This window comes from Rhizobium sp. BK176, assembly GCF_024808055.1.
Window position 1 is genome coordinate 1 of the sequence record NZ_JANUBV010000033.1, and the last position, 50,050, is coordinate 50,050.

Below are 50,050 nucleotides of genomic sequence, written 5' to 3' on the forward strand. Positions count from 1 at the left end.
TCGAAAACATCCACCGCCTAACAGAGCCGGATCTCGGTACTGATGCGAGGCCAGCAGTGCAGCAGCCGTCAATGCGCATCGAAAATCGCGCTTACAGTCTTCGTGGAATTGGGATCAAGGATCTCCCCAGTTGGAGAATGCCAATGAGTGATGCCCTTCACGCTGATGACGCACGAGAGTACTGGGCATTCCTTCGCTCTGGTTAGCTGTGCGGCTAAGATGCCCCCAATGCCTAGACCGTTGAGCGGCTAACGGACTAGGCGGGGCATTTCAGCAACGCCGGCCCGTCGGGTTTCCATCGCTGTTCAGGCTTAGATTAGTTGAAGCCTCTTGGTTTGCCGATATTGCCCATTTTCAGTTCAAGGAGACGAAGGTTTCCATCGGGTGTCGGCTCACCACACAGTACGTCACCATCCGTCCCTTCCTCGCAAAACGTTATCGCTCCACTCGGAAAATCTCGTGACGGTCCATTGAACTCAAGGTGTACTGTTGGAAGGATCCCAGTCGTGACAATCTCCTCGGCGACCTTACGCATTGTCGCATTGCAGCGATTAAAAACCGAGCAGGAGAAAATGATACTGTCAGACATAAATCGAATAACGGCCTGGTCCTTCAAACATTCGTGTATCTGAACCTTGGTTTCATCGAAGGATGGATAGGTGTTGTCCCCACACGTAAAGCCGCGTGATGTGGCAATTGCGTCTCGCTCCTGCTGAGACTGGAGGATGTTAATTCCTACTACCGAAATTGGATCTGCTTGCGCCGGGCAGGCAACGTACAAAAGAGAGATTGCAGTCAATATGGTAAGACCAGTCCTCATGAACCCTCCGTTTTCATAGTTCTATAATACGTGGTTTCATAGTCTGTCAAATGCTGTCCTTCTCGCATGGACGCGAAGCATCTTGTGGCATGGAATATTCGAAGATTGAGGGTGTTGAAGGGCATCTCACAGGATGATCTCGCGCTTTCAGCCGGTATTGAAAGGTCCTATGCTGGCCATCTCGAGCGCGGAACCAAGAACCCAACGATCGTAACATTGGAAAAAATTGCAGGTGCTCTTTCATGCGAGCTCCTTGAACTCTTCGTACCTATGCCGAAGAATTCCGAACCCCTTTTGCCCCTGAAGAGTGGAAGGCGATCAAAGACCTAAGCGTCGGGCAGTGGCACAGGTAATCATAGCGACCAAACCACCAAAGCCTTTTCAGCGGCCGCGGGGTTTTCCTTGATCCTGTAGACGGTCTGTCGGCTGAGGCGTGCTACCTGGGCAATTTCAGACACGCTTGTTTGCTTGCTGAGCAGGTTCATGACCATCTCATAAGAGGCTCGGCTAAAGCTTGGCTTGCGACCCTTGTAGGTCTCGTCGTGTCTGACCTTGGCAGATGCAATGCCTGCCTTTTGAGCTTCCTTCGTGGCCTCGGCTTGTGCCTGAGCTGACGCAGCCATGAAGCTGATCATGGCATCCCTCACTGCCATCTGCATTGCGTCGGAGGTGGAGCCGTCGAAGGTCATGTTGTTGATCACGGTCCTGATCACTACGCCGCGCCTCATAAACTCCCTGATGGTGTCGGTCACATCAGCGTAGTTTCTGCCCAAACGGTCCACCCACCTCACGACTAGCGTATCGCCAGCGCGCAGCATGTCGAAAAGACGCTTACCTTCTGGCCGGTCTTTCATCAAGACAGACACCCCCGACACCCCATGGTCAGCTACGACATGGTCGAATTGAAAGCCAGCGTTCTCGGCTTGGGTCTGCTGGTGCCCAAGCGTTTGTTCTGAGGTCGAGACGCGAGCATAAAGGAACGTAGCCACTGATCCACCCCTCGTGTCCGTTGAGATTACGTCCGCATGAATAGGCGTCCGTAGGCACTAAGTCAACCCTAGCGGACACGCGAACTAGCGCGTTTAGCGTGTCCGCTAGCCTATACCCCTGCGGACGGAGCCACATACCCGGCCTTATGCCTTTCAGCGATGACGAAGGCTGGCAGAGAAGATCTTGAGAATCATCGGGCGACTATTTGGTGCAATCGAACCAACGGCATCCCATTTGGGGGAAACGGTCGCACCCGGCAGCTTGAGTACCCCCTCGTAAAAATTTCTCAGATTCCTGATGAAGCAATGCGTGAGAGTTGAGGCATTGAACAGAAACTCTGCTCCGCCCAACACATCTCATGCGGGAAAAGTGTGGACGTACGGAAGCTTCACCCTACGGGACACTACCGCGTCTGGTAAAGGAAGCTTATCGACAAAGAAAACCGTCAGACACTCGCTTTAGGTGAACAATGCCCCACCGTTTGTTCCTAGTCAGTTCAGAGGAGATTCAGCGTCTCAATGACGAGCAAGCCCGCGAACTAGTTGCGCGACTTGTGCGTGCGGAGGCGGAGAAGTTGGAGGCAGCCAATAGTTCCGTTACTTGGGGTGGAGACCAGAGGGCGAAGGACGGTGGCATTGATGTGCGCTTCACATCTTCGGCCCTAGCCGCGAACAGCAGCTACCTACCGAAAAGCTGTGTTGGCTATCAGGTCAAGGCCGAGAAATTCCCGCCATCAAAGATAAGCGGAGAAATGGCACCAGCAGGCACTATGAGCACGTCCATAGCCGACCTACTGCGAGAAAATCATGCGTACATAATCGTCTCTACCAAAGACAGTGCCTCAGACAGTTCGCTTGCTGCTCGTAAGTCAAAAATGGCAGAATGCGCGAAAGAGGCGGGATTGGATGACAAAGGCACGATAGATTTCTTCGATGCTCGGCGCGTTGCAGACTGGGTTGAGCACTTCCCCTCAATCGGCGTTTGGGTGAAAGACATCGTTGCCGCTCCTGTTCAAGGTTGGCGGCCATATGGTGCGTGGGCATACCGAGAAAGCGACCCCAAAGCCGAGTATCTTGTTGACGACAAGGTCAAGGTTTTCGCACCGAATGCTGATGAAGGCAGCAATGCGGTTGAAGCAATTAATGCTATCAGGAAAGACTTAAGTTCTGGTCGGACGGTACGATTGGTCGGTCTTTCCGGTGTTGGAAAGACGCGCTTAGTACAAGCGCTTTTTGATCCCCGTATTTCGACTACAACACCAGCACTGTCATCTGATGCAGTGATATACGCAGACCTATCAGATCACCTAGAACCGCAGCCAACTTCAATGGTCGAAACGCTAGTTGGCGGCAATACGCCGACTTTTCTCATCATCGATAATTGCGGGCAAGAGCTGCACAAGCGCTTGGCTGAGATGGTGGCACAGGTTTCGCCACGCATCTCCTTGCTTACCGTGGAATATGACATTCGCGACGATTTGCCTGAGGCTACGAGCTGCTACCGACTTGAGGGTTCCTCGGAAACGGTAATTAGAGAGTTGCTAGGACGCCGATATACGCATTTGTCTGATAGCGACATCAACAGAGTTGCCGAATTTTCGGATGGAAACGCTCGTGTGGCTTTCGCCTTGGCAAGCGCCTCTGAGCGTAGCAATGAACTGGCTCAACTGACCGACGATGCGCTATTCCGGCGGCTTTTCAACCAGAAGCAAACTGAAAGTGACGAACTTCTGCGCTGTGCTGAGACGGCTAGCCTTCTGTATTCGTTTGATGGCGATGATGTAACTGACCGTTCGGAATTGGCCCTTCTCGGATCGACAAGTGGCCTGTCTGCCACCGTACTGTACCGTGGGATTGCAGAACTGCAGCGCAGGGGCTTGGTTCAGCAGCGAGGAAAGTGGGGAGCGGTCTTGCCTCACGCCATCGCAAACAAACTGGCTGCAAGGGCAATTGAGAACATACCGCCTTCGATTGTAGTAGATGCATTAATCGATAAGGCATCTGAACGGGTTTCAAAATCCTGCTCGCGCAGGCTTGGTTATCTGCATACTTCTCCCACAGCTCAGCGAATAGTTGCCGATTTTCTAAAGCCCGGTGGTCGATTTGATCGCGTTGACGCCCTAAGTGACACCGGGCGACAGGTCTTGAAGAATTTGCTGCCCGTGGACCCAAGCTCCGGTTTATCTGCTCTTCGCAGGACGGTAGAGAATGTCGACACCTCAACAATAGATGTTTACATCGCATCCGATCTGGTGCGGATGGTGAAATCGCTAGCTTACGATGCGGCGATGTTCACTGATGCGTTGAAAACTCTCGTTGCTTTTGTTGAAGGCGATAAAATTCGAGGTCAAAGCAGTTCATCACACGAAGCGATTGTTGCGCTTTTCAGTTGCCATCTCTCCGGTACACATGCGTCACCGGAAGAACGTGTCTCATCGATCCGGGCATTGATACAAAGCGACAAGCCATTGATTGCGCAGCTAGGGCTGGATGCGCTCAAGCAATCGTTGGAAACGTCTCATTTCTCCAGCCAATTCGAAGTAGATTTTGGTGCCCGCCGAAGGGACTATGGATGGTCGCCGAAAAATCGAGATGACGTTCAGCTATGGTACGGCGGGTTTTCTAAGTTAGCACTTGAGATCGCACTGCGAGAAAACGTCAACGGTCCAGTTCGCCACATTCTAGGGCGAGCTGTGCGCGGCCTGTGCGAAGATGCTGGAATTATCAGTGAGGTAGAGGCGATTGCGCACGCGCTTGCTGCTTCAGGTGGCTGGCCTGACGGTTGGATCGGGGTTCGAGAAACTTTGCACCGGGGAAAATCAGTCATTCCGCCAGATATTTTAGAGCGCCTCAACACTTTGGAACGGCTTCTGGCTCCTACCGATCTGTTGGGAGAAATCCGTAGTACGGTTCTCGCTCGCAACGCCGGTATGTTGGATTTGTTGGACGGCGACGAGGACGCCGACTACTCCACCCGCCACGATATAATGCTTCAGAACGCAAAGCGGCTAGGAAGTTTGGCTGCGAATGAGCCGCTGATGGTATCACGTCTTCTGCCCGAATTGCTTACGGATGGATCTAATGCAGAAAGCATGTCTTTTGGCCACGGGTTGGGAACTGCTCTGGTAGACCCCAAGAAGCTGATGAACGAGGCCAAAGCGATTATCGAAAAGAAGAACTCCTCGGATGTCAGTTTGGTGATAATTCGGGGTGTTCTTCAAGGTTGGCAAGAAGTTGATGCGGCAGGCCTTAATGCCTTCCTAGACGATGCCGTTTTAGATCCCGTTTGGGGAGCGTGGCTGCCTGAATTGCAATACGCAGCCGGCCTGGAAGATGATAGTATTGGGCGCATATTTAGATCGTTAGATGCCGGTATCGCACCATCCTGGCAGTATCGGTACTTATCTATGGGGCGAGCACCGGATGTCCTCGCTCCAGATGTGATTGAAGTCCTAGTCAGTTCCCTCTCAGCAATTACTGACGGAGGAGCAGTAGCGATTGATCTGCTAGGAATGGTAGTTCATTCGGCAAAAGAGCGAGGCGAAAACTTCGTTCGTGATATTGCAAACAGGATCGGGGCCTTCCTTGCTCGTATTGATCTTTCAAAATGTAAGGTCGATGACACCATGGTGGATCACCATCTAGGTAGGTTGATCACCTTCGTTTTGAACAACACATCTTCCCCGTCTCTCGACAGTGGCATGTTAGAAAACCTACTATCGTGGGAGCGATCCGAACACAGGAAGTACGCCTTCAGACGTGGCCGACATCTGCAACCCTTTTTCAAGTTGAGACCGATATTGGCGCTGGATGCGATCTACCAACCTGATCCAGATGGTAGCTATCGAACCGCAGCCCGGCTCGCCGCAGACCAATACAACGAACGTGACAACCGACCTATGGAGGCAGTGCCTCTAAAGGCCGCACTGGAATGGTGCTCAACGTCCCCGGAAGATCGTTACCCCTTCATCGCCGCAACCTGCGTGCTTTATGCTCCAAAGAAGCCAAATGAAGAACAAAGCGATAGAAGCTTATCGGAAATAGCAGGTGAAGTGTTCAAGGCCGCTCCCGACAAAAGGCAGATACTCAAAGAATATATCGGCCGACTTATGCCGATGAGCTGGTCAGGTTCGAGAGCGGAAAAGCTTCGGCAGCGGCTCGGTATTCTTGATGGCCTGGCTCCTTTAGCCAGTGGGGAAGATGCGCAATATCTAGATGATGAACGCACGCGGATGCTGAAGATCGTAAACGAAATGAAAGAACGGGAAGACGCAGAGGAGAGAACGAAGAACGAGACTTTCGAGTAGCGTCGGCGGTGCCCGCCGAGCGCTGGTTCTTCTTGTAGGAAAGACCATCTTGTGCAACAGATCCAAAAGGGGCGCATAGTGTCTCCCTTGTCATCCTCGAAAGCCCGGTTTCTAAGGGTTTTGGACAATGGTGGGCGCTCCGTCCAACCATCCAGCGCGTGTATCGTCTTCGCCTCTGTCGGTTTGAAATCAGGCCCGTACCTGCTCGTCCGCGTCGGTGGTTTGCTCGTCACTCTGGGTGTCCGATATCGACGGACTGGGTGCAGGAAGAAGCTTGGGGGCCGACGGGTTCGCAAGTTGCAGCACCTCCGCCGTGGTGTTCACTCTCGTGTAGAAGTTCTCGATCGCGGATACCACGCCATCAGCGTAAACAATGCCACCCAAGACGACGCTAACAATTGCCATCGCAGTGGTGAATGCCCTTCGCCTGCCTTTGGGCGCCGTCTCTGCAGCTTGCCTTGCGATCGCGTGCGTTTGCACCAACTTTTCGGCTATCGCGGCTGAGCCGAAGATCTCAAACAGCTCGATCATCTTTACGGTCGTTAGAGACCGACTGGTCCACTACCGAGAGAAATCGCTGAAATCTGAGCCGAACAGCGGATACGAACGCGAAGTATTCAGCGGACTCCACCGTCACGCCAAAAAGATCGGCTAGCGCCTCAGCAGTTGAATTGTTCGAAATGTGGCCCTGGAAAGCGCCGCACATACGGTGGAGTTCTTCCGCTTCATTGCTAAGTGCTGGCATTACTTCCCTGTCTCGTTGAATCGACCCGACTATTGCGGTTCAGCCACTTCCCGGTCAATCCCGGATATTGACGGCTCGGAGTGTGCCGCTATGCCGCCAACGGATGTACCCAACCTAGGCGCAAGGTCTCAAACTCCGTCACTGGTTCCATCGGATGACCAACGCTGTTGTTCCTAAAGATCAACTGCTGGCAAATCCGCCCAATATTTTGAAGGAAAGGCAATTATCGTAACATATTGATATAGCTAGATTTTATGAGGAAACCAATTGACTTGCGCACTGCGCTATGTTATTGAATGACTCATCGATCAACCTGGAAGAAAAGGATGAATGCAAAATATTTGTTGAAGCGAGAGGGGACTTACTATTATCGGCGTGTTTTCCCCAAAAGCATGAAACATCGCTTTGCAACCAACGCGTATGTAGTATCGCTTAACACGAAGTCCCTGGATATCGCGCTCCTAAAACGAGCGGAGCAAAATCAAATATTCTTGGGTCTCATAGAAGCCGATGACAATCTTTCCTCAGCCGTCGAATATAAGAAGCTAGCGGCTGTCGCAGAACGGCTCAATTTCGAGTACCGCGCCGCAAACCTCACAACGACGATGATTGACCCGCGGACGATTTTCGGGCAGTTGCGTCCGGGAATTGACGCGCTATCGAAGCTAGTCAACCCATCCAAATTTGAAGTCGCGGCAGTGGCCGGAATAGCAAAGCAAACCCTCACCTTTCAGGATGCCTTTGAGACATACAAAGAGTTGTCGAAAGACAAATGGATGTCGTTGTCACAGCGCGAGCGCTACAAGAAAATTCGACCGATGGAAGAGGCCGTGAATGACTTTACGTCATTCATGCCAGGCCATGACGTGCTAGCCCTAGCAAAAAGCGATACCTATCGGTATCGAGACGCCCTAATTTCTAGGGTCGGAAAGGGGCTGCTAAAGCCGGAGACCGCAAATCGAAAGATCATGCAGCTTCGAAAAATCGTTCAGAAGATCTTCGAAGTAAACCATCCCGATCTAAGAAACCCGTTTGACAAAGTCAGGATCGCGGAGAACGAAACCGGGCGGAGGCCACCCTTTTCTGAAGATGAAATCGAAGCGATAAAGAGATTGATTTCTGAATCAGATGCGAGTGACCAGATCAAGGCCATCATCATGATTGCCATGCACACTGGCACGGCGCCGAAGGAACTCGTCTTGATGGAAAAGGATGACATTCAACTAGATCACCCGATCCCGCACCTAAAAATTCGGCCGAACACTAAGCGCATGAAGGTAAAAGCGGGAGGGGCTCGCCACCGAGATATCCCCCTTCTCGGGGAGGCTCTCGAGTGGATGAAAAGATTTCCCGACGGTTTTTCGCGCTATTCTCGTGATAACGGCGGGGAAGCCGCTAGCGCAGCGGCCAACAAACTATTGAGGCGCGTGTCTGATAAAACGTTTTATAGTTTTCGTCATCGGCTTAAAGACCTCATGCGGAATGCCGAAATTGAGGATAGCGTCCAAGATTCAATAATGGGCCATACGGCAGCCGGTATGGGCGGTCGGTGTGGGCAAGGATATAATCTCACCGTCAAGAGAAATGCGCTTGCTCGCGCCCTGAACTTGACAATAGCAACCCTCGAACCTGTAGAAAGTTAATTTACAGAGTTCCCCTACGGAACTTTCAATGCCATTTGAATATAATGACCTAATCAGAGTGCCCAGTAGACGTTCTCAATATTTCGCGGCGCTAGAAAGTATGATTTCAAGACTGCGTGAACACAATTATTTTGAGGCGGCTTCGTTCTATCAGCGATACAAAAACGCACTCGCCGAGGACTTGACGCTACTTGGTGTGCAACTCAACTTGCCTGCATGACGCCCCGAAAAGTGCCTGGAAGGAAGTGATATCCAGGGATGCCGAGCGTTGATGCCATGATTTTTCTCCCCTTACTTCCCACTCAGAGCACTTCACAAACGCCGGCCTGGGATGGACCCACCCAGATATACTTAAGGATTGCAGGAAGAAGGTGCGGCAAACATGTCGGGACAGGACGGAAACGGCCGCCCGGTCACTGGGGGCGGCTTTTTATGGTCAGGGGCATTATCGAACGGGCGAAACCACATCTGGACAGGTCTAACCGCCAGCTTACCTGTCAGATAACTCCCAATAGCCATACCAGAAGCACTATTGCAGCGGCACCCGTTGTAACCGCGCAAAAGGGAAGAAAAAAGAAGAATTTACCCTTCGGTGAAATTCTAATCGCGTCTCCGTAGTCGTCGCTGTAGGACATGGTAGAGCCGCATTCTTGCGTGAAATCGAAGCCGTTACCAATGTAAAAGATGAGCGACCTAAAACACCAAACCGCGTAGTGAACAAACAGCGCGAAAAGCAGACAATCAACAAACCACATAAGTACCACCGCTTGCATTTTTAACCTCCTAGCATCTCGCACTTGGCGGCCGTGACGAAATTGAAGGCAGCGGCCCGGCCCACTGATTCGTGGCTTCGTCCGCCGAATTTGCTAAAGCGGTGGCCCGCGACGGCGCTGCCCCAATCGCCAACAACCATCTTCCGCTTCACCATTATTAGGTCGCCTGGTGTCACTCGGCATGTGGGGCGCAATCTAGAATGAGCGTGACAACTGTGACGATAAACCTCCTCCCAAAACCGCTACTTTCTATCAGCAAGCGCCGCCTCTCGTGCGGCATTCGCGCCGGTGGAAGCAAAGGCTTGGAACTGATCTTCGTCGCCAAAGAAGACATTGAAATCGACATGTCTCTCAAATCCGTCAATCTGACCCTGATTCGTCACCTGCCAAATAGTCCAAGGATTGTCTCCCCGATAGCCTGGTGTATTTTTGGCAAAGTCGGCGTACCACAACGCATAATCGCTGAACTCATTCTGCAGAATATCGCTTACACCTCGGCGAGAGGTGTAAATTATCGGTTTTTTGCCATAGGTTTGCTCAACAAAGGCGAGCAGGCGTTTGAGATTTGAACGAATGATATCCCTGTCTCCACCGCAGGCGCTGAAAATAGGAGACCCTTCCTCGTTGTTCCATTCAACATCAATTGCCACAGGAAGTAGGTTCTTGTCTGGAGGTGCTACTTCGGCCAGATTTTTGATCTGAGCATCTGCCGGGCTGCAATCAAGGACATGGTACGCGCCAAATAGTATCTCGGATCGAAGCGCTCCCGCTCTGTTGCGCTCAAAACGGCTGTCACGGCGCATAGATCCTTGGCTGGCCTTAGCATAAAGAAATTTCACTGAACCGCTTTGCTTCAATTCATCGAATTTCGGTTCCCCGCTAAACGCGCTGAAATCTACCCCACGTAGCTTATAGGTCTCGGGCGGCGAAAATACCTTGAGATCTGGGCGTCCTATTACGGCACTACCGGTTGTTTTTAGGTCTAACGCCGCAGGAGGAAGCGAAGGCCCTCTCGTGGTCGCCTGCTTCTCGGCGTCGATCGGCACTAGGAAAAAGAACGCTCCATTGAAGCTCGCGTCAGAAACCATGGGGCCGACACGAAGCTGAGGAAACGGCTCCGGAGGTTCCGTGCCCGGTATAGTTACGTCTTCAATATCTTCGCTCATCACCTGAACGACGCGCCCCAGCCTCACTATACTGGTACCAAGGACCTTTTGAGGCATACCATCACCGCCCGAGATAAACTGGGCGGTATTTAGGTCTGCCGAGCTCTTCCTTATTGCGAGCAACAACGCCTCGAAGAACATAGTCCCCTTGCCATCGGGTGCAGCCCGTGCGAGTTCATCGGCCTTTGCGGCGGTCACGGCGTGAGATCCGGGTGATCTCGGATAGCTGTAATTTTCGCCTTGGTTGGACGTAATCGGGAATATTCCGCCGGAAAAGCACGAGCCGATCAGAGCTAGGGAATGGTACGCAAGATTCGAAATCCTTCTCAATCGACTTTGGAGATCATCCAGCGAATAACTATGCGACGGATCGCCGTCGGCATCGCCGGTAATTGACGATAGAGCGAGCGCCCCCGCATCGTTGGCCGTTAGGCCCGGCAAGCCATGACCATCATACATGAAAAGAAACCGCGATCTTCGCTTGTAATCATTGACCTTTGCCAGAAGGTATTGCTCAAGAAAATAGTTAATCGCTTCCTTGGTGGCGTCGCTATTCTTCAGCACTATAACTTCATCAAAGCCCTGCTGTTTCAAGAATTCTATTATTTTTGGAAGATCCGCCTCAACAGACTGAAGCACCTGATCCTTTGGATTTTGAAACGCTGGATATTTCGACACAGACACCAAGAACGCGAAGCTTCTTACATCTGTATCCGTGGGGCCCTGCTTAGGCATGTAGAAGTCGATACGCTTGTCGACCTTAGCGGATCCGGGTTCGCGATAAACAACGAACTTGTCACAGTATGACCCGCCCTGCAGCTCTACGGGGCACTGTTGGGCATTTGCCGGTGATGCTCCTGTGAAGAACAGGCCGGACACAACCGCTATGGACAATAGGCCTAACATTCCCCCTTTCATCGATCGCCTCACTTTATGCCGAACGTCTTCACAAAATCCTCGCGGCTGCCATAGAATATCGAACTGTCGTATGATTTTGGTTGCTCCGAGATCACCGCGCTATCCGTGAATTGCCAGATCGCTGTGATGGATCCTGGTAATACAGCGGGCGTCTCCGAAAACTTTCGTTTCGGGTTATAGTCAGCAATCCAGATCGGATAACCTTCGAACTCGTTCACGCGAGAGAGTGGGACGGTCCTCGACGACCACCAGGATTTTGCAGTGTAGAGCATTGGACGGCGACCGGTACGAGCCTCAATTTGCTTCAAGCAGTCGAGGGTTTTCTGGACGATTTCGTCTGCTGAATGCCCTACCCAACGGTCTGGTTTGTCTTTGGACACGTCCCATTCCAGATCCACGACCGGCGGAAGGTCGCTCGGTCTGAAGCCTCCGTGAAGTTGGACGTAATCCACGAAAGCGTCAGCTTGCGCGGTCCCAGAGGCTTCACGAGCAGATGACAGAAAATGGTACGCGCCCCGCGAAATCGTAACTGCAGCCGGTAACTCCGCTACGCCTGACCAGAATTTGTGAAAAAGTTTATCTTTTGATGATATTCCCTGCGTCGCCTTAATATACACAAACTCGACACGTTTTGCCTTCAACGCAGAGAGGTTGAGCTTAGGGTCGGTGTAGTGACTTATGTCGATACCAAAGATGGAGTTTTCGCGGGGATGTTTTTCGATTTTATCGTCTCTGGCATCATCAGGGAACTTGAACTGCGGTGGAATAGCTAGCGTCTCGTTTTTAACATCCGGCGCATTGGCGTCGAAAGCCGGGATCTCGTATTTCGCAAAGAGCTCCCCGCGTGCCGCATCCTCTGATCCATCGTCAGGGAGATCGATCCAGCTGCTTTCGGCTCGCTCGCCTGCTACCGCGAGAGCCGTTACAGAAACGATACCAACCAATAAGGCGCATAGTGCGAAGACTGGAGAAAGCTGCTTTCTAGCAATCATTATTCCCTCCACAATATAATCCGAGTTTCCTCTAGGCACGCGAAATCCGCCCCACCTACGGAAGCTTTCATCGAGATCTTTCTTCTGCCATGATACTTTTAAGAAATATAATTCAACTTGATCGATAGTAAAGAAGTATCTTACACAACCTTCTTGACTCGCTCGTGAAGAGGCGTTTTCGATCCAGAACACGGTTTCAGCAGCGCCAAATCTATATGCCAAAGCCGAGTCTTGTCTCTATGAAATATCGAGGTCAACCGGGGGACCAATAGACTTGAGAACAAGAATGCCAGGGGCTGATGCGATGCTCAATATTTACCGCGTTGGAGCCTTTTGGGAAAGGAGTAGTGACACCCACAGCTCAGCGGAATCCTGTCGCACACAACTACTTCGTGATGTAAGCTCCATCCCAATTCGCGGTCTTCAAAGAATAATGCCCCGTGCACTCAACGGTCCGTTGGCGCTCTCTCTCGTTTCGGAAACGATATCGATCCCTTTCGAACCCCAGTCAGCAGCACCATAGATCCGAGGCGTCATGCGGTGCTGGTGATTCTTTGGGGAAGGCTCGGCGATAGCTTAGAGGTAGGGAACAACTCCGCGCAGCACCTGAAGGAAGCCCCTTTGGGCTTCTGCTGTGGCTCCGAATGGCGGCGCTTCCGCTAACTTGCATGTTTTGCAGGGAGGCTCTTTCAGCATCGGCCTCCCTCGCCAACGACAGCTGCCAGTGAGAGCTTCTTCCAGGTCGCTATATCGATTGTACCCGTTTCAGGTAGAGACGCCGCCCTTTGAAACGCCGCTGCGCCCCGAGCAGTCTCATCAGTATAGATATCGTCAGGCGGGCTCGCGAAATACCCAAGCTTTGAAAGAGCGTCTTCGACCATGCGAACGAACACGCCGACGTCCCCTGGCTGGAGTTTGAGTGTACTCAAGGTCTGGCTGGGCTCCTCTCTCCACCCCTCACACAAAGCTGGATCTTGTTTTCGTAGAAAATAGCTGCCGAATAAACCGTATTGGTATCTTTGACTTTCCCGTCCTTGAATCGTAGACATAATATCGAGATCGGCACCTTCCCCTGTTGCCTCCAAGACAAGGTCTCCATTTTTCGTTGGGAGAAGAGTCGCGGAAACGTAATCGCCTTCACAGGTTTCCTCTGTACACCGCAAGGAACCGTCCGCCACTGCAGTGCAGGACAATGTTGAATAGAATGTTGTGGTCGGCAATCCCCACTCGCCAAACCATAACTTTGGAGATTCCTCTCCTCCTGGGATCATCAGACGCATCCACCGGACTTCTATGTCGCGAGAGAAGGTCCCCGAGTAACACTGCAGCTGTCTGTCCTCGGTGGTCCCCGTTCGAGTCATTCCCAGAACAACCATGAGGGACATGCATGAGGCGCGCACGAACTGAGCCAACTTCAACACCTAATATCCCTCCAGCAACACAAAGGGCGCCCAGTAGATTGGATGAGAGTAGCCAGGAAAAATACCGCTGTCGCCAGAGATCGCGAGCCCCCGAAGTCCGCCGTGGTCATGGATGAACTCTCGCATGACGCGAGCGAGAGAAGTCGCATGATCAAGGCCCTCACTCGTTTCTATTTGATAAAAGCGCCCCATAAATGCCGCTGTGGATGCATCCCTGATTGGCCAAAGACTCGCCAGAACCGCGCGTGCGCTCTCTCGCTGTGCCACAGATGCTAAACTCTTGAGTCCACTTCCATCACCCTGCTCGACTGTTGTCGCCGTGTCGCAGGCTGACAAGGTCAGCAACCCGACATCAGAAAATCTGAACTGATTGATCCCCTTCTTCAGTTGCTCTACCGTTAGTTTTCCGTTGCCCAAGAGTAGAAATGAATCGGAATCTTTGGTCCCGATTTCGAAGTGCGAAGCGATGTGAACGATCCCAAGCTGATGGCGGTCGCCGTTCATGAAAATCAGAGCACTCTTGAGAGCTTCAACCGTGAACGAATTATCCATGATGGCGACCCCCGGCAGGACACCTTTCGTTCCATTTCGAACAATACTATCGCGCTCGGCGATTACGCTAGGGAGCGCCGGAAATCCCCCAACGGCCTCACTGACCCCCAGAAAATTTACCTTCGACAAATTGGGGGACTTACTTGCGCCCGCAACATTCACCCCACTCACTTCGGTTATAACAAAATCTTCAATTAGATAGTGGGTACCGTCATAGAGTGCTCCGAAGGGAATACCATGCAAACGGCGGTCAGACGATACGAGAAGTCGCTTAGCTCCTATGGCCTCTATCTCTTTCCTTAAAGGCTTAAAAATGATGTTGTACAGATCGTTACCCAGCACCCGTGGGTCTGCCATGGGATTTTTAAGAGCATTTCGAAACGACGTTATTTTTTCGTCGAGAGCTGCTTCACTAAATGGCTTGCCGTCGATCGACTGCCATGTGAAGCTCTTATACGTGTCAGCTGTTATTAATATGGCGTCTATTTTGGCGGGAAGAATGACATAGCGTATCGCAACGGCGTCACCTCCCAATTCTATTGATATTCTACTCTGCATCCCAGAAAGCTCTTGACGAATACTGTCCTCGCTTGAATGGGTGTAGCTTGATATTTCTTCAACAATTTGCTGAACTTTTTCACCTTCTTTGACCAGAGCCTCGGACAACACCACGAGTTGTTTGTCTTCGGCGGGTGACAAAGTGTGCTGAATTTGCTTGGCCTGAAGCGCGACATATTGCTTAGCTTGAAGCGTCGATGGGGGAGAAACAGCGCCTATTGCACTCCGAATTCGTTCTTCATCTTCGGTGAATGGCATCTCAAGAAAGCTATTGCCGACGTAGTCTTCATCTTGAGCGAGAAATTGAAATCGTTCGAAATCATCCCGCAGGCTCATTACGAACTCCGCTTCGGCGTCCCTCTTCTGCTCAATGAAAAGATCTGCCAGCGATCTGTAATAACCTCCAACGACATCGCGGAAACAAAGCTGCAAGTGCTCTGGCAAACCCGCGATGTCACGTCGAACTCCTTGTAGTCGATTGACCGCGACCTTTGCGAGTACTATCGCCGCATCGCTATAGCCATATTTCGCAACTCGCTGACTGGACTTCGATAGCGTGCACACGTCCGCGAGCGCAGCAGAAATTGGGCCGTTGGCAATGCTTTCGGTCGCTAGTAGCTGACGTTCAGTCTGCAATCCTATGAGTTCATACCGAAGCGCTTGTTTGTGATCGCCGGCAACAAAGTATGCTGCCGCAAGTGAGCGCGCTCGCTCAACTAAACCGAGACTTATGCCGCCGCGCTCTACTTGAGAATTGTATAGCTGTATCAGGTCCTGAAGGGTCCCATTCACAACGCCCAGCTGCGAAAAGTCGACATCGGACGGTCCATTCGCGATTGTCAGCAACGATGCAGCAGAATGATCTCCCAGCTTCACCAAAGTGCGCAAAAGAGCTATCACGTCGCCGGAGGGAATGCCCTTCTTCGTGATTTGATTAACCACCGCGCGAACTAGGATGGTCCTACCCGCCGAATATGCGTTTGACCTATCCTCATAAATATCCTCCGGTTGCGACTCGGCCGCTTGGCCGAACCAGAGGCTTGCGCTTTCAAAGTCACCATAGAACGCTAAGACGTCCGCAAAAGCAGCTTTAGGCTTCCACTTGTCGGTTTTGTTTGCAAAATCATGCAACAATTCAAATCCTAGCGACGCGTACGGCGACCCGAAGCCACCCAATGCCAAGGTATGAAGAAGCAACAAACATTCACTCGGATCACTCTCCCCGAACTCCCGACCTCCATCGCTCGGGGATCTTCGATCGATGCAAAACTTTCTTAGTCTCTGTTTGACATCCTCTTTCGCTCGTTCCGGGTGTTCTGACCGAAATTGACCTATCAACTCCAGGACCTCAAGAAAGAGGCCATTGAAGATATCGCTCGAGATGAAGCCGCTTCCCCTCAGCCAGCCGAGCATATTCAACGGCTCATCAGGACCTTGAGCAAGATCAGGGCGTGCCATCAAAATACGGAGAAGAGAATAGGCTGCCGCTGAGTCCTCCTCTTGACTGACTGCGAGTCGATACCAAGAAACGGCTTCCTCAAGGTCTACAACGCCACCACATTCTATGCACGTGAAGGCATCACCCAGCTGCTTCGCGATCCGGTCTTGGCGAGCCGCCAAGCCCTCAAGGAACGTTTTCCCTGGGCCAGATCTCAGGAAGGCGCCGCCTTCCATGACACGATGTACCAGCGGTGTTGGATCGAAGTATCTATCTTGGGTAGCTCGGGTATACCAGACGGCGGCCTTCGTAAGGTCGCGCGACACTCCGGCGCCGTCCTCATAAATTCTAGCCAAGGCATACAGTGCTGCAGCGTGTTTCCCGTTAGCAGCTTCCTCATAGAGTCTTATTGCCTCGGCCTGATCTCGCCCCCCCCCTAGACCGTATTCTCTAGCGACAGCCAGCCGAAATTTTGCCTCAGGTAGTCCTCTTCTTGCTGCGATCTGCAGAAATTCCATCCCTTTTTTTAGGTTGCGACCAGCTTCGCTTTGTCCCTCAATCAATATGATGGAGATGGCATAGTTCAGCGCAGCGTCCCCCTCCTGCATTATCATCTCAGCAACCGATGGAGACTTTGCCGCAAGATGCGCAAGCCGGATCACCGGTATGAGTTCATCGTAAGACAGATCGATCGAGCTGCTCGCGGTGCCTTCTATACCTTTCAATTCTCTAATATACGATCGCGCGACGCGGGATGCTGAACTCCCACCTTCCAGGAACGTCGCATAGTCTTCGTAAAGTCGAGGTTCGGACGAAGCCTCGGCGGCCGCGATGCGACGTGGAAGACGATTGAGAATACCCGCTGCGAGTGCAGACTTGAGTTCCTCTCTAGCACCAGCCTTTGCGAGCAAGGCTGCCCCAATTTCTACGTCCGTTCGCACTCCTACGCCGAATAGAAAGCGTGTGCCAAAGTACACCTCCGCCGCGCGACCAGCATTAGAAAATATATCCGCTCCGAAAGCAGCCGATCCGCTAGTGTTTTTTGCGTCGAACAAATCGAGTAAGGCCTCCGTAAATGTTGCCGGCAGGCTGCAGTCGCTCGCTAGGCGGCCATTTCCATCGATTAATTTTGAGGTTTCGATAGACTTCCATACAAGTAGCATCGCCCGCTGCATCAGAGCCCTGCCTGCATTCGGCCGCGCTACTATACGGACAACCGTCTCCAAGTTCTCCGCCTGCCTCCGATCGCAGCGGTATTCCAATGTTGAAGCGAGCCATTCAAAAGGGCGAATGTCCAGATCGAACCCATTACGCTTCGGGTCACAGGCCACATTTCGCAGATTGCGGATCAAGGCGACGACGTCAGAAGGTAGCGGAATCCCGTCAGCAACGTTGAACCGAACGCTGGGGTTTATCTTAGCTATAGCGTTCCAGCTGCGGAGCGCCTCCGTTCTCGAATATTTGTCGAAATTACCTGCGCACCCGGCGACGAAAAGGGCCGTTTGCGCTGCTTTGAAATAGGGCCTGTCCGAATGTTCATGTAAACTGGACCATTCAAATCTCAGCAGCGGGCACACATCCTTTCCAAAGGTATGCAGATCGTGGTTAAATTGCCGAACACCCCTATTCGCCTTGGCGAGCATTTTAGCCATGCCAACCTGCAGGTATCGTTCGTCTCCGCTCAAGCCTGCTTGCTTTTCCAGTTGATCCTTGCTGACTCCTTGCCATGAAGCCGCTATCGCGACCTCAAGGTCGAGTTCGTAGTCCGGGTCGATTTCGTCTCTTCCAAAGCATCCGGAGTTAGCAATCATCGTTCGTAAAGTCGGTTGTCTCGATCGACCAATGTGTTTTTTTGGCGGGCGCGACGGTACAATTTCGTCAAACTCGTGCTCGTTTGGGATCGGGAAGGCGCCAACTTGGGCTGTCATCGCCCCCGTGGGACGGTCAACGCCGGGCTTCGCTTCAGAAACAAGGAGAACGCCCAATAGGAAAATAGCTAACGGAACTCTGGAAATCAGAATAATCCGAAATACGTGGGAGGCTCGCTTAAATGAGAACAATGAAACCATAGCGAAGGTCCGACCATGTCTGCGTCTCCTAAAGTACCATCAGGTCGTTGCAATCTTGAGTCAATTGGAGGTGGCTAATACACTTCGCTTTTTCCGGTAGCTCGGCGTTGCACTCACGGTTCTGTGGCAAGATTCATTTTTTCCAGAAGAAATACGTGCACTTTTCCACCATCGGATTAGTGCATGCTGGACCTGAACAGTTACCGCCGGAATTAGCGCCGATCCCGTTCTGGCATGGCCATACAGGACCCTCTGGAGGTGGTGGCTTATCTCTCAAGAGTGACTGCCGACTTCCAGCTCAAACGGGCGACCACCGCCCCCTGCCAAACCACTCCCGGGATGACATCACTGTGACATTTCGCGTAACATTTTAGTCTGATATTTAAGCCATACAGCATTGATTATATTGCATATTTTTAGGATATCGAATCCTGTCGGGTGCGCCAATCAGCCCTAAATCGCCAGTCTCCTCATCATTCCAGATCAAAGTCCACTCAGGCCACGTTTTTGAGCGGACACAACACTGCCGCTCTCGCCCCTTTAACCGCTGGACATCCGGCGGCAACGGCATGATCCGCTAAGGCATTGAAAGAATAGGCCTTACGGTGGTTTACTCGGGATAAGACTCAACGCCCTCCAGCGCCGCTTTGTGGAAGAGGATGAACACCAGCGGATTGCCCGGCTCGGACATGGCGTCGCTGCGCTGGCCCGTTACCTCTCCAGCTACGCCGCTTGTATACTCCGCGACCACTTCGCCGAAGCTGTTGCGCTGAATGGCGACCTTCTGTCCGGGTTCGACCTTGTCGTTGAGCTTGACCAAATGCTCGACGATACCGCCCTGGGTTGCCAGAATCGGGAACGCACTGTTGCCGATGAAGACATTCACGTCCTTGGCCGTCCGGCCCATAGGCCCACCAACGATGCCGTAATGCTTGAGAACATTCATCGTGCCCTCCACGAACAGCGAGATCATCTCGAGGTCCAGCACGCGAGCCGCGCCAATCTCCGGCGTGAAGGACGGGATGCCCACGTCCATGAATGCGTTGTGCAGAACACCGGGATAGACATGGTTGTCGAAGATCTGGCCGACGGGATAGAGCTCCAGCATTGCCTTGACCTCGGGCACATCCATGCCGCCAATATTGAATGCGGTGACTTCGAAACCGGTTGTTCCGGTGTGAAAGTCGATCGCGAAGTCGGCGTTCGGCCGCAGCAACCGGTTGAACAGCAGCCCCGCGTGTCGGCTGGGCGCCGTGGCGCCGTTCTCATTCCCGGGCCATTCCCGGTTCATATCGATCAAATCTATGCCTCTGCCCTGATTGGGCCATCTGCGCTGCATGCTTTCAATGGCCGGGCGCGCCACGTCGGTGACTGCCATCACTGTGCCCGACATCTGCGCGGGATCGAGCTGGTTCATCACCGTCTGGACAGTATGAATGTTACTCATTTCGTCGCCATGCACACCGCTGGTCAGAACGCCGCGCTTGCCGGGCTTTGCCCCCTTTGCGACCGTCACGGATACGTTCCAGTGCTGCCCCGTTGGCATCTGCGCCCCCTGAAAATACAAGAGGTGCTTTTGCCCCGGCTCCAAGTCATCGACGTCGAGCGCACTGACGACCTTTTTTCCATCGATAACATCGCCGGTATAGACAGTCCCCGACGCGGCACGGGCAGCAGGCGCCGCTGCCTCCTGGGCACTCGCGGTACGTGCGCTCACAGCTAGGGCAGCCGACGCGCCAACCGTGGCAATAGATGCGATTAGGAGATCACGGCGATCAATGCCTGTGTTCGATTTGTCCGACATGATGGGGGCCCTTTGTGATTTGAAAAATTGCAATAGAACAACGGCATGCACATCGGTCGCGAGAATCCCGCGCGATTTCAACTAGGGTACGCTGCTGCACTGGCAAGGTTGCACAATTTCCGCAAAACTCTGACGACCTCGCAAACCTGCGTGTCGCTCGACAATTCCGGAGGTAGTACACAAAGCCGGCCTCCCGACAGCCGCCAGAACGGCCTCTTTCCTGTCTCCGGCATAGGCGTTCTTTCGGCGCAACACCAAATATCGAGTCGACTGCGAGTTTGACTTCCGACATTGTAGTATTGCTGCAGTTCAAGCGGGATGCATGTCATGTCGTACTCGCAAACGTTCCCAGTCTATGCCTCCGTGCTCATGACGGGCATTGTCGCGCCGCTATTCGCATTGTCTGCGGCCGAAACGGCCGCGATAAAATCGTCTCGGGCCCCGTCGATATCGATCCTCGTGACGGCGAGCCTGGACCAGAGGGAGTTGTCGGCACCCGGCAGGTCAATTGACTGGTGGCTGCGGGACGATATCGTGCATACGTCGGAGGCCACGGACGCTGCAAAGAGCGTGTTCAACCGAAATTGGCTGAAGGACGATCAGCTCCGCGGCTCCCATTGAACTGATCCACTGACGATCCGTTCGAGATCGAACTGCAGAGTTCGCCGTGCGCCCCTCCTAGAGCCAGCCACCGTCGAAGCCCGCCCGGCGCAATCCGCGGACGATCGGCTCGCAATCGCGCATCAGCTTCCACAGGAAGCCGGTGCGGTAATTTTCGATCATCAGGGCCACCGGCCCCTGATCGATGCCGAAATGATAGGGGCTGATCCACCACCCTGTGGGACTGCTCGGGTCCTTGAAGCTCTGATTGAAGGATGGCTTGAATCCGTAAAGCCGCCTCATCCCCAGCTGCATGCCCTTGAAATTGCGAACGGTTGGAATGACGATCTCGGGTGCGAAAGGCAGAGACGCCACGACGACCCAGGGGGCTACCGTCCCGTCATCAGGCCCGAACGGTGCGCCGCGCGCTATGTAATCGAAGAACTCCCGGCGATATCCGCCAGTTTCCAGCGTTCGCCAGCCGGGACCATCACAGGCGGTAAAGCCCCAGCAGTGCTCGCCATAGCCCTCGAATTGCATCGGATTTCGGATCGCATATTCCTGCTGCACAAAGGTAGCCTGGCGGCTGTTCTGGAAATAGTCACTGCCGTGCTCGCGCATGAATTCGTCGCGGATGTCGCGGAAATCGATCCACATTTGTGAAAGCTGATGCGTAAAGAGTGGGCCCGAATAGAGCAGTTCACGCCCGAAGATGTTCCGCCACTCGTAGCTCTCCGTGTAGGCCGCGTAGCTTTCCGGGGGCAGCGGGTGCGTCGGTGACCCGAGCCCCAGTATGTAGAGAAGCAGCCCCTCGTCGTAGCCACGCCAGCGATAGGGAATGAAGCCGTTTTCCGGTCGCCAGCCATGGGTCAGCGTCGGGCCATGGTCACGCGCCCAGTTCCAGTCCGCCCGCTCGTAGAGCGCCGCCGCAAGCTCCCTGATCTTCGCCTCGTCAGCCGTGTCCCGATCGAAATAGGTTGCGGCCGTTAGCGCACCGGCGAACAGAAACGCCGAGTCGATGGTCGACAATTCGCACTGCCAGACCCGCCGCCCCGTCTCGATGTCAAGGAAATGATAGAAGAAGCCCTTGTAGCCCGACGCATCCGGTTCAGGGCCTTGATGGCATCGCATCAAGAAATGCAGCCGTCGTCGGGCGATCTTGGCGGCAAACTCGCGGATGATGATGTCGCACTCCACCAGGACCGGAATGGTAGCAAGCGCCATGCCAATGGCGGCAATACTTGCTGGTGCGCCGTCTTGGGTCTTGTCGCGCACCAACCCGTTGTCCGGGTTGGTGCAATGCAGGTAGTAGAGCAACGTCGTGAACTGCAATCGCTCGAAGTCCTCGTCGCTCGGAGGGGCATCCGGATTTGGCGCGGTCAAAGGCACCTCGACCATGGCTTCACCTATTAAAAAGCTTCGCGCTCCATTTTCTGGCAGTGCCGCATGCTGCCAAATCCAAGTCACTGCCTGAGCGTCGCCCGCAGTGACCTGGATATCTTGGGCTTATCGCAGCCTGCCCGTCCGAGCTCCCCCAGATATGCAGGCTGGACGGCTCATGTATTGTCGCCTTCCGTCGACGTCCTTCGCGCTCCGGCGGACTGGCCCCGCACACCCCATTTCCAGCCGCTGATTTCGGGCATGTCATCGCCATGCTTCTGGATGTATTGCCGGTGTTCGATCAGCTTTTCGCGGATTGCCTGCTTGAAGTAGGCGGCACTGGCGCCAAGCTGCGGCAGTCGATCGATGACGTCCTCAACCAGATGGAAGCGGTCGAGCTCGTTCAGGACAACCATGTCGAAGGGCGTCGTGGTGGTCCCCTCCTCCTTGTACCCCCGCACATGCAGATTGTCGTGGTTGGTGCGCCGGTAGGTCAGGCGATGAATCAGCCAGGGATATCCATGGAACGCGAAGATGACCGGCTTGTCCTTGGTGAAGAACGCATCGAAATCACGATCGGACAGGCCATGCGGATGCTCGCTCGACGGCTGCAGCTTCATGAGATTGACGACATTGATGACGCGGACCTTCAGATCCGGCAAATGCTCCCGGAGCAACTGCACCGCGGCCAGCGTTTCCAGCGTCGGAACGTCGCCGCAGCATGCCATGACGACATCGGGCTCGCTGCCCTTGTCGGAACTGGCCCATTCCCAGATACCAAGGCCTTCCGCGCAATGCTTGATCGCCTCATCCATCGTCAGCCACTGCGGTGAAGGCTGCTTGCCGGCAACGACGACATTCACGTAGTTGCGGCTGCGCAGGCAGTGGTCGGTGACGGAAAGCAGCGTGTTGGCGTCCGCCGGCAGATAAACGCGGATCACTTCGGCTTTCTTGTTGACCACATGGTCGATGAAACCGGGATCCTGGTGGCTGAAGCCATTGTGATCCTGGCGCCAGACATGCGAGCTCAGGAAGTAGTTGAGAGACGCGATCGGCCGCCGCCACGGAATCTCGTTGCAGACCTTCAACCACTTGGCGTGCTGGTTGAACATCGAGTCGATGATGTGGATGAACGCTTCGTAGCAGGAGAAGAAGCCGTGCCGTCCGGTCAGGAGGTAGCCTTCCAGCCAGCCCTGGCACTGATGCTCGCTCAACACCTCCATGACGCGCCCGTCGGGCGACAGATGATCGTCCTCAGGGTAGATCTCCGCCATGTAGCAGCGGTCCGTAACCTCAAGCACGTCCTGCCAGCGGTTGGAGTTGTTCTCGTCGGGGCTGAATAGCCGGAAGTTCTTGCTGTTCAGGTTCAGCTTCATGACGTCGCGCAGGAATTTGCCCATGACTCGCGCGGATTCGGTCGTGGTCGCGCCGGGGCTCGGCACCGAGACGGCGTAGTCGCGGAAGTCGGGCATCTTCAGATCACGCAGCAGCAGCCCACCGTTTGCGTGCAGGTTGTCGCTCATCCGGCGATGACCCGTCGGCGCCAACGCAGCGAATTCTGCCCGCAGCTTGCCGCCCTCGTCGAAGAGTTCCTCTGGCTTGTAGGTATTCATCCAGTGCTGCAGGATCTCGATGTGCTCGGGCTTGTCCATTTCGCCCATCGGGACCTGGTGGGCCCTCCAGTAACCCTCGCACTTCTTGCCATCGATTTCGCTCGGGCAGGTCCAGCCTTTCGGCGTCCGGAAAACGATCATCGGCCATGCCGGACGTGTCAGATTGCCTTTCTCGCGCGCCTCCGCCCAGATCCGTTTTATCTCTGCGACGGCTGTATCCATGGCGGCAGCCAATTGCTGCTGCACCTTGTCGGGCTCATGTCCTTCGACGAACAGCGGCGCATAGCCCATCCCTTCGAAGAACTTCCTCAGTTCGGGTTCGGGAATGCGCGCCAGGAAGCACGGGTTGGCGATCTTGTAGCCGTTGAGGTGCAGGATCGGCAGCACACATCCATCGCGGGCCGGATTGAGAAACTTGTTGCCGTGCCATCCCGTGGCGAGCGGGCCGGTTTCCGCCTCGCCGTCGCCGACGACACAAGCGACAATCAGGTCGGGATTGTCGAAGGCCGCGCCGTAGGCGTGGCTCAGAGCATAGCCCAGTTCGCCACCCTCGTGGATGCTTCCAGGCGTTTCGGGAGCGACATGGCTCGGAATTCCGCCAGGGAAGCTGAACTGCTTGAACAGAGCCTTCATCCCTTCGGCGTCCTCGCCGATATTCGGGTAGACCTTGCTGTAGGTCCCTTCGAGGTAGGCGTGTGCAACAAGCGACGGTCCACCATGGCCGGGACCGATCACGTAGATCATGTTGAGGTCGTCGCGCTTGATCACGCGGTTCAAATGCACGTAGAGCATGTTCAAGCCCGGCGTCGTGCCCCAGTGGCCCAGCAGCCGTGGCTTGATGTGCTCACGCTTGAGCGGCTCTTTCAGGAGCGGATTGTCGAGCAGATAAATCTGTCCGACCGAAAGATAGTTCGATGCGCGCCAGTAGGCGTCCATCAAGCGCAGTTCGTCGGCTCCCAGCGGAGTGGCTTTTGCCTGATAATCGTCGGTTGAAAGAGCGGCATTCGTCATCGTCAGCCTCCTATCGACTTTCTCGTCGTCTCGGTTTTCGTGCCGCCACCGCTTGGACGGCTATGCGGCTTTCCTCCACTGCCATGCGCCATTATCGCCGAGGTCCAGGATGGCATCATAGGCCGATATGCTGGCAGCGCTCCCGATGTGGACGCAGGCAATGCCGTCATTCGTGAAGCGCGTGATAATCCGGAAAAGCGTATCCCAGCCCACCACAACCTCAGTCCTCTCAAGCAGGACGACACGCGGTTTCGCTGCGCATACGCTCGCCAGCATCAGCAGGTGCTGCTCCCTTTGCGTCAGAAACGTGTGCCACTCCACTTCTTGTTGAAATCCCTCTGCCCTAGAAATGCGCTCGAGTCCGAATTCGGCAAGTAGCATTGAAATTCGTTCGTCCAGTATTTCTTCGCTCGCCGTCGGCGGAACAATCACTTGTCGAAGCGTACTCGGGGGAAGATAAGACTGCTGCGGAAGGAACCGTATTCCATCACCCGCCGGCCGTAAAATTCCGCCGGAACCTGAATAGGTAACGCCCGCGGTCGCCCTGAAAAGCGCGCTACCTTGTTCCTCCCGTAAGCAGCTCACGAGGACACGGGCCCGAGGCGGAATGGTAACCGTCAGCTCACGCAACAACGGCGAACCGCCCGGCTCCGGTCGTATCGTAAGCTTCTCGTAGGATAGTCCCTCCCCGCTTTGATCGATCCTAATTTCGGATCCGGCCTGCTGCTGAGAGTTTTCTATTGCTTCCGACAGCGTGCTCAAACGTGCCACGACGGCAGCAAAATTTGAAATCGACGTGAATTGATTGATGATAAGCGAAAATGCACCGACCAGCATCGCGAAGGCAGCCGCCGATTGCGTAATCACGCCAAACTCTATGTCCCCCCGGAAGAACGCCGGCGCAACGATGAGGGCGGGGATTATCTGGATCAACCAATTGTAACCCGTCGTGGAGAAGCCGACATTGCGGTTCACTGAGGTTATGACGCGGAAGTTCGCAATCAGATCATCAAGTCGGCTTGCGAGGAAGGATTTCAGCTGCGGCCCATTGCCGGTGAGCATTATCTGCTCGGCATTTTCTCTGACTTGAAGAAGGCCCGCGCGAAAGCTCGCTTCCTTATCGAGCTGGTCGTAGTTCAGTTTGATGAGCCGCCGCCCCAGCCCGATCGTAAGAAAGGAGCCACCGGCGGCATAAAAGACGGCAACGGCGAAGAGCACGGGATTGATGGAGAGAAGCACGCCGGAAAATGAAACGATCGTCAGACCGCTGTTGAGGATCATCAGCAGGAAAGACAGGGTCGTCACGGTAAAGGCGCGAATATCTTCCGAGATGCGCTGGTCGGGATGCGAAAGCTTGCCCGAAACATCGAGGCGATAGAACGCTCCATCCGTCAGATAGAGATTGACGACCCGGCGTGTGAGGAATCCCCTCCAAAGCAACGCGAGGCGCTCCTCGGTAAAGCGCGCGAACACCGATACAGCGGTGGAGCCGGCAAACACGAGGACGTAGAAGACGGCCTGGCGAGCGAACTCGCTAACCTGGCGGTCGGCAATTGCCGTCATGAAGTTTCGGCCGACGAAACTGTTAAGCACGTTGAGCCCATTGATCGCGAAGAACAGTATCACAAGGCCTGCCATCAGCAGCTTTGCCGCGCCTCCAACCTCGGAAGAACTGAAAATCCTCAGTGAGCGAAGAAAGCGGCCCGCCGTTACCCTAAAGGGAGTTCGCAGCTCTTCCATGCTTCTCCTCTTTGCGTCACGCCAGCCCCACCTACAGATGAAGCCCCGCCTCCCGAACAGCCTCCTCAAAGGCTATGCGTGCGAGATAGCTTGGAGCCCAACTCCGCACGACATCCTGGCAGCTTTCCACCGCCAGCGCGAAAGCCGGCCCAGGTCGAGGCCAATTGCTCTTTAGCTTCCTCAATGCCTCCTCGGCCGTACCGATGAACTCAAGGGCGCCGTTCTTACCCGTGCGCGCGAGCACACAGACGTTCCAAGGGCCAGGACACATGTCGTCCATGAATTCCCCCGTTGGATTGACGGAACCCATCAGCAGCCAGCCGATTCATCGGTCTACTGAACAAAAATCGCCCAGAAATCTCAACGTTGAGGGGCTAAGATTTGAGGTCGTGCGCCTGCCCTGACGCTCGCAGTTCGTCGAGGGTCTTACCTCCGCAGGTTCCTCCCTCCAATCCGCCAATGGCCTTTGCTTTGCCGTCCAGCGTAATCGTACCCGCAATCCGGTCCGAAGCTGTGTAAGTCGCGGTACCGTCCTTCGTTACCCTAGACAAATAGAAGGCATGATAAGTGCCCTTCACTTCACAGCTGATAACCACCGGAAAATCGGCAAAAGGATCTTTTGCGTAGGCGGCTCGGTTGGGCAAAAACGAGGCCCAACAAGAGACGGCAATCAATAACTTTAAGAACGAAGTAGTTGCCCCAGGCGGCAGATACACCATTGATCGAACCTCAGCTCCGAGAAAACGGGAAATCGCAAGGTATTTCGATGCGTGCTTTCAGGTGGTGTCAGCTACATAAGTATGTCGCAGTATGTCGCCGCTAGGCAAGGGAATTGTGATCCCTCACGAGAAAATTCTACTGCGAGAAGAAGTATTTGGCAGCCTCGCGAAAAGCACCTGCCTGCACTTCCCGCTAGCCCTGATGCTTCCTAGGAAAACATCGATGGACGACGCGATTGGGACTCGCGTCGTCCGCCGCTCTCCAAGGAAATTTGCGGGGCCACCGCCGCGGTCAGGCGGCCTGCGTTACAGTGCCGGCGTCGGATGTGGAGCGGTTGTCCAGGGCGCTGCTCCAGAGTGTCAGAATAAGGGCGCCGGCCACCAGTATTGCACCGACCCATGGTGTTGCCCCAAGGCCGAGGGGAGACTCGACCACCAGGCCGCCGATCCATGCGCCCGCGGCAATGCCGAGGTTGAATGCCGCGATATTGAGGGCCGAGGCGACATCAACGGCCGCCGGGCGAACCTGCTTTGCCAATTGAACCACATAGATTTGCAGGCCTGGCACATTGGCAAAGGAAAGGAAACCCAAAGCGGCAAGTGTCGGAACGACCAGCCAAGGCGATGCAGCTGTGAAGCTGAACAGCACCAGCACAATCGCCTGGGCGATGAACAGTCCGGTCAAAGCGCGGACTGGGCTGCGGTTGGCAAGCCTGCCGCCGGCGATATTGCCGATGGCGATCGCGATGCCGTAGACCACGAGGATGAGGCTGACCGTACCGGCCGCAAAGCCGGTGATATCCTGCAGGATCGACGCAAGGAACGTAAAGGCGACGAAGGTGCCCCCATAACCGAGCGCGGTCATGGCAAAGACGATGAGCAGGCGTCCGCTCCCGAGCACCCGGATCTGGTCACCAATGGTAGCAGCCGGCGCCTTTTTCAGGTTCGACGGCAGAAGCACGGCAATGCCAAGAAAAGCGATCGCACCGAGACCAGCAACGGCGGCGAAGGTTGCGCGCCAACCGAAGTTTTGGCCGATCAGCGTGCCGAGCGGAACGCCGGTGACGATGGCGACTGTCAATCCCATGAACATCATCGCAATCGCCGAGGCCCGGCGGTTTTCGGGAACGAGATCGGCTGCAATCGTCGAGCCGACCGAGAAGAAGACACCGTGAGCAAACGCCGATAGCACGCGTGCCACCAGCAAGGGCGCATAACTTGGGCTGAGTGCTGCCATGCCGTTGCCGACGATGAACAGCGCCATCAGGCCGAGAAGCAGCGGCTTTCTTTCGATGCGCCCGGTCAAGGCCGTCAGCACCGGCGCCCCGAACGTGACGCCGAGCGCGTAAACACTGACGATCAATCCCGCCAGTGGCAGGCTGATATGGAGATCTGAAGCGACAGTCGGCAACAGGCCGACGATGACGAATTCCGTGGTTCCGATCGCATAGGCCGCGATCGTCAAAGCGAAAAGAGCAATTGGCATGATGTGCCTCGAATGACTGCCGGTCCGCCGGCATGGTTGACTGGCGAACATATGGAGGCATCGGACTTCAGTGATAAGCAGTCACTTGCTCCATGCATCTGTGAACTGAATTCACAAACGCGCCAAAGGACGGCAACGGAAGAGAGGCGCAAGGACGGCGGGTGGCGCTGAGAAATCGATCGATCCTAAAAGGCTCGTTGCCGTTCGGTAACACCAGCTCAAAACTCTTAGTGTGGTCTGTGCATCTCGCGCGAATTGCACGTAACATCTGTGTGGTTACTGTAAAGTACTTTCACTTTAACCCGGCCACCGTAAGGTGCTTGCGTTTTCAATGAGGGAACCGGAAACGTGATTGCTGCCCGCACTGTTCGGACACTTGTACCGTTGCTCGTCGCCGCACTTCTTGCAGGCTGTGGTCATCCAAGCGGGGTCATGACGCCTGTTGCACTGACAGCGGCAACACCCAACACCACCAAGGTCAGCATGCTGGTCGCGACCACTCGCGAGCCGTCCGGCGATCCCGCAACACTGTTTAACGGCGAACGCAGTCCAAAGCCCTACTTGACGGCGGTCGATGTCTCGATACCACCGAAACGCGCGTCCGGCACCGTGCAATGGCCGAAGCGCCTGCCGCCGAATCCGGCGACCGACTTTGCCGTGACCAGCGTCAAGGAGATCGATACCGTTCCGCAGGGGCGTGCATGGTTCCGCCAGAATATCCAAGGCGGTCACGCGCTGGTCTTCATCCATGGCTTCAACAACAAATACGAGGATTCCGTTTTCCGCCTCGCGCAGATCGTCCACGATTCCGATATGCACGCGACTCCCATCCTCTTCACGTGGCCCTCACGCGCTCAGCTCACAGCCTACGAATACGACAAGGAAAGCACCAACTATTCGCGCACGGCGCTCGAGCAAGCGTTGCGAACACTGGCCGCCGACCCAGACGTCAAGGACATCACCATCCTCGCTCACTCGATGGGCACCTGGCTGACCATGGAATCGCTGCGGCAGATGGGCATCCGCGACGGACACGTGAACAGCAAGATCCACAACGTCATTCTCGCCTCGCCTGATATCGACATCCAGGTCTTCGCCAAGCAGTTTGCCGAGATGGGCGAGCCGAGGCCGAAATTCACGATCTTCGTATCGCAGGATGACAAGGCCCTTGCCGTCTCGAGCTTCATCACCGGTAAAGTTTCACGCCTCGGCGCGATCGACCCGACCGTAGAGCCCTATCGCTCGAAGCTCGAAGCCGCGGGCATTACCGCGATCGATCTTACCAAGGTGAAAGGCGAGGGTCTGAACCACGGTAAGTTTGCCGAGAGTCCTGAGATCGTTCAGCTGATCGGCCAACGCATCATCACCGGGCAAACGCTGACGGATTCCAATGTCTCGCTCGGCCAGGGTCTGACCGCAGTGGTCGGCGGCACTGTGACGACGATCGGCAACGTCGCGGCCACAGCGGTCGCAGCACCAGTGACGGTCCTCGAGCAGCCAATACAGAACGCAAAGAAGCGCCCGGCTGACGAAACGCTGCAGGGAGACCTAAAACCTCAGCCGTTTACCCAATAGGCCCGACACATTCCGCTCGCTGTTACGTTTTGGCGCCCGCTTGTTACCGTAACGTACTTACCGAGTGATGCTCTTCAGTGGGAACGTAAGCTTGTCGAAAAGTCTGACGAGCTTTCTACAGCGCCGAGTCCCGGCCTGCCCCACGATCAGGAGCGCGTAAATGTTGAACGACCTGAAAAGACAAGGGAGATCACGATGAGTGCGTCTCTCTCCAAGCGACTTCGGCACGCCGGCGCGGCACTCGCCTTGGCCCTCGCCTCCACCTCGCTCAGCTATGGAGCCGCGCATGCGCAGCAGGCGGCGCCAACCCAGAATACGGCAAAGCCGAACATCCTCGTCATTTTCGGCGACGACATTGGTCAGACGAACATCAGCGCTTATTCGATGGGCGTCATGGGCTACAAGACGCCCAACATCGACCGCATCGCCAAGGAAGGCATGCTGTTTACCGACTACTACGCCGAAAACAGCTGCACTGCCGGTCGCTCCACATTCATCACCGGCCAGGTCTGCCTTCGTACCGGTCTTTGCAAAGTCGGCATCCCGGGGGCGACAGTCGGCCTGCAGGCGCGCGACATCACCATCGCTCAGGCCTTGAAGCCGCTCGGCTATGCCACGGGCCAGTTCGGTAAGAACCATCTCGGCGACCGTGACGAATTCCTCCCGACGCAACACGGGTTCGACGAGTTCTTCGGCAACCTCTATCACCTGAACGCCGAGGAAGAACCCGAGCGTCCCTATTATCCGAAGAACGATCAGGCATTCGTGAAGGCGAACGCGCCGCGCGGAGTCCTGCATTCGTTCGCCGACGGCAGGGTCGACGACACCGGCGCCCTCAACCGCAAGCGCATGGAAACGATCGACGATGAAACGACGGCGGCTGCGATCGATTTCATGCAGCGGCAGGCCAAGGAGGGTAAGCCGTTCTTCACATGGATGAACACGACCCGCATGCACGCGTTCACACACGTTCGCGAATCCATGCAGGGCCAAAGCGGTATGCCCGGCAATGAATACGCCGATGGCATGGTCGAGCATGATGGTGACGTCGGCAAGCTCCTCAAGGCGCTGGACGACCTCAAGATCGCCGACAATACGATCGTCGTCTACACAACCGACAATGGCCCGAACCAGTGGTCTTGGCCAGATGCGGCGACGACCGCCTTCAGAAGCGAGAAGGATACCAACTGGGAAGGCGCCTTCCGCGTTCCGGCAATGGTTCGTTGGCCAGGCCACGTCAAAGCGGGCGAAGTGTCCAACGAGATGATGTCTGGACTTGACTGGTTCCCGACCCTGGTTGCCGCAGCCGGCGACCCCGACGTCAAGGAGCAACTCCTCAATGGCGCAAGCATCAACGGCAACCAGTTTAAGGTCCATCTCGACGGCTACAATCAGCTGCCGTACCTGACAGGACAGCAGCCGAAATCGGCGCGCGAGGACTTCTACTATTTCAATGATGACGGCGAAGTCGTCGCCTATCGCTACAACAACTGGAAGATCGTCTTCTGCGAACAGAGAGAGCCGGGAGGCTTCGTGGTCTGGGCAAATCCCTTCACCTGCCTCCGCGCGCCCAAGGTCTTCAACCTGCGCATGGATCCCTATGAACGGGCCGATGTCGTCTCCGATCAGTACTACGACTGGCTGGCGAAGAACGCCTACCTCATTCAGTACGGCGTATACCGGGTCGCTCCCTTCCTACAGACTTTCAAGGACTACCCTCCGAGCCAACGATCGGCGAGCTTCAGCATCGACCAGATGGTCGATGCGTTGATGCGCTCGATGGAGCAAGGTCCCTCGACTGGAAAGTAGCAACCACCAAGAGCGGGTCGATCTCTGACGACCCGCTCGATTTGCCCAAGGGGGAGCCATGACGGCACGCGACGATATTCTCGACCTCGGCAAACGGGTCGGCCAATCGATCATCGGGCAGGATACAATGGTCGAGCGCTTGCTGCTCGGCCTCCTTGCCAACGGCCACCTTCTCGTCGAGGGACTGCCGGGACTCGCAAAGACGCGTGCCATCAAGAGCCTGGCAAAGAACCTTGATGCAGAGCTTTCGCGTATCCAGTTCACCCCTGACCTGCTGCCCGCCGACATTACCGGCTCGGAGATCTATTTCAGTGAAGGCGGCAAGGGGGAATTCAAGTTCCAGCAAGGGCCGATCTTCGCCAGCCTGATCCTCGCCGACGAAGTCAATCGCGCACCGGCCAAGGTGCAGTCAGCGCTTCTCGAGGCGATGGAGGAACGGCAGGTGACGGTCGGCGGACAGAGCTATCCCTTGCCCGACCTCTTCATGGTCATGGCAACGCAGAATCCGATCGAGCAAGAGGGCACCTACCCCCTTCCCGAAGCGCAACTCGATCGCTTCCTCATGCATGTCGAGGTTGGCTACCCCGATGGCAAGTCAGAGGCGGCGATCATGCGTTTGAACCGGGACGAGGAGAATGCTGCCCATGGCGGAACAAAGCCTGCCGAGCAGCAGAAACTTAACCCGCAATCTGTCTTCGATGCCCGCAAGGAAATTGGCGCAGTCACCGTCTCCGATCCGGTCGAGGCTTACATCGTCGCGCTGGTGCTCGCCACGCGCTATCCCGACAAATACGACAAGGACCTGGCGAAGCTTCTGCAGGTCGGCATCAGTCCGCGCGGCGTCATCAGTCTCGACAAGGTCTCGCGGTCTTACGCCTGGTTCAAGGGCCGGGATTACGTGACGCCCGATGACGTCAAGGCGATCGTCAAAGACGTCTTTCGCCACCGCCTCATTCTATCCTACGAAGCGCATGCGTCGAACACGACGCCTGACCAGGTGATCAATCGCATCGTCGAGCTCGTGGCCGTCTCGTGAGGATCGCGCAATGCCGGCAAATCCTGATGCAGAAGGCGTCCATGTCTCTACTAGCCAGTTGGTGGCCCTGGAAGGCCGCGCCCGTGATCTGAGCTTCGTCCACAAGGCAAAGAGCCACCGCCTGCTCGCCGGTCGCATGCAATCCTCGATGCGTGGCCGTGGGCTGACCTTCGAGGAATTGCGGGACTATCTGCCGGGTGACGACATCCGCACGATCGATTGGCGCGTCACCGCACGCACGACCAAACCAGCCGTCCGAGTCTATTCCGAAGAAAAGGAGCGGCCGGCACTGGTCGTCGTGGATCAGCGCATCAACATGTTCTTCGGCAGTCGGCGGTCGATGAAGTCGGTGACGGCGGCGGAGGCGGCCATGCTCTGCTCCTGGCGCATTCTCGGCTCGGGCGACCGTGTTGGAGGCTTCGTCTTTAATGACGAGCGGATCGACGAAATCCGCCCGCATCGCAGCCGGGAGGCAGTGATTGGCTTTGCCGACCGGATTGCGACCCAGAATGCCGAGTTGAATGCAGATTTTGCCGGAACATCATCTCCGACTGCGCTCGACGCTGTTGTCGAACGCGTCACCAGCATCGCACATCACGATCATCTCATCATTGTCATCAGCGACTTCGACGGCCACACCGCGGCAACCCGCGACAGACTGCTTCGCCTTTCCGCGCACAACGATGTCATCTGCCTTCTCGTATACGATCCCTTCATGCTGGAACTGCCGCAATCCGGCGACATCGTCGTTAGCGGCGGCAACCTTCAGGCGGAACTCGCACTGCGGAAGGGCAGCGTACGCCAGGCGATCGATCGCTTCGCACGCGAACGCGGTGAGGAACTGCGCGCATGGCAGCGCGAACTTGGGCTTCCCATGCTGCCGGTCTCGACGGCGGAGGAGACAGCCCCGCAACTTCGTAAGCTGCTGGAGCAGGCGGCCTGGCGCCAGAGGAGGCGATGACCATGGAACCCGCCGGCACCCCGTTGGACCCAATGACCGAAACCGCGCTGCGCTCGCTCAAGGACATATCCTTGCCGCCAGCAGTCTCCTGGATGCCTCAGACATGGGGCTGGGCCGTCCTCGCGGCGATCCTGATGCTGATCCTTGTCACAGTGTTTCTACTATGGCTTCGCCGCTATCGCGCCAACGCCTACCGGCGCGACGCGCTGGCACTACTTGCCGGCGTGGAGGCGAAGATCCGTGATCCCGAGACACAGCAGTCAGGCGTTCAAGACCTCGCAGTGCTCTTGAAGCGTGTTGCCCTGGCCGGCTGGCCGCGCAACGACGTTGCATCCCTCGCCGGGGCCGCCTGGGTGAAGTTTCTCGAAGTCCATGGTGATCGTACCAGCAGCCAGGCACTGCAAGCCGTGCTTGACGATCTCGAATATCACGCCAGCAAAGGGATCGGCGCGACGCAACCGAATACCGGGGCCGAATTGATTGCCGGTGCGCGCAACTGGATCGAGCGGCATCATGTATCAGCTTGATCATCCATGGCTGCTGGCGTTGCTGCCACTGCCCCTGATCGTCTGGTGGTTGTTGCCCGCCCACCATGAAACGTCGGCATCCGTTCGCTTGCCTTTCTTTGACCAGGTCGCAAGCGCAGTCGGCATCACGCCGACCTCCGGCTCGGTGATCGCCCGGCGCGGTTGGCCGCAACTGATTGCCGAAGCCCTCGCCTGGTGCCTTATCGTCCTCGCCCTCACCCGCCCACAATTCGTCGAGCCGCCGATCGAGAAGGTCGAACCCCAGCGTGACCTGATGCTCGCTCTCGACCTTTCGCAATCGATGGATACCCGCGATTTCCGTGCCCCCGATGGGACGACGCATCCACGCGTCGATGCAGTCCGGAGCGTCGTCGCCGATTTCGTTACAAAGAGGCCGGGCGATCGCATCGGTTTGATCGCCTTTGGTGACGCTCCCTACCCGCTGGTCCCCTTCACGATGGACCATCGTACGGTTCAGGCCATGATTGCCGAAACCCTGCCCGGGATGGCCGGTCCACGCACCGCGCTTGGTGATACGATCGGTCTTGCCATCAAGATGTTTGAGAACACCACGGTGCCTGAAAAGGTGTTGATCGTGCTGACCGACGGCAACGACACAGCCAGCAAGATGCCGCCCGCAAAAGCCGCCGACATAGCCAAGCAGAAGGGCGTGGTTATCCATGCGGTCGGCATAGGCGATCCGGCCGCAACCGGCGAAGAAAAGCTGGACACCACGGCCCTGCAAAAGATCGCCAGCGACACCGGCGGCCGCTACTTCTTCGGTGGCGACCAGAGCCAGCTTGCAGCGATCTATGACGAGCTCGACAAGATCACCCCGGAGGATCAGAAGAACCTCTCGTGGCGGCCGCGCATCGAACTCTTCCACTGGCCGCTCGGCGCGGCGATTGCGGTGCTCGCGCTCTATTACTGCGCAGCCGCAGCGGGCGGGCTTCTTCGGAGGTCCACTGCATGATCGAAGATTTCCATTTCCTTCGCCCTTGGTGGCTCCTTGCCATTCTCCTGCCGATCGGGATCGTGTGGTTCGCCTCGCGCTCGAGCAACGCCCGCAATCGCTGGAAGGATATGATTGCCCCTCATCTTCTGGAGAAGCTGATCGTCGATGCTTCTGGGCGCACTCGCGTGCGCCCGTCCTGGCTGCTTGCAGCAGTACTCGGCTTGGCCGTCCTCGGCGCCGCCGGCCCGACCTGGGAACGCGAGGCGCCACCCTTTGTGGAAGATACCGCACCGCTGGTGCTCGCCGTCGACCTGTCGCCGACGATGGACGCGATCGATCTCACGCCTTCCCGGCTTGAACGCGCCAAGTTGAAAATCAAAGACATCATTGCGCAGAGGCAGGGCGCCAGGACCGCGGTCATCGCCTATGCCGGATCGGCCCACCTCGTGCTGCCGCTGACCGACGATTCCTCACTGATCGAAACCTACACCGACGCGCTGGCTACCCGCATCATGCCGGTCGACGGCAAGGACACCGCGGCAGCGCTTACCACGGCGGAACAGGCACTCTCCGAAGGCGGCGTGGCCGGTACCGTTGTCTTCATCACCGATGGCGTCGAGCAGAACGCTTTCGACGCATTCAAGCGGAAAACAGACAACGGCATCCTGATCCTCGGCGTCGGCACGGCCGAAGGCGGTCCTGTCAAGACAGCGGACGAAGGCTTTCCCACCGGCACCGGAGGCAGCCGCGTTTTTGCCAAGCTCGATATCGACGCGCTTAAAAATTTGCACGCGCTGACCGGCGTTGATGTCGCCACAATCACCGATGACGACACGGACGTCCGCTGGATAACGCAGCGCGTGGCAACCAATTTCGCGCAGAAGAAATCGGCGCAAGGCGACCGTTGGAAGGATGCCGGCTGGCTGCTGCTTGCACCGGCGGCGGTGCTCTTCGCGTTAACCTTCCGGAGGGGATGGGTCGTCCGGCTCGGAACGGCGTTTATCTTGGCAAGACTTGTATTTATGCCGACTTCTTCACACGCCGCAGGCTTCGCTGACATGTGGTTGACGCCTGATCAACAAGGGAGGATCGCGTTCGAGCGTGGCAACTACGATGATGCGGCAACTCGCTTTCACGATCCGATGTGGCGCGGCGTAGCGCTCTATCGCGCCGGTAAATTCGCACAGGCCGTCGATGCGTTCGCCGCGGTCGACAGCGCCGAAAGCTGGTACAATCAGGGAAACTCCCTGTTGTTTCTTTCGAAGTTTGAAGAGGCGGTCACGGCCTACAAGAAGGCGCTAGACAAACGAAAGGAGTGGCCGGAGGCGAAGGCCAATCTGGCGATTGCCGAGAACCTGCTGGCGACCCAAAAGGACGAAGAGCAAGAGCAGCAGCAAGATCCGAACCAGAAGCCGGACGAGGTCAAGTTCGACGACAAGGGAAAAAAGGGCAAGGCTGGACAAGTCGATGTTGCCGAGCAGACCTCCGAGATGTGGATGAAAAATCTCCAGGTGAGCCCCGCCGATTTGATGGCGCGAAAGTTCGCGATCGAAGTGCAGGAGAAGAAGCCGTGAGGATCATCTGGGCTGCATTGATCTTTGCTTCGACGGCATGCACCGCCTTCGCCGCCGAGCCCTTTGCACGTGTGACGATCAACGACAGCGACAGCATCGTGCCGGGGCAGCAGGTGCGGGTCACGGTCGACGTCTTTGCACCGAATTTCTTCACCTCACCGCCGCAGTTTCCGTTGTTTGACGTTCCGAACGCGCTCGTGACGCTGCCTGACGAGCGTGCTCAGAACATCACGGAAACGATTGATGGCGTGCAATATTCCGGCATCCGCCGCGATTATGCGATCGTGCCCGAGGTGGCCGGCACCTTCGCCCTCCCTCCGGCAACGATCGAATTCAGCTATTCCGATGACGGCAAGTTCGTGCACGGCACAGCGCAACTGCCGCCGACGCAATTTACAGCTGCGTCTCCGACCGGCAGCGACGGCACGACGCTACCTTTTGCCGCCCGCGGTGTGACCATCACCCAATCGTTCGATCGCGATCCTGCCAAGCTGAAGGCAGGCGAGGCCATCGTGCGAACCGTGGTCATCTTTGCCGAGAACACCCAAGCCATGATGATCCCGCCGCTGGAGATCGCGCAGGCACCGGGTCTGCAAACCTATACGCAGTCGCCGCAGCTGGCTGATGGCGTCACCCGTGACCGGGCTGTGGGAAGCTCGCGAACGGAGAGCGTCACCTACGTTGCCGAAGCGCCGGGATCCTTTCAGATCCCGCCAATCAGCCTCGGTTGGTTCGACACCGAGGCCAAGTCGAGCAAAACTGCTTCGCTGCCTGCCGTTGCCCTGACCGTGGCCGACGCACCCCCGACGACCGAGGGCATTGCACCGCAAGTTCAATCAAGCGATCCCGCAGCGCCCGTGCAGCAGCGTTCGATGCGCGCGATCGCCGTCACCGTCTTGTCACTCATCGCACTAGGCGCCGTCTTCATCTGTGTCCGCCATTGGTTCCCACCGGTGCAGCAGTGGTTCGCGCGGCAGCAGCGGATACGGGCCAGTTCCGAACCGCAGCTTTTCCGCCGGCTCATTCATGCCGTCAAGAACGGAGCCCCACAGGACATCTACGCCTCTTTTGACGGTTGGTGCCGAGCTATCGGCTATCGAACAGGTTCTGCATGGACAGCAGCCCGCGGGGACGACGATCTCTCGCGGCAGCTCCAACAACTCGACCGGCTGTTATACGCGCCTGGTTCGCATAACGAGACGCTTGATCGGGCCGCGCTTGCAGCGGCGATTACTCGAAACAGGCTGCCGCGGCAGCAACCACAGCGCCCTGCGCGTGGCCATCCCCTGCCCGAGTTGAACCCATAGGCTGAAGGATCAGATTTCCGGAAAATGTAACGTTTCACGGAAGGCGTGTTACCGTAACGTACTTACCGGGAAAGCAAAGCGCGGCGATACTCAAGACAAGCGCTCGGAGGCGAAGATGGCATTGGCATTTGACACGGGGCATCGGGCGCAACGTCAGGGCGACGACCAGGGCGACCTCGTATGGATACCCGGCCGGACTTTCGTCATGGGTTCTAACGATCACTATCCGGAAGAGGCGCCGGCCCATCCTGTTACTGTGGACGGCTTTTGGATCGAGGCGACGCCGGTCACAAACCGCAAGTTCCAGGAATTTGTGAAAGCGACTGGCCACATTACGGTGGCCGAGAAAGCGCCCGACCCCAAGGACTACCCAGGTGCCCTACCGAACATGCTGCGAGCCGGGTCACTGGTCTTCACACAGCCCAAATCCGTGACCGGCAGCGACATCTCGCAATGGTGGAAGTTCAAGTTCGGAGCCAACTGGCGGCGGCCCTATGGCGGCTTAAGCGATCTTCGCGGCAAGCTCGACCATCCAGTCGTCCATGTCGCCTATGCCGATGCGAAAGCTTATTCGGAATGGGCCGGCATGGATCTGCCGACGGAAGCGGAGTGGGAACTGGCGGCGCGTGGCGGGCTTGAAGACACAGAGTTTGCCTGGGGAGACGAGCTGATGCCTGATGGCGTTGCCATGGCCAACACTTGGCAAGGCACGTTCCCGACACATAGCACGAAGCCCGCCGGCAAGGACCGAACGACAGCCGTACGCACCTTTCCGCCAAATGGCTACGGAGCCTATGACATGATCGGCAATGTCTGGGAGTGGACGACGGACTACTGGTCAACACGTCATCCGGAGCCGGCTGCGAAAGCCTGCTGCATTCCTGAGAACCCTCGCGGCGGCGCAAGAGAGGCCAGCTACGATCCCAACCAGCCGAATATTCTTATTCCGAGGCGCGTACTGAAGGGCGGCTCACATCTTTGCGCCCCGAATTATTGCCGCCGCTATCGACCGGCGGCACGTCACGCCGAGCCGGAAGATACCTCGACCAGCCATGTCGGCTTTCGCTGCATCAAGCGCGTAGCAACCTGATCAGGAGCATCTCATGTCTCGGTCTGTGCGCTTCCTCTTGCTTTTCCTGTTGCTCCCTGTCAGCGCACTCGCACAGGAACTCCCGTCCTGGAACGATGGCAAATCGAAGCAGGAAATTGTCGACTTCGTCAAGAAAGTGACGACGGAGGGCAACGCCGATTACGTGGCGCCCGAGGACCGCATCGCCGTCTTCGACAACGACGGAACGCTCTGGACGGAGCAGCCATTCTATTTCCAGCTGGGCTTCATTTTGGATCGGGTCAAGGCACTTGCTCCCGAGCATCCCGAATGGAAAGAGAAGGAACCCTTCAAGTCGATCCTTTCCGGCGACCTCAAGGGCATGGCCAAGAGCGGTGAACGGGGCATCGTCGAACTTGCGATGGACACCCATGCCGGCATGACGACTGACGAATTCCGCAAAATCGTCGTCGACTGGTTCGCTACGGCGAGACACCCGAAGACGGGCAAACCCTATAACGAGATGACATTCCTGCCGATGCGCGAGCTTCTGGACTACCTGCGCGCCAATGGCTTCAAGACCTTCATCGTCTCCGGCGGCGGTGTTGAATTCATGCGCCCCATTACCGAGAAGGCGTATGGAATCCCGCCCGAACAGGTCGTCGGCAGCACGATTACGACGCAATATGCGCTGGTCGGCGATACGCCTGTTCTGAACCGGCTCCCAAAGGTCGATTTCGTCGACGATGGCCCCGGCAAGCCGGTGGGCATCAACAAGTTCATCGGTAGACTCCCGATCTTTGCAGCCGGCAATTCCGATGGCGACTACGAGATGCTGCGTTGGGTCACGGCCGGCAAGGGACCGCACTTCGCGATGATCGTTCATCATACCGATGCAGATCGGGAATACGCCTATGATCGCAAATCGGAGTTCGGGAAGCTAGACAAGGCGCTAGATGAGGCGGCCGCCCGCAACTGGCTGCTCGTCGACATGAAAGCCGACTGGAAGAAGATCTACGCATTCGATCAATAGCCCGGGCGGCATACGTCCGCCAGCCGTCATGCTCCATATCCTCGCTGTTAAAAACGAAAGGAACGGACAATGTCAGAACTCATCGTTATCGGCTTTGATGCCATGGATGAAGCAGACAAGGTGCTGCTGAAATTGAACAACCTGAAGAAGGAATACCTCGTCGACCTCGAGGATGCAGTCGTGGTGGTTCGCGACGAGGCCGGCAAGGTCCATCTCAAGCAGAGCCTCAACCTGACGGCAGTCGGCGCCACTTCCGGCCTGCTGTCCGGCTCCCTTTGGGGCGGCCTGGTCGGCTTGCTATTCCTCAACCCGCTCGCCGGCTTTGCCATCGGCGGACTTGTTGGAGCCGGCACCGGCGCGATTTCCGGCTCGCTCGCCGACTATGGCATCGATGACGAGTTCATCAAGTCTCTTGCCGCAACCATACCGAACTCCTCTTCCGCTCTTTTTGTCCTCGTCCGCAAGGCGCAGCCGGAGAAGGTTCTCGCCGAACTCCACGGGCTGCGCGGCCGCGTCCTGAAAACGTCGCTGGCGCCGGAACAGGAGGAGCGGTTGCGCAAGGCCCTCTCGGACACCTCGGGCGCAGCTGCATCCACATGATCTAAATGCCCAGCGCGCCGATCGCAAAACGCGCCGGGTTCCTCCGATCGTTTGCGGTTGCTGCGAGCCTGAGCGATATTGCCCGCTTCCATGGTGAGCTGACGCATCGCGAGGGGCGAAAAATGGCAATCACCTCCACCGAGGCTCCCTCCTCGAAATGGCAGGTTCTGGCGCTCACCACCCGCCTCGTTTTTCGGCTGGTGGTCATCGCCTTTATCGGGTGGTTTGCTCTCGCCGCCCACTATCAGGCGCCATCCGGATGGAAATGGCCGATCATTGCCGCCGGCTCCCTCGTTGGCCTGATCGCCATCCTGGCTGTCAGGCGGCGGCCGATGCTCGCCAGCGTGCTGCTGCTGGCCACGATGCTCGCCGTTTCCTTTTGGTGGAAAAGCATCGAGCCTAGCAACGACAGGGGTTGGGCCGCCGATGTCGCCCATGGCATCACCGCAACCGTCTCAGGCGATCAGATCACGCTGCACAACGTGCGGAACTTTCAATGGAGGACGGCAGAAGACTTCGATCCGGTTTGGCAGACCGAGCAGTACGACCTCTCCTCGCTCCAATCGGTAGACCTCCTGAATTCCGTCTGGAGCAACCCCGCGATCGCCCATACCCTCGTCAGCTTTGGTTTTGCGGACGGTCGCCACGTCGTATTTTCGGCCGAAATCCGAAAGGAACGCGGTGAAGCATTCTCGGAGATCGGCGGCTTCTTCAAGGAGTTCGAACTGGTTCTGATTGCGGCTGAAGAGAGCGACATCGTTCGCCTGCGAACCAACGTCCGCCGGGAAACGGTGTCGCTTTATCCACTCCGGCTCTCTCCGCAGGTCGCCCGCGCCCTGTTTCTGTCCTTTCTCGATAAGGGTAATGCGTTGGCGGCACAGCCCGAATTTTATCAGACGATCACGGCAAACTGCACGACGATCGTCTTCAAGCTCGCCCGGCTGATCGATCCCGGCATCCCTCTCGACTGGCGCATCATAGTATCCGGTTACCTGCCGGACTATCTCTACGACCACCACCTGATCCCAAACGGCCTGCCGCTCGACGAAGTCAGGAAGCAAGCCGAGATCAGCAGCCGGGCGCAGGCGGCGCCAACGTCGAGCGACTATTCTAAGGTGATCAGGTCAGCATTGAATGGCGGCTGACAGCGCAAACGGCCTCGACCTTGGTAGCCGCGTCCAACGGCGCAGGGACGCTGACCGGATAGAATATCGCAATCGCACCTACGTCGTGGTTAGTGAGGCCGACTAAACCCGACTACTAAAAGGCAGTCGCCAAGCCCTCGGTCTTGAAGCGAGCGCCTGCCTTGACGAGTCCATCTTCGATGGAGGCGGATAGTGCGGGCTGGTAGCGCTGCTGTGTCGTTTGTTCGCGGAAGGTCGTTTCAAACTCTGGCGCGAGCTTCCTCAGTTCCGCAAGGCCTGGCCCCGCTTCATCCGATCCCATTTGGCCAAGTGCCGCCACCCGCAAGGCTTTGATCAAGAATGTGGTATCGCTTACCTGGTCTGCAAGCAGCGTGGCCTCCGACCAATCCTTTTGCCGGTAAGCGTCGAGGGCGAGCACCAGAACCGCGTCGCGCGGAACGACATCGACAGACCTTTCGGCGTCTCGCGCAAGGGAAACACCCGCATCGAAATAGCCTGACGAAAACAGGACGAGGCCAAGCTTTGCCGCCACATCGGGATTGTTGGGGCTGAGCGCCAGCGCGCGATTGCCCGCAGCGAGCGCAGCGTCAATCCTGCCGCCGTAGAATTGCGCCAGCATCAGAGCGATATATGCCCGGTCGGAGAGCGGCGCCAAGTGGACGGCCCGATTGGCAAGCTCGAGCGCTCGTGCCGTCGTGCTCTCCTCCACCTGACCCGCCAGCCGCGTCGCAAGCGCTGCCGTGGCGTCCGCATCATAGCGGTTTGCGGCGATTGTTCGCTCCAGGCAGTTGATCGTCCGTGTACCCGATGCTCGGCCGTCGTCCGGCTCATACTCTGCTCGCAGGACGCATGCGTTGCCAAGCGAATCCTCGGCAGCATCGTGTGCTTCGATGTTGTTGATGACCCCTCGCGTCGCCGCAAAGCGGCGTGCGAGTTGTGCAACCAGTTCGTCCCGAACCGCCGCGGGGGTCCTTCCGCTCGTATCAACCCTTTCAAGCCCGGATTTGAGGAGGTCGCCAGTCGCGGTGTCTACAATCTGCCACCAGATGGTGCGGTCGTCGCCATCACCATAATATTTCATGTCGATTGCGTAAGCGTTCGACTTCGCCGGACGGAGCACTGAGGCCAGCGGCCTTTCATTTTGCTGGGCCTGCGAAACCGTCAACGTCTGGAATTGCGTCAGGGCAGTCAGCAGCATGTCGCGGGTCACGGAAGCCTCTTCGCGCAAACCTTCATCGACTGCGGTTAGCGTGACTGCGACCGTAGGCTTGGCTGTCGTGATTGGGCGGGATGCATAGACAGCAACACCAGCGGCCATGGCCGCGACAATCAGCAGGGCTGAAGTGGCTACAAGCAGCCAGGTCGGAACGGACCTCGCTGGGACATCCGGCACTACCTTCAACGGATTCTGGTCAGCGACGGAAGCCAGGGACTCTCCGCCGGTGGGGACGGAATGTTCTCCGTCATCGACCGGTGGAAGGCCACTCGAAGACCGCGTAAAAATCGCAATATAGCGCCCTCGCGGGAGTTGAACCGCAACCCGGCCTTCTTCCGCAAAAGCTTCGTAGTACTGGCTAAGCGACGACCGCAATCGGCTAAGCTCAATGCGGACAATGGGGTCGAGCGATGGATCGAAATTGCTTTGCCGACCTAAGACATCAATGGCGATGGAATAGGCTTTCACACCATCGGCACAACCGGCGAATTGCTGGTCCGTGATATATCTGAGAATGCTCCGGCTTCTTTCGGTGGCTCTGAACCGCTCGTCGGCGAGCAGACGCTCGAGCTCTGCACGGGCCTCTGGGCGCGAAACTTCGTGAGCCCAGCCTTCCTGTTCTTCAGCCTTCATCATTGCCGCCCCTGCTACGCAACGCTCAATGCCAAGTAGAACAAATGGGGTTATTGAGCAGAAAACAAGGGGTTGCAATATGAAATGCTAACAAAACCGAAACGGGATCAGTGCAGGCGCGTGTCAATCCTATTCCGGGACGCCGCCTCCGCGCTCGAGACAGTACTTGATTACGTCGGCTTCGATCTCGGCACAGACGATCTCATATTCATGGACCATCGCGCTGTCTGCGCCTCCCGCAACGCTTCTCAACCGGTCGAGCGTGGAACTTGCGTCCTCATATGCTTCGCAGAGGCTGCGAAGCGGCTCGGATTTCTCTCCGATCGTTTGAAGTCGTCCGCGGACAGCGGGCAGCTTCAGCATCAAGCGACGTAGCCCTCGCCGCTCGGCATCGGAAGGTGTTCTTACCTCGTCGTTTTCCTTGCCCATGAAGACCACCCCGGCCTCAGTCGGCTTTGTTTGAGCGATCTTAGCGAGCTGGCGGCACGGCGGAAGTACGTAACGGTAACAGACTGCGCTAACGGCTGCCGTTGGGCTTTGTTACCTTGGCATTTACGTTGCGAATTGGGCCTGCTTGGGCGGCGGCAAGCGCGTTCAAGCAGCCGGTATCATCGTAAACAGCTCCTGGGCACGGTTGACGCCCCGAAGCACATGCAGACCGATCGAATGCAGATTGTCGATCTGCGACGGGGGAACGATCGCGGCAAAACTCGCCGACATCAGAAGCCGCCGCTGCAGTGCCCGACAGAGGGAAACGATGCGGCTGACCTCGTTTACCGCAGGTCCGATAACTGTGAAGTCGAGTCGATCCTCGCTGCCGATGTTGCCGTAAAAGACCTCGCCAAGATGAAGTCCGAGATAGACGTCGGTCACCGGCCTGCCCTCGATGCGACGTTGCGCATTGAGATCGAGCAGGCGCCTGTCGAGCAGCGACCGGGCGGTCAGCGCCGCGGAACAGGCCTCGCTCGGTCGCCTGCCCTTGAAGATCGCCAGCGTGCCGTCGCCCATCAGCTTGAGCACCTCGCCTCCAGCCTCTTGGACCGACGAGATCACAGCATCGGCGTAGTCGTTGAGCATCGGAATGATTTCTTCCGGATCTACGGTGTCCGAGATGTGCGTGAAATTGGCGAGGTCCGAAAACCAGAGGGCCGCCGAGATGCGGTCACTTTGACCGCGGGTGATCTTGCCGTGAAGGACGTGGTTTGCGGCATCCTGTCCGAGATAGACCTTGGCGATCGTGCCGGCCACGCCGCTGACCGTCACGCATTTGACGGCCAACGCCAAACAGGGAAGTAGATCCCGCAACACGGCAATGTCACCATCCGCGAAACCTTCCTTTGATCGGGTGGCGAAGTGCGAGAAAAAGCAGTCGATGTCACCGATTGCCCCGCCATCGCCGAACCGATGCGCCATGGCGATAAAGTCGGTGAAGCCCGCCGCCTTCAGATCGTCAAGCAGATAGAAGTCGGCCGGATCTTCCTTGGTCAGCCTGCTGCGGATCTCTCCCGACCCCGTCGTTTCCAAGTGATGGAAGGCCGAGCGAAGCCAATTGTCAGCCACCGCGCCGGGACCGGAAAAACCATACTCCGACACGCGTTCGACCGGCTCCCTGCTGTCCCAGCGGAACGCTCTCCGCTCATAGATAGGATGAAGCGCGTCCATGACGGCGACGGAACGCTCGATCGGGAGCCCATTCGCGCGACACCGTTCGCAAAAGCCGGCGAGCAGGTCTGCTTCCGGCATGCCTTTAAGTCCGCTCTGCATCAGCCAGGTGGTGATTTCTATGACGTGGCGATCGTCCACGGCTGTCTCCTGGAACCGGGCGACCATTTGTTTTTCTCGAGCCGAACGGCTTCGTTCCCGGCATCGTTGGGGCGCCCAGACCGGTGAACTTGCGGTATTCGAAGGCGGCTCTTCAGCCGCCCCAATCAATTGACGATGGTGACGCTTGCCGTGCGGCCGGCAACCAGGGCTGTGTCATCAGGCAGGGTATCGAGCGCCACGCGAACGGGAACGCGCTGCGCAAGCCGAACCCATGTGAAAGTCGGAGTGACGTTGGCGAGCTGGGCGCTGGTATCGCTTCGCTCCCGATCCTCGATGCCGCCCGCCACCCCATCGACGTGTCCCTTGAGAGGTGTCTTGCTGCCCATCAGATAAACAAGTGCGGCGTCGCCAACCTGGATGCGGTCCAGCTTGTTCTCCTCGAAATAGCCGGCAACGTAATAGGAATCACTGTCGATCAGCGCCGTAACCGCAGTGCCCGCCGTCACATAATTCCCAGGTTTCATCGAGAAGTTGGTCAGCACGCCATTGACGGGCGCCCTCACCACGGAGCGGTCGAGATTGAGCTGTGCAGTGTCGCGGCTGATCACCGCCTGGCTGTAGGCGGCCTCGTCCTGCTGGACGGTTGTCTCGGCTTGCTGGATCTTCTGCCGCGTTACCGAACTCTCACCCAATTTGCGATAGAGCTCGAGATCGCTTCTTGCCATATCGAGTGCAGCCTTGCTGCTTTCCATCTGCGCTTCGGCCTGACGCAGCGCGAGCGCAAAACGCGCCTGGTCGATGCGGAAGATCACGTCACCTTTCCGAACGGCCTGATTGTCCTTTGCGTCCACTTCGCTGACGATCCCGGAAACATCGGCGGCAAGCCGCACGACGTCCGCACGAATTTTACCGTCCCGAGTCCAGGGCTCGTCCATATAGTAGTCCCAGAGATGCCAGCCGAGCACTCCCGCCAGGGCAACCATGACGCCGGTGAGCAGGAAGCGACCGGAATGAGCGAGAAGCGATTTCATAATGACACCTTGTTCAGAGACAGCGCGATGGCGCCAAGCAGGCAGAAATACATGGCCGTGTCGAAAAGCGGCCGATGCCAAACCAACCGGTAGAAACCGACGGAGGCCAGCACCCGCCGCAGGACGGAATTGAGGAGGTAGGCTGCGAAAGCGATCGCGCCCAACGTCGGGAAGAAGACCCCGTAAATGTCGATATCAGGCCTCATGCGGCATGTTCCTTTGCAGTTCCCGCGCCCGCGACGACAGGGAGGGAGGCTGCGTCAGGGTAAAGGGTGTATCTGAGCGCCGTCATAGATCGGCGTGCGCCCTCAATCGCCGAAGACTTGCCGGCCTCGACCAGTGCCGCCAGCGCCTGATCCAGGATCGTGAGCAGATTTTCGTCTGGCTGCGCATCCCGGCTCTTCTGCTTCTGCTGGTAGTAGGCCGCGATACCGGAGAGCACCTTCTCGATCGGCTCGCGTTTGTCCCGCGATACCAATTGCTTGTGGCGCTGGAGATCCAGCGTGTTGAGACCGTTGCGCAGGTCACGCATGATATCGGTCTGTGCGACTGCGGACTCGGCCGGAATCATCGCCAGACGTGGCGCAACCAGACCAAGCCGGTCTACCATGCGGTAGAGCAACTTCGTGAAGTCGATCTCTTCGGGTCGGCGCGCTGCAGCAACGATATCCGTCCAGCCCGACCTCAGCACACGGTAAGCGGTCCACTCAGCACCGACCGAGCGAACGAGGACTGTCGTTCCGCAGGCAATCACCATGCCGATGATCATCGCCGCATTCGAATTTACGAATGACGCGAGATCGAGGTTCAGGCGGTCCTGCAGCGTCAGCATGTTCGGCAGGTTCACGCAGAAACCCATGCCATAGAGCGCAAGTGATGGCTTCGTCATCAGCAACCCGGCCGGCACAAGCATCAACCCGAGCGCGGCGGCGAGTTCGACGTAGCTGTGAATCAGTGGCATCAGGCCATACTCGAAGACGAAAGCTGCAATGACGGTCACAATGGCGACATTCACGAACTTGATCATCATCGGCGCCGGATCGTCCATCGACGAGAAGATGCAGCAGAGCACGCCGGCCATCATCGCAGCCGCGCTACCCTGAGGCCAACCTGTATAGATCCAGAAGGCTGTCGCGATGAACGTCGCCAGCATAACCGAAAGGCCGGAATGAATGGCCATGCCATAATCCTTGTGGATCGGAGCCCGGTCGAAGGACGTGCCGAACCGGCGCCAACGAAGGTCATGATGCGATCCGGATTCAATGTCTTGCCGGAGGCTGAGACAGTCGCCCCATATCTGCACGAGATCCCGGATGCGTGCGGTGAAGTTATGGGCAAGCAGCCCGTTCCACTCCTGTTGCGCGCGTCCCTCCTCCTCCGCCCTGGTCATCAGCACAAGGAGTTGCTGTCGTTTGTCCTCGGCAAGCGGTTTGCCACTCTCGAGCAATGCCGTGACTTCGCCTATCAACGTCGTGATGGCCGGCGTGAATTTACCCGCTGTTGCCCTCTCGAGCGCATGCAGCACGTCTGCCAGACCCGAAACGATCGGCAGCATCGCAACCATGCGCTGCTGCAATATCCGGGTGCGACCGACGATGTCACGCAGCGCCGAGGTGTCATAGGCGACATGGGTGGTGAAGCTATGGAGATCGACCGCATCGGCAGCGAGCCGACGGGCTGCGGCCAGCAGCGCGGGATCGCGGCCCCTGCCCTTCAGCGTGCCGATGGCCAGGTCAGCGCCGTCGCGCAGCCAGGCATTGATACGTCCAGCCAGAACCGGCCCGGCGTGTCGCGGAAAGAGGATGCGATTCACAACCGCCGCGCAGATGATGCCGAGCGCGATTTCCACGACACGGGCAGTTGCGTAGGTAAAGGCCGTATCCGGGTTTGCGACGATCGGGAAGCCGGTCAGAGCGGTCGTATATCCCGCCAGCATGAAACTGTAGCTGCGTGGTGTTCGGTGGAGCAGACTGACGCCAAGGCAAAAAGCCATCCACAGGGCGATCGCAAGCGTCAGCATCTCCGGCGAATTGACGAGGTTGGGGATCAGGATCACCGTAACCCCGCCGCCAAGCGCCGTGCCGATCAGGCGGTAGAGCGCCTTCGATGTGCTCGCACCCGATAGCGGATGAGCCACGATGTAAACCGTACCGACCGCCCAATAGGGATTCTGCAGGTCGAAGCAAAGCGCGATACCAAGCGCCAGCATCGCGGCTGTGAAGGTCTTGAGGGAAAAGACGACGTCTCCCAGGCTGGGATCGGTCGCGTTCTTGCTACTCGTCATTTTCCTGTGTTCCGGATAGGACCGCGGTTTTCGCCGCGATGGCGCGCAGGACCTCCAAGGCGGCCTCGACCTGTTGAGGATCAAGGTCGCCTAGGATCTGTGCTCGCAGCTCCGCCGCACAGCTTTCGGCGCGCTCGGCGACCGCTGTGCCTCCTCCGGTGAGTTGCACCAGCTTGATACGGCGGTCCGCCTCATCGGGAACCCTGCAGATCAAGCCGTCATTTTCCAAACTGTCGAGAACCCGCACGAGGGTCGGCCCTTCCACACCGACCCGTTCAGCCAGAACACCCTGCGGTATCCGGTCGCCATGCCGAAGCAGCGCGATCAACGGCGCAGCGCTGGCGTCGGACAGGTTGTGATCGGTCAGGACGGCGTTCAAAGCCCGACGCCACCCGCGCCCGCAGATCATAAGCAAGGGTGCGAATTCGGCCCAGGTTCGCTTCAGATTCGTTGTCATGGAATTAGATAACATCCTATCGATTAGAATACAATGATATTATTTGGGGGCAATGATGTGACTAGCAGACCCTTTTGGGTATCGATCGCCTCCTTCCCCCGTCATGACGCTCTCCCGTTGGACAGCCGTGAAAAAGCCTATTGAGGAAGTGAAAAATTAACCATACGCCGTAATAGTTTGTTAGAGAATCGCCGAGCATCCCATTGGAGACCCTATGCGCCGATATGCAATCCTTGCCGCACTGTCTGTTCTGTCAGGCTGTGTGAGCGGCCCGGACCATGTTCCTCCGGAGATGCCGCTTCCGGCGAAGTTCAGCGAGGGTGGCGCCAAGGACATTGGCGACGTGTCGAC

General features: G+C 56.9%; 37 protein-coding genes. 16 read left to right on the forward strand and 21 right to left on the reverse strand.

Features of this window, described 5'->3' with window-relative positions:
* Nucleotides 1–316: 316 nt before the first annotated feature.
* Nucleotides 317–820 (reverse strand): hypothetical protein, encoded by a 504-nt coding sequence (locus FHT76_RS38125; RefSeq protein ID WP_259186652.1) that lies wholly within the window; start codon nt 818–820, stop codon nt 317–319.
* Nucleotides 821–886: 66 nt separating this feature from the next.
* Here FHT76_RS38125 and FHT76_RS38130 point away from each other — a divergent pair, with 66 nt between their 5' ends.
* Nucleotides 887–1,150 (forward strand): helix-turn-helix domain-containing protein, encoded by a 264-nt coding sequence (locus FHT76_RS38130; protein WP_259186653.1) that lies wholly within the window; start codon nt 887–889, stop codon nt 1,148–1,150.
* Between the two features lie 23 nt (nt 1,151–1,173).
* Here FHT76_RS38130 and FHT76_RS38135 read toward each other — a convergent pair whose 3' ends face one another.
* The gene (locus FHT76_RS38135; protein ID WP_259186654.1) at nt 1,174–1,809 is read right to left on the reverse strand and encodes a recombinase family protein; all 636 of its coding nucleotides are present in this window, start codon (nt 1,807–1,809) and stop codon (nt 1,174–1,176) included.
* A gap of 470 nt (nt 1,810–2,279) precedes the next feature.
* Between FHT76_RS38135 and FHT76_RS38140 the strand changes: the two genes are divergently transcribed.
* A complete protein-coding gene (locus FHT76_RS38140; protein ID WP_259186655.1) occupies nt 2,280–6,116 on the forward strand; it encodes a hypothetical protein in 3,837 nt (1,278 codons plus the stop codon).
* Nucleotides 6,117–6,305: 189 nt separating this feature from the next.
* Here FHT76_RS38140 and FHT76_RS38145 read toward each other — a convergent pair whose 3' ends face one another.
* Nucleotides 6,306–6,647 carry a hypothetical protein gene (locus FHT76_RS38145; RefSeq protein WP_259186656.1) on the reverse strand — a complete coding sequence of 114 codons (342 nt, stop codon included), beginning with the start codon at nt 6,645–6,647 and terminating at the stop codon, nt 6,306–6,308.
* 540 nt (nt 6,648–7,187) lie between these two features.
* Here FHT76_RS38145 and FHT76_RS38150 point away from each other — a divergent pair.
* A complete protein-coding gene (locus tag FHT76_RS38150; protein WP_259186657.1) occupies nt 7,188–8,504 on the forward strand; it encodes a DUF6538 domain-containing protein in 1,317 nt (438 codons plus the stop codon).
* 1,015 nt (nt 8,505–9,519) lie between these two features.
* Here the strand turns inward: FHT76_RS38150 and FHT76_RS38155 are convergent.
* The 5 genes from FHT76_RS38155 to FHT76_RS38175 all read right to left on the reverse strand — a co-directional run bounded on the left by FHT76_RS38155 (nt 9,520) and on the right by FHT76_RS38175 (nt 20,195).
* Nucleotides 9,520–11,349, reverse strand: coding sequence for a glycoside hydrolase family 25 protein (locus FHT76_RS38155; RefSeq protein WP_259186658.1), 1,830 nt, complete (start codon nt 11,347–11,349; stop codon nt 9,520–9,522).
* 20 nt (nt 11,350–11,369) lie between these two features.
* A complete protein-coding gene (locus tag FHT76_RS38160) occupies nt 11,370–12,575 on the reverse strand; it encodes a GH25 family lysozyme (protein WP_259186659.1) in 1,206 nt (401 codons plus the stop codon).
* Between the two features lie 467 nt (nt 12,576–13,042).
* Complete coding sequence (locus FHT76_RS38165; protein WP_259186660.1) at nt 13,043–13,282, reverse strand: peptidoglycan-binding protein; 240 nt, start codon at nt 13,280–13,282, stop codon at nt 13,043–13,045.
* 492 nt (nt 13,283–13,774) lie between these two features.
* The gene (locus FHT76_RS38170; RefSeq protein WP_259186661.1) at nt 13,775–18,391 is read right to left on the reverse strand and encodes a CHAT domain-containing protein; all 4,617 of its coding nucleotides are present in this window, start codon (nt 18,389–18,391) and stop codon (nt 13,775–13,777) included.
* A gap of 610 nt (nt 18,392–19,001) precedes the next feature.
* Entirely contained in the window at nt 19,002–20,195 is a 1,194-nt protein-coding gene (locus FHT76_RS38175; protein ID WP_183861438.1) for a succinylglutamate desuccinylase/aspartoacylase family protein, read from the reverse strand.
* A 327-nt stretch (nt 20,196–20,522) separates the two neighbouring features.
* Here FHT76_RS38175 and FHT76_RS38180 point away from each other — a divergent pair, with 327 nt between their 5' ends.
* Nucleotides 20,523–20,816: a hypothetical protein gene (locus FHT76_RS38180; RefSeq protein ID WP_183753975.1), complete on the forward strand. Its 294-nt coding sequence runs from the start codon at nt 20,523–20,525 to the stop codon at nt 20,814–20,816.
* A 57-nt stretch (nt 20,817–20,873) separates the two neighbouring features.
* Here the strand turns inward: FHT76_RS38180 and FHT76_RS38185 are convergent, their stop codons facing one another.
* The 6 genes from FHT76_RS38185 to FHT76_RS38210 form a co-directional block, all read right to left on the reverse strand.
* Nucleotides 20,874–22,193, reverse strand: coding sequence for a glucoamylase family protein (locus tag FHT76_RS38185; protein ID WP_183861358.1), 1,320 nt, complete (start codon nt 22,191–22,193; stop codon nt 20,874–20,876).
* Nucleotides 22,194–22,351: 158 nt separating this feature from the next.
* Nucleotides 22,352–24,799, reverse strand: coding sequence for a phosphoketolase (locus FHT76_RS38190; RefSeq protein ID WP_259186663.1), 2,448 nt, complete (start codon nt 24,797–24,799; stop codon nt 22,352–22,354).
* A gap of 60 nt (nt 24,800–24,859) precedes the next feature.
* Complete coding sequence (locus FHT76_RS38195) at nt 24,860–26,539, reverse strand: ABC transporter ATP-binding protein/permease (protein ID WP_259186664.1); 1,680 nt, start codon at nt 26,537–26,539, stop codon at nt 24,860–24,862.
* A 31-nt stretch (nt 26,540–26,570) separates the two neighbouring features.
* Nucleotides 26,571–26,849: a DUF982 domain-containing protein gene (locus FHT76_RS38200; RefSeq protein ID WP_310503307.1), complete on the reverse strand. Its 279-nt coding sequence runs from the start codon at nt 26,847–26,849 to the stop codon at nt 26,571–26,573.
* Between the two features lie 64 nt (nt 26,850–26,913).
* Entirely contained in the window at nt 26,914–27,258 is a 345-nt protein-coding gene (locus tag FHT76_RS38205; RefSeq protein WP_183753967.1) for a hypothetical protein, read from the reverse strand.
* A gap of 292 nt (nt 27,259–27,550) precedes the next feature.
* Nucleotides 27,551–28,744, reverse strand: coding sequence for an MFS transporter (locus tag FHT76_RS38210; RefSeq protein ID WP_259186665.1), 1,194 nt, complete (start codon nt 28,742–28,744; stop codon nt 27,551–27,553).
* Nucleotides 28,745–29,176: 432 nt separating this feature from the next.
* Here FHT76_RS38210 and FHT76_RS38215 point away from each other — a divergent pair, with 432 nt between their 5' ends.
* The 12 genes from FHT76_RS38215 to FHT76_RS38270 all read left to right on the forward strand — a co-directional run bounded on the left by FHT76_RS38215 (nt 29,177) and on the right by FHT76_RS38270 (nt 42,314).
* Nucleotides 29,177–30,319, forward strand: a complete 1,143-nt coding sequence (locus tag FHT76_RS38215) for an alpha/beta hydrolase (protein WP_259131621.1) — start codon at nt 29,177–29,179, stop codon at nt 30,317–30,319.
* 195 nt (nt 30,320–30,514) lie between these two features.
* Entirely contained in the window at nt 30,515–32,128 is a 1,614-nt protein-coding gene (locus FHT76_RS38220) for an arylsulfatase (RefSeq protein ID WP_183861368.1), read from the forward strand.
* A gap of 58 nt (nt 32,129–32,186) precedes the next feature.
* Entirely contained in the window at nt 32,187–33,164 is a 978-nt protein-coding gene (locus tag FHT76_RS38225; protein ID WP_183861371.1) for a MoxR family ATPase, read from the forward strand.
* A gap of 10 nt (nt 33,165–33,174) precedes the next feature.
* Nucleotides 33,175–34,125, forward strand: coding sequence for a DUF58 domain-containing protein (locus tag FHT76_RS38230; RefSeq protein WP_183861373.1), 951 nt, complete (start codon nt 33,175–33,177; stop codon nt 34,123–34,125).
* The gene (locus FHT76_RS38235) at nt 34,122–34,652 is read left to right on the forward strand and encodes a DUF4381 domain-containing protein (protein WP_183861375.1); all 531 of its coding nucleotides are present in this window, start codon (nt 34,122–34,124) and stop codon (nt 34,650–34,652) included. Before FHT76_RS38230 ends, FHT76_RS38235 begins: the two co-directional genes overlap by 4 nt.
* The gene (locus FHT76_RS38240; protein ID WP_183861377.1) at nt 34,639–35,625 is read left to right on the forward strand and encodes a VWA domain-containing protein; all 987 of its coding nucleotides are present in this window, start codon (nt 34,639–34,641) and stop codon (nt 35,623–35,625) included. Before FHT76_RS38235 ends, FHT76_RS38240 begins: the two co-directional genes overlap by 14 nt.
* Nucleotides 35,622–37,181: a VWA domain-containing protein gene (locus FHT76_RS38245; RefSeq protein WP_259186666.1), complete on the forward strand. Its 1,560-nt coding sequence runs from the start codon at nt 35,622–35,624 to the stop codon at nt 37,179–37,181. Before FHT76_RS38240 ends, FHT76_RS38245 begins: the two co-directional genes overlap by 4 nt.
* Nucleotides 37,178–38,488: a BatD family protein gene (locus tag FHT76_RS38250; protein WP_183861381.1), complete on the forward strand. Its 1,311-nt coding sequence runs from the start codon at nt 37,178–37,180 to the stop codon at nt 38,486–38,488. The genes FHT76_RS38245 and FHT76_RS38250 overlap by 4 nt, the downstream gene beginning before the upstream one ends.
* A gap of 115 nt (nt 38,489–38,603) precedes the next feature.
* Nucleotides 38,604–39,578 (forward strand): formylglycine-generating enzyme family protein, encoded by a 975-nt coding sequence (locus FHT76_RS38255; protein ID WP_183861383.1) that lies wholly within the window; start codon nt 38,604–38,606, stop codon nt 39,576–39,578.
* A 13-nt stretch (nt 39,579–39,591) separates the two neighbouring features.
* Nucleotides 39,592–40,569 carry an HAD family phosphatase gene (locus FHT76_RS38260; protein ID WP_183861385.1) on the forward strand — a complete coding sequence of 326 codons (978 nt, stop codon included), beginning with the start codon at nt 39,592–39,594 and terminating at the stop codon, nt 40,567–40,569.
* A gap of 69 nt (nt 40,570–40,638) precedes the next feature.
* Entirely contained in the window at nt 40,639–41,169 is a 531-nt protein-coding gene (locus FHT76_RS38265) for a DUF1269 domain-containing protein (protein WP_183753944.1), read from the forward strand.
* 122 nt (nt 41,170–41,291) lie between these two features.
* Entirely contained in the window at nt 41,292–42,314 is a 1,023-nt protein-coding gene (locus FHT76_RS38270; RefSeq protein ID WP_183861387.1) for a DUF4105 domain-containing protein, read from the forward strand.
* A 115-nt stretch (nt 42,315–42,429) separates the two neighbouring features.
* On the opposite strand, the gene FHT76_RS38275 is transcribed toward FHT76_RS38270, so the two are convergent.
* The 7 genes from FHT76_RS38275 to FHT76_RS38305 form a co-directional block, all read right to left on the reverse strand.
* Nucleotides 42,430–44,163 carry a hypothetical protein gene (locus FHT76_RS38275; protein ID WP_183861441.1) on the reverse strand — a complete coding sequence of 578 codons (1,734 nt, stop codon included), beginning with the start codon at nt 44,161–44,163 and terminating at the stop codon, nt 42,430–42,432.
* Nucleotides 44,164–44,292: 129 nt separating this feature from the next.
* Entirely contained in the window at nt 44,293–44,592 is a 300-nt protein-coding gene (locus FHT76_RS38280) for a hypothetical protein (RefSeq protein ID WP_183753940.1), read from the reverse strand.
* A 165-nt stretch (nt 44,593–44,757) separates the two neighbouring features.
* Entirely contained in the window at nt 44,758–45,966 is a 1,209-nt protein-coding gene (locus tag FHT76_RS38285) for an adenylate/guanylate cyclase domain-containing protein (protein WP_259131614.1), read from the reverse strand.
* 125 nt (nt 45,967–46,091) lie between these two features.
* Nucleotides 46,092–46,958 (reverse strand): HlyD family secretion protein, encoded by an 867-nt coding sequence (locus FHT76_RS38290; RefSeq protein WP_183861390.1) that lies wholly within the window; start codon nt 46,956–46,958, stop codon nt 46,092–46,094.
* Nucleotides 46,955–47,164: a DUF1656 domain-containing protein gene (locus FHT76_RS38295; protein WP_183861392.1), complete on the reverse strand. Its 210-nt coding sequence runs from the start codon at nt 47,162–47,164 to the stop codon at nt 46,955–46,957. Before FHT76_RS38295 ends, FHT76_RS38290 begins: the two co-directional genes overlap by 4 nt.
* Nucleotides 47,161–49,242, reverse strand: a complete 2,082-nt coding sequence (locus FHT76_RS38300) for an FUSC family protein (RefSeq protein ID WP_183861394.1) — start codon at nt 49,240–49,242, stop codon at nt 47,161–47,163. The genes FHT76_RS38295 and FHT76_RS38300 overlap by 4 nt, the downstream gene beginning before the upstream one ends.
* Nucleotides 49,232–49,687 (reverse strand): MarR family winged helix-turn-helix transcriptional regulator, encoded by a 456-nt coding sequence (locus tag FHT76_RS38305; RefSeq protein ID WP_183861443.1) that lies wholly within the window; start codon nt 49,685–49,687, stop codon nt 49,232–49,234. The genes FHT76_RS38300 and FHT76_RS38305 overlap by 11 nt, the downstream gene beginning before the upstream one ends.
* Between the last annotated feature and the right edge of the window lie 363 nt (nt 49,688–50,050).

Bases quoted from the DNA above. Each gene is read 5' to 3' on its own strand.
- FHT76_RS38125 (WP_259186652.1), bottom strand. From the start codon at position 820: ATGAGGACTGGTCTTACCATATTGACTGCAATCTCTCTTTTGTACGTT.
- FHT76_RS38130 (WP_259186653.1), top strand. From the start codon at position 887: ATGGACGCGAAGCATCTTGTGGCATGGAATATTCGAAGATTGAGGGTG.
- FHT76_RS38140 (WP_259186655.1), top strand. From the start codon at position 2,280: ATGCCCCACCGTTTGTTCCTAGTCAGTTCAGAGGAGATTCAGCGTCTC.
- FHT76_RS38145 (WP_259186656.1), bottom strand. From the start codon at position 6,647: ATGATCGAGCTGTTTGAGATCTTCGGCTCAGCCGCGATAGCCGAAAAG.
- FHT76_RS38150 (WP_259186657.1), top strand. From the start codon at position 7,188: ATGAATGCAAAATATTTGTTGAAGCGAGAGGGGACTTACTATTATCGG.
- FHT76_RS38155 (WP_259186658.1), bottom strand. From the start codon at position 11,349: ATGTTAGGCCTATTGTCCATAGCGGTTGTGTCCGGCCTGTTCTTCACA.
- FHT76_RS38170 (WP_259186661.1), bottom strand. From the start codon at position 18,391: ATGGTTTCATTGTTCTCATTTAAGCGAGCCTCCCACGTATTTCGGATT.
- FHT76_RS38175 (WP_183861438.1), bottom strand. From the start codon at position 20,195: ATGTCGGACAAATCGAACACAGGCATTGATCGCCGTGATCTCCTAATC.
- FHT76_RS38180 (WP_183753975.1), top strand. From the start codon at position 20,523: ATGTCGTACTCGCAAACGTTCCCAGTCTATGCCTCCGTGCTCATGACG.
- FHT76_RS38185 (WP_183861358.1), bottom strand. From the start codon at position 22,193: ATGGTCGAGGTGCCTTTGACCGCGCCAAATCCGGATGCCCCTCCGAGC.
- FHT76_RS38190 (WP_259186663.1), bottom strand. From the start codon at position 24,799: ATGACGAATGCCGCTCTTTCAACCGACGATTATCAGGCAAAAGCCACT.
- FHT76_RS38195 (WP_259186664.1), bottom strand. From the start codon at position 26,539: ATGGAAGAGCTGCGAACTCCCTTTAGGGTAACGGCGGGCCGCTTTCTT.
- FHT76_RS38200 (WP_310503307.1), bottom strand. From the start codon at position 26,849: ATGGGTTCCGTCAATCCAACGGGGGAATTCATGGACGACATGTGTCCT.
- FHT76_RS38205 (WP_183753967.1), bottom strand. From the start codon at position 27,258: ATGGTGTATCTGCCGCCTGGGGCAACTACTTCGTTCTTAAAGTTATTG.
- FHT76_RS38210 (WP_259186665.1), bottom strand. From the start codon at position 28,744: ATGCCAATTGCTCTTTTCGCTTTGACGATCGCGGCCTATGCGATCGGA.
- FHT76_RS38215 (WP_259131621.1), top strand. From the start codon at position 29,177: ATGACGCCTGTTGCACTGACAGCGGCAACACCCAACACCACCAAGGTC.
- FHT76_RS38220 (WP_183861368.1), top strand. From the start codon at position 30,515: ATGAGTGCGTCTCTCTCCAAGCGACTTCGGCACGCCGGCGCGGCACTC.
- FHT76_RS38225 (WP_183861371.1), top strand. From the start codon at position 32,187: ATGACGGCACGCGACGATATTCTCGACCTCGGCAAACGGGTCGGCCAA.
- FHT76_RS38230 (WP_183861373.1), top strand. From the start codon at position 33,175: ATGCCGGCAAATCCTGATGCAGAAGGCGTCCATGTCTCTACTAGCCAG.
- FHT76_RS38235 (WP_183861375.1), top strand. From the start codon at position 34,122: ATGACCATGGAACCCGCCGGCACCCCGTTGGACCCAATGACCGAAACC.
- FHT76_RS38240 (WP_183861377.1), top strand. From the start codon at position 34,639: ATGTATCAGCTTGATCATCCATGGCTGCTGGCGTTGCTGCCACTGCCC.
- FHT76_RS38245 (WP_259186666.1), top strand. From the start codon at position 35,622: ATGATCGAAGATTTCCATTTCCTTCGCCCTTGGTGGCTCCTTGCCATT.
- FHT76_RS38255 (WP_183861383.1), top strand. From the start codon at position 38,604: ATGGCATTGGCATTTGACACGGGGCATCGGGCGCAACGTCAGGGCGAC.
- FHT76_RS38260 (WP_183861385.1), top strand. From the start codon at position 39,592: ATGTCTCGGTCTGTGCGCTTCCTCTTGCTTTTCCTGTTGCTCCCTGTC.
- FHT76_RS38265 (WP_183753944.1), top strand. From the start codon at position 40,639: ATGTCAGAACTCATCGTTATCGGCTTTGATGCCATGGATGAAGCAGAC.
- FHT76_RS38270 (WP_183861387.1), top strand. From the start codon at position 41,292: ATGGCAATCACCTCCACCGAGGCTCCCTCCTCGAAATGGCAGGTTCTG.
- FHT76_RS38275 (WP_183861441.1), bottom strand. From the start codon at position 44,163: ATGAAGGCTGAAGAACAGGAAGGCTGGGCTCACGAAGTTTCGCGCCCA.
- FHT76_RS38280 (WP_183753940.1), bottom strand. From the start codon at position 44,592: ATGGGCAAGGAAAACGACGAGGTAAGAACACCTTCCGATGCCGAGCGG.
- FHT76_RS38290 (WP_183861390.1), bottom strand. From the start codon at position 46,958: ATGAAATCGCTTCTCGCTCATTCCGGTCGCTTCCTGCTCACCGGCGTC.
- FHT76_RS38295 (WP_183861392.1), bottom strand. From the start codon at position 47,164: ATGAGGCCTGATATCGACATTTACGGGGTCTTCTTCCCGACGTTGGGC.
- FHT76_RS38300 (WP_183861394.1), bottom strand. From the start codon at position 49,242: ATGACGAGTAGCAAGAACGCGACCGATCCCAGCCTGGGAGACGTCGTC.